The following is a 56,293-nucleotide window of genomic DNA, read 5'->3' as shown; positions in this document are numbered from 1 at the left end:
CGCTGTCCATGAACCCGGCCGTGATGCCGCCCCAGGTCTCCGTCATGCCGAACGACGGGTAGATGGGGCACAGCTCCGCATTGGCCCGGCGCACGATGGCGACGCAGTTGTCCGGCCCCGACGGAAAGCTGCCCATGCGCAGGCTGCCAAGATCGCGCGCCCGGCGCCGCTGGCTGTCGAGCAGGTCGCGATAGTGCGGATCGAAGCCGTGCACGATGGTCGCCTTCTCGCGCTCGGCCAGATCGAGCGCCAGCTCGGGCTCGAAGGTCTCCATCAGGATCTGCGAGGCGCCCAGCGCGATCGACGGCACGGTGACGAAGCCGATCGCATACAGATGGAACAGCGGCAAATAGTGCATCTGCACGTCGCGGAACGAGGTCCCCCAGATGACGCTGCGCAGGATGCAGAGGCGCACGCCGGCGTGGCTGAGCATCGCGCCCTTGGCGTTGCCGGTGGTGCCCGAGGTGTAGACGATCATCGCCAGGTCATCGACCGCCACCGCCGCGGCGCGGGCGGCGACCGCCGCCGCATCCACCGGACCTGAAGCGGCGATCAGGCCGGCGAGCGTGTCGGCTTCGTCGATCTTGCTGTCGCCGATGGCGATCAGCCGCCGCAGATGCGGAAAGGCGGCGCAGGCGACGCCACCGCCCGGCGCCGCTTTCCGGCCGGGCAGGACCTCGGCCAGGATCGCGCCGTAGTCGATGGGCCCCGACTGCTCGGCGTAGATCAGCGCATTGCATTCGGACTGGGCCAGGCAATAGGCCATGTCGCGGGAGCGGTAGCGCGTGTTGAGCGGCACGGCGATGGCGCCGATGCGGCTGACGGCAAACAGCAGGAAGATGTACTCGGGCCGGTTGGTGAACCACAGCCCGATCCGGTCGCCAGGACCGAAGCCGGCACGCATCAGCGCCCAGGCGCTGCGGTCGACCGCCGCGTGCAGCTCGGCGAAGGTCCAACGCGCATCGCCGAATACCAGGGCCGTGCGCTGCGGCCAGTTGCGGGCGGCCTGAAGCGGCAGGTCGCCCAGGCGCGGATTGCCGAACAGGTCGATCAAGAACGGCCCCCGGTCACTTGGCGAGCGTGGGACATTTCGAGTCCGCCAGCGGCGCATAGCCGACATCGCCGGGGATGCGCCGCACCAGCTTCAGGATGTCCCATTTCGATTTCGACTCGGACGGCGCCTTGACCTCCATGAGGAAGGTGTCGTGCTGCATCAGCCCGTCGGGGCGCAGCTTGCCGTTCTTGGCGAAGAAATCGTTCACCGGGGTGGCGCGCATCTGCGGCAGGACCTTGTCCGGCTCGAAGCTGCCGGTCGCCTTGGCCGCCGCCAGGTAATGGGTGATCGACGAATAGATGCTGGCCTGGATCATGTTCGGCATCGCGCCGCGGCGCTTGAAAAAGCGCTCGGAGAAGGCGCGCGTGGCATCGTCGAGATCCCAGTAGAACGCCGTGGTCAGGTACAGGCCGCGGGCCTTGTCGAGGCCAAGCGAGATGATGTCGCTGTCGTAGACGATCATGCTGGCGAGCCGCTGCCCGCTGGCGATCAGGCCGAAATCGGCGGCGCCGATCACGATGTTGCGGAAATCCTGGCCGACATTGGCGACGCCGATGATCTTCGCCTTGCTGGCCTGCGCCTGCAGCAGGAACGACGACATGTCCGGCGTATTGAGCGGGTTCCTGACGCTGCCGAGGAACTTGCCGCCGTTGGCGGCGATCATGTCGCGGCTGATCTTCTCCATCGAATGACCGAACGCATAGTCGGCGGTCATGAAGAACCAGGTATCGCCGCCGCCGTCGAGGATCGATCTGACGGTGCCGCGCGCCAGCACGTTGGTGTCCAGCATCCATTGCACGCTGTAGGGCGCGCAATCCTCGTTGCTGAGCCGGTCGGTGAGGCCGCTGGAGAACAGCACCACCTTCTTCTTCTCGCGCGCCACCGCCTGCACGGCCAGCGCCACCGAGGACACCGGCACGTCGACGATGACCTCCACGTTCTCGGTATCGAACCAGCGGCGCGCGATGTTGGCGCCGATATCAGCCTTGTTCTGGTGGTCGGCGGCGACGACCTCGACACGGCGGCCGGCCACGGTGCCGCCCGCATCCTCGACCGCCATGCGCGCCGCCTCGACGGAGTTCTCACCGACGATGCTGGCGAACGGTCCCGTGATGTCGGTCAGCACGCCGATCTTGAGCGGCGTCTCCTGCGCCGCGACATGCCCGGGCGAAAGGCCGAGCAGGCAGAGACCAAGACTGAGCGCAAGCCGTCGTTTCACAATCGCGTCCTCCCGAGAGCCGCCGCTGTTGGGCACGTCCGGCGGTATCGCGCGACGTTAGGAAGGACGTTCGCATATGTCAAACAGATTCCATATTAACGAACTCACTCCGGTGGCGTGAAGCCCAGGCGCCGGGAGATGCGCAGTGCGCACTGCTTGGCCGCCCGTGCCGTCGCGCCCTGGGGATCGGCGTCGGCCGGCAGGCCGGGGCGCATGAGGCTGATGGCCAGCACCATCTCGCCGCGGTCGTTGAACACGGGGGCGCTGATCGAGTTCACGCCCGGCACGACCGTGCCGATGCTGCGGGCGATGCCCAGCTTGCGCACCTCGGCGGTGATCTCGTCGAGGGCGGCCATCGATATGGCCTCCGTGCGGCCCGCGAAGCGATGGCGCTCCTGCTTGAGGGCGCTGGCGATGACGTTGCGCGGCATGAACGCGGCAAAGGCCTGCCCGGCGGCGGTGTTGGCCAGCGACAGCACCGTGCCGCACCGGATGTAGACCTGCAACGGATAGTCCGCTTCGGTGAACTGCACGATGGTCGGCCCCTGGCTGCCCCAGACCGACACCGCCGTCGAATAATGTGCACCGACCTCGATCGTCTTGAGCTCCTCCTGGGCCGCGCGCAGCGGTGACAGCCTCTGGAAGGCGGCCAGGCCGATCTGCAGCGCCGCCTCGCCCAGGTCGTACTGTCCCGTGGCAGGGTCCTGGGCGATCAGCTTGAGCTTGGCGAAGCTCACGAGATAGGGATGCGCCTTCGACGGCGTCATGTCCGCCGCCTTGGCGAGGTCCCTGAGCGGCATCGCGACACGGCTTCGCGCCAGCGCCAGGAGCAGCGCGCAGCCGATCTCCACCGACTGGATGCCGCGTTGCTGACTTTTCATCGCTGCTGTCTCCCCTGCTGCCATCGCGGCTTGCTACCGCGTGCCGTGCCGCGGAGCGAGTGCCTCGTTCATTATTCGCTATTATCAAATATGTTTGTTATTGACAAATTAATCATCCCGGGCAGAAGGTGCGGCCAAAGACGGGAGGATCTCGTGGATCACGACGCGCGCGCCGGCTCGGCGGGCCTTGGACTGGACGGCAAACGCGTGCTGCTCACCGGCGCCGCCAGCGGCATCGGGCGCGCGACGGCCACCCTGCTGGCCGGATTGGGCGCCGAGCTGGTGCTGGTGGATGTCGCACCTCTGGCCGAGGTGGAGGCCGAGGTCCGACGCGCCGGCGCCAAGGCCACGACGCGGGTCGGGAACCTGGCGGACGAACCGTTCCTGCAGGCGCTTGCGGCGGAAGAAGGGATCTTCGCCTTCGCCAACTGCGCCGCCGTGTTCAGCCGCGAAGGCTGGCGCGAGGATCTTTCCGCCGAGGCGCGGTTCGACCTGCTCATGCGCATCAATGTCCGCGCGCCCCTGGTGCTGGGCAATGCCTTCGTCGACCGGATGGGCGAACGCGGCGGCGGTTTCATCGTCCTTGTCGGGTCGGCCGCCGGCCGCAACGGCGGCGGGATCGCCGGCGGCACGCCGCTGGACTACGCAGCATCGAAAGGCGCCGTTCACACCCTGGTCCGCAGCCTGTCGCGGCACGGCGTCGGCCGCAACGTGCTGGTGAACGGCGTCGCGCCCGGGCCGGTCGATACGCCGCTCGCCCGGGGATTGCCGTTCGCGCCGTCGGCCCTGCCGCTGGGGCGCATGGGGCGCGTCGACGAGATCGCCTGGCCGATCGCATTCCTGTGCTCGCCGGCGGCGTCATACATTTCGGGCGCGGTGCTCGACGTGAATGGCGGCGCGTTCGTGGGCTAGCGACGCGCCAGCAACGGGTCTTGGCTACGAAAGGAGGGCCGGATGGACGTCGGCATGCAGATGGTGTTCACCAGCCATGGTTGGAACGGTATTTCCGACGGGCAGGTCTATGACGAGGAGATCCGGCTCGCCCTGCTGGCGGACGAGCTCGGCTTCGATGTCATCTGGTCGGTCGAGCACCATTTCTTCGACTATTCGTTCTGCCCGGACAACACCCAGATCCTGTCCTACCTCGTCCCCCGGCTGACGCAGGCCGAGGTCGGCACGGCGGCCGTGATCCTGCCGTGGAACGAGCCTCTGAGGGTGGCCGAGAAGGTCGCACTGCTGGATCACCTGGCGCGCGGGCGCCTGCGCCTGGGCATCGGCCGCGGCCTGTCGCGGCGCGAGTTCGCGGCGTTCCGCGGCATCGGCATGGACGAATCGCGGGAGCGCTTCGACGAGGCCGCCGATCTCATCCTGGGGGCGCTGCGCGACGGCTACATGGAGGGCAGCGGCAAGTTCTACCCGCAGCCGCGCGCCGCTATCCGCCCCAAGCCCGAACGCAGCTTCGGTGATCGCCTCTATGCCGTCGCCTCGAGCGACGATTCGATCGAATCGGCAGCCCGCCTGCGCGGCCGCATGGTGATGTTCGCCGACCGCTCGTGGGAGCACCGCCTGCCGTCGGTGCAGAAGCACCGCGCCCGCTACCTGGACCTGCATGGATCGGAGGCGCCGCCGCCGATGACATGCGACTTCTGCTACTGCACCGCAGACGCGGCATCGGCGCAGGCGCGCGCGTCAAGCCATCTCAGCACCTATCTCGACAGCATCCTCGAGCACTACGAGATCATGGGTGACCATTTCACGGCCACCAAGGGCTATGCCGCCTACGCCGAGGCGTCCCGCAGCCTGAAGAAGATGGGCAAGGACGGATTCCTGAAAGGATTCATGAACGCCACCACCTGGGGGACACCGGACCGCATCCTGCGGAAGCTGGAGGAGCGCCGTGCGCTGCTCGGCAGCTTCGAGCTGGCGACATCGTTCCGTTTCGGCGGCATCCCCTATGAGGAGGCCGAATCCTCGCTGCGGCTGTTCGCGAAGGAGGTCCTGCCCGTCCTGAAGCAATGGCGCTGAACGTCATCGGCAGCAGCTCCCCGGCTGCCTAGTGCTGGGAATCGCAGGTCGCTGATACATCCGTCATCCCGAGTGCCCCTTCGACAGGCTCAGGAGAGGGATCTCCCGTGTGGGACGCACGGTGCGTCATTCGCAGGAGATCCTCGCTGCGCTCGGGATGACAGTCGCGACTCACCTTCCACCGATAGCCGGTAGTAGGTCACCGCCATCTGTCATCGCACACGCGCGACTCTCGAGGTGCTCCCAATGGAGATTCACCTCGAGAGCTCGCCGCGTTCTTTGCTTGTTGCATAGCAAGCATGTTGAAATGCTGCCTTTGTGATCATGCTGTTTGCGTCTACGGTCGCGCGGACACGAGATGAGCGCAGCTCGCGCACGACGCGACGCCGGCAGGCGCCTGGCGCCACAATCAACAAGACAATTCGAGGGAAGTGGAGATCCATCATGTTGGGCAAGAGCGATATCCTGATCCGCGGCGGCGCCGTCGCCGACGGCACCGGCGCGCCGGTCCGCGAAGCCGATGTCGCCCTGAAGGACGGCCGCGTCGTGGCGATCGGCAAGGACCTCGGCAACGCCAGCGAGGAGATCGACGCACGCGGCAAGCTGGTGACGCCCGGGTTCGTCGACATCCACACCCATTATGACGGTCAGGCGGTCTGGGACAGCCGGATGCAGCCGTCGAGCTGGCATGGCGTCACAACCGCGGTGATGGGCAATTGCGGCGTCGGCTTCGCGCCGGTGCGTGAAGGCGACCGCCAGCGCCTGATCGAGCTGATGGAGGGTGTCGAGGACATCCCGGGCGCCGCCCTGCACGAAGGCCTGAGCTGGAGCTGGGAGTCGTTCGGCGACTACCTCGATGCGCTCGAGGCGCGGCCGCGCGACATCGATATCTGCGCCCAGCTTCCGCATGGCGCGCTGCGCGTCTTCGTGATGGGCGAACGCGGCGCGCGCCTCGAGGCGGCCAACCCCGACGACATCGCCGCGATGCGCCGCCTGGCGCGCGAAGCCGCCGAGGCCGGTGCGATCGGCTTCTCGACCTCGCGCACGCTCAATCACCGCACGATCACCGGTGACCCGACGCCGTCGCTGCGCGCCACCGAGGACGAGCTGCTGGCGATCGCCATGGGCCTGAAGGACGCCGGGCGCGGCGTGCTCGAGTTCATCTCCGACTGGAACACACCCGATGCGGAGACCGAGTTCGCGATGGTGCGCCGGCTGGTGGCGCAGTCCGGGCGGCCGTTGTCGTTCTCGCTCGGCCAGCGCCACAGCGAGCCGCATGCCTGGCGCAAGCTGCTGGAGCTCACCGACGCGGCGGCGCGCGAGGGCCTCTCGATCCGGGCCCAGGTCGCGCCGCGGCCGATCGGCGTCCTGCTCGGCCTGCAGGGCAGCCGCAATCCGTTCTTCTCGCTGCGCGCCTACCGCGAGATCGCCGACAGGCCGCTCGAGGAGCGGGTCGCGATCATGCGTCAACCCGAGTTCCGCAAGCGCCTGCTCGAGGAGGCCAAGGAGCTGCCGACGGGCGACGCCGCCCATCGCCGCCTGGCCGCCTTCGACCGCATGTTCGCGCTCGGCGATCCGCCGGACTACGAGCCGCCGCTCTCCGATTCGATTGCCGCCCGCGCGGCGCGCGAGGGCCGCGCGGCCGCCGATCTGGCCTACGACATCCTGCTCGAGCAGGACGGGCGCAGTTTCATCCTGGCGCCGTTCGCCAACTACGCCGACGGCAACCTCGAGGTCTGCCGGCAGATGCTCGACCATCCGCACACCCTGGTCGGGCTCGGCGACGGCGGCGCGCATGTCAGCATCATCTCCGACGCCAGCTTCAGCACCTACCTGCTGGCGCACTGGGGCCGCGATCGCGCCAGCGGCCGCTTCCCGATCGAGCGGCTGGTGCGCAAGCACACCCAGGACAACGCGCGGGCCGTGGGCCTGCTCGACCGCGGCGTGCTGGCGCCGGGCATGAAGGGCGACGTGAACGTGATCGACCTCGACCGCCTGCGCGTCGAGCGTCCCTACATGAGCGCCGACCTGCCGGCCGGCGGCAAGCGCCTGCTGCAGCCGGCGCGCGGCTATGTCGCCACGATCGTCTCGGGCCAGGTGACCTATCGCGACGGCGAGCCGACGGCCGCCCTGCCGGGCCGCCTGGTGCGCGGCCCGCAGGCCGCCCCCGCCGCAGCCTGACATCCAGCACCGCAGCCACCCTCTGCGCTGCCGCAGAGGGTGGCTGCTTTCTCTCGACGATAGGCGGCGTTGCGCGCCCCGGGCCGACCGGGGAAGCGGCCGCGCTGCCTCCTGCGTCCGTGGCCATGCCGACACGTATTTCGAACCTCGCCCAGCGGATCGGCCATCTCGTGGCGGTGCTGCTGCTGGTCTCCGTCGCCACCTTCGGCATGCTCGAGCTGCTGCCCGGCAACCTCGCCTACTCGATCCTCGGCGAGGGTGCCCAGCCCGAGGCCATCGCCCGGGTCGAGAAGGAGCTGGGGCTCGACCGGCCGCTGCCGGAACGCTTCCTGGGCTGGCTCGGCAATGCGCTCGCCGGTGACCTCGGCAAGTCCTATGCCACCGGCGAGACGGTCAGCCACGCCATCGCCCAGCGCCTGCCGGTCTCGCTGCAGCTGATGATCGCGGCGCAGATCCTGGCGCTGCTGCTGGCGCTGCCGCTGGGCCTGTGGGCCGGCTACCGCGAAGGTGGCACCATCGACCGCCTCATCTCCGGCAGCGCGTTCGGGGTCCTCGCGGTGCCGCATTTCGTGCTCGGCATCGTGCTGATCCTGCTGCTGGCGGTCTGGCTGCGCTGGCTGCCGGCCAGCGGCTTCGTCGCCTTCGAGACCGATCCGATCGGCAATATCCGCTCCATGATCCTGCCGTCGCTGACGCTGGCCCTGGTCGAGGCGCCGGTCTACCTGCGGCTGCTGCGCAGCGACGTCGCCAGCACCCTGCGCGAGGAGTTCGTCGTCGTGGCGCGCGCCAAGGGCCTCTCCGACTGGCGCATCCTGCTGACCCACACGCTGCGCCCCTCCTCCTTCAGCCTGGTGACGGTGATGGGCATCAATATCGGCCACCTGATCGGCGGCACCGTCATCATCGAGACCCTGTTCGCGCTGCCCGGCATCGGCCGCCTGCTGATCGAGGCCATCAACACGCGCGACCTGATGATGGTCCAGGGCGTGGTGCTGTTCATCGCCGCCGCCTTCGTGCTCGTGAACCTCCTGGTCGACACGATCTACGCCGTCCTCGACCCGAGGCTGCGCCATGGCCGTTAGCGAAGCCGGCATCCAGCCGGCCACCGTCGCGGCCGCGGCAGCGCCGCGGCGCAAGCCCCGGACCGGCCTGCGCGTCATCCTGCCGGCGATCTGGGTCGCCCTGGTCGCCGTGCTCGTGGTCGCTGCCGACTTCCTGCCGGTGCCGTCGCCCACGCACATGGATTTCGACGCCGCCGAGGCGCGGCCCAGCCTGGCGCATCCTCTGGGCGCCGACCTCGACGGCCGGGACATCCTGTCCCGCCTCGCCCACGGCGCGCGCGTGTCGGTGATCGTCAGCGTGGCGGCGCCGCTGATCGGCCTCGTGTTCGGCACGTTCTTCGGCCTGATCGCGAGCTTCTACGGCGGCGTTCCGCGCATGGCGATCCTGGGCGTGCTCGACGCGATGCTGGCGTTCCCCAGCCTGATCTTCGCCCTGGGGCTCACGACCGTGCTGGGGCCGACCCTGCTCAACGTCACCCTGGCGCTGGGAATCATGTCGGTTCCGGCGTTCGCCCGTATCGCGCGCGCCAACGCGATCGTGCTGCTCAATCGCGAGTTCGTGCTGGCCTCGCGCACCGCCGGCGCCGGCGACCTCTACGTGATGTTCCGCGAGATCCTGCCCAACATGGCGATGTCGCTGGTCACCTACGCCCTCACGGTGATGTCGATCATGATCGTGGCCGAAGGCTCGCTGAGCTTCCTCGGCGTCGGCATCCCGCCGCCGACGCCGAGCTGGGGCAGCATGATCGCCGAAGGCCGCGAGGCGCTGGAGCGGGCGCCGCATGTCTGCCTGATCCCCGCCTTCGCGATGTTCCTGACCGTGCTCAGCCTCAACCTGCTGGGCGATGCGCTGCGGCAGAAGACCGAGGCCAAGGAGGGCGGGCTGTCATGACCGGCGAGGCCCTGCTTTCCATCAGCCGCCTGGGCGTGCGCTTCCCGACGCCGCGCGGCGAGCTCTCGGCGCTGGAGGACGTCGCGCTCGAGATCAGCGCCGGCCGGACCACGGCGATCGTGGGCGAATCGGGCTCCGGCAAGTCGGTGCTGTCGCGCTCGATCCTGCGGCTGCTGCCGCGCAAGGCGATCCTGTCGCCGGACGCCGCGATCCGCTTCGACGGGCTGGACCTGCTGCGGCTCGATGCCAGGGCCATGCAGCGCGTGCGCGGCCGGCGCATCGCCATGGTGTTCCAGGACCCGATGACCTCGCTCAATCCGGTGCGCAGCGTGGGCGCCCAGCTGGCCGAGGGCATGGTGCTGCATCTGCGCCTCGACCGCGCCGAGGCCGGAAGGCGCGCGGTCGAATTGCTGAAGCGTGTCGGCATCTCCTCGCCCGAAAGGCGCCTCGAGCAGTTCCCGCACCAGCTCTCCGGCGGCATGCGCCAGCGCGTGGTGATCGCCATGGCGATCGCCTGCGATCCCGAGCTGCTGATCGCCGACGAGCCCACGACCGCGCTCGACGTCACCGTGCAGGCGGAGATCCTCGACCTGCTGCGCCGGCTGCAGCAGGAGCAGCGGATGGCGATGATCCTGGTGACCCACGACCTCGGCGTCGCAGCCGGCCACTCCGACGATATCGTGGTGATGTATGCCGGCCAGGTCGTCGAGCGGGCACCGACACGCACGCTGTTCCGGGAGCCCCGCATGCCCTACACGCGGGCGCTGCTGGGCGCCATCCCGGGGCTGCGCGATGCGCCGCACGCGCGCCTGAGCACGATCCCGGGCCGGCCGCCGACGGTATACGGCACGGCCCAGGGCTGCCGCTTCGCGCCCCGCTGCGGCCAACGCCAGCCGCGCTGCGAGCTCGATGGACCGGCGCTGGTCGCCGACCCGACCGGCAACCTGCTGCGCTGCTGGTATCCGGCTGGAGCCGGCGCATGAGCGCCACCACCCCGATCCTGTCGGTCCGCGACCTTGCCGTGATCTATCCGCTGGGCGGCGGCAGGACGCTGCGGGCCGCCGAGGACATAAGCTTCGACGTCCATCCCGGCGAGGCGCTCGCGCTGGTCGGCGAGTCGGGCTGCGGCAAGTCGAGCGTCGCGCGCGCGATCATGCAGCTGCAGGCGCATACGGAAGGGCAGATCCTGGTCGACGGGCAGGATCTGCGCCGCCTCTCGCGCCGCGCCCTGAAGGCGCTGCGGCCGCGCTTCCAGATGATCTTCCAGGATCCGATCTCCTCGCTCAATCCGCGCCGCCGCGTGCGCGAGATCCTGGAGGCGCCGCTGCGCATCACCGGCATGCGCGACGCCGCCGCGCGCGCCCGGCGCGTCGCGACGGTGCTGGACCTGGTCGGCCTCGATCCCCAGGCGGTGCTCGGCCGCTACCCGCATGAATTCTCCGGCGGGCAGTGCCAGCGCCTGTCGATCGCGCGTGCGCTCGTGCTGGAGCCGGCGCTGCTGGTCTGCGACGAGCCGGTGTCGGCCCTTGATGTCTCGGTGCGGGCGCAGGTGCTGAACCTGCTGAACGAATTGCGCGAGCGGCTCGGCCTGGCGATGCTGTTCATCTCGCACGACCTTGCGGTGGTCAGGAACATCGCCGATCGGGTCGCCGTCATGTATCTCGGCCGCATTGCCGAGATCGGCGCGGCCGACAGCATCTTCAACGGCCCGGCCCACCCCTACACGGCAGCCCTGCTGAGCGCCGTGCCCGAGCCCGATCCGGACGCCGCCCTGCAGCGCCTGCCCATGAAGTCCGGCGAGATCCCCTCGCCGCTCGCGCCGCCGCCCGGCTGCCGGTTCCAGACCCGCTGCCCCGCGGCGGACGATCATTGTCGCCGGGTGCCGCCCGAGCTCGCGGGACTGCAGGACGCCAGATCGGCTGCCTGCCACAAGCCGTTCGTGCTCGGCCCGGCGGTGCGCGAGCGCGCACCGGCAGGCCGCGCCTGAGGCACGGCCGGCGATCCTTCGCAACGAACCGAAAGCACACCGAGGAGGGTGAATGATGTTTCCGAAGAACTGCTGGCTGCGGTCGACCGCCGTCGGGATGTGCATCGCCGCGGCCGCGCTCGCTGCCACGCCGGGCTGGGCGCAGAAGCGCGGCGGCACACTGATCGTCGGGTCGGAAGCGGAGTTCAATGGCTTCAATCCCATAAAAGTGAAGGGTATGAACTCCAATACCCTCGCTCCCTCGCTGACCGTGATGGAGGGACTGTTCGCGTACGGCAATGACCAGACTATCGAGCCTCGTCTGGGGCTGGAGCTGAAGGATGCGCCTGATCACAAGAGCGCAACGGTCACACTGCGGCAGGGCGTGACGTTCCACGACGGCACACCGTTCAACGCCGATGCCGTGATCTTCCACTACAGACGTGTTCTGGATCCGCAGAACAGCATCTCGGCCGCTTCGATGCTTTCTCCGATCGAAAGCGTCGAGGCCGTCGACGCGTACACGGTCAGGTTCAACCTCAAGCATCCCTGGGCCGCGCTGAAGTCGGCGCTGGCGCTCGACTCGGTGATAAACCTGATCGGATCGCCCAAGGCGCTGACCGATGATCCGGACGGCTTCCAGCGCAAGCCGATCGGCACGGGACCATACGTCTTCGACGAATGGCGTACCGGCGATCGCGTGATCGTGTCACGCAACGAGAACTACTGGGACAAGGATCGTCCCTATCTCGACCGCATCATCTTCAGGATCGTGCCGGACCAGGTCACCCTGCACCAGAGCGTGAAGTCGGGCGAAATCCATATGGCGCTGGGAAACACGGCGCAGCCGGTGGTTGATGCACGCGAGGCGCCGAACCTCCAGATTATCGACTATGTCGGCGGAAGCACGACGGGATGGGGGCTAAATCAGTCCAAGCCGCCGTTCAACGACCTGCGTGCGCGCCGCGCCATCATCGCAGCTTTCGACAGCCAGGCATTTGCCGATGGCTACTTCATGGGCACGGTCAAGGTTGCCGATGGCATCTTCGCACCGAACTCGCCATGGTACTGTGGTGGCAGCAACGGATGGCGGGGTTATGATCTCCCAGCCGCCAAGGCGTTGCTGAAGGAGATCGGCAAGCCGGTCCAGCTCACCATGAACAGCACCAACACGCCGGGCGGCCGCCGCCTCGCGTCGATCTCACAGCAGTTCGCGCAAGCCGCTGGATTCCAGGCCAAGATCAAGCTTGTCGATCAGGCCCAGCACGTGCGCAACTTCTATGCCAACGACTTCCAGATGGCGTCGTGGCGTCCGCAGATACCGGACGGCGATCCGGATCACATGGTATCCTTGATGTACAGCACGGAGGGTGCGCGAACCGTCAGCAAGTATAGCAGCGCAAAGATGGATGCGCTGATTCAACAAGGCCGGACGGAGACCGACACCACCAAGCGCAAGAAGATCTACTGCGAGATCGAGCGGCTGGTCTCCGATGACGCCATCCTCATCATGCCGATCCGCCTGGTCAGCCACATGATCGCCGGCAAGAAGGTGAAGAACGTGCCGGCGCCGCGCGGCAACATCGTCCTCGTGCGCGACATCTGGCTCGACGATTCGTCGGGCAACTGATCGCCGCGAAGCCGGCGCGGCACGCGTTGCCAGGTGCCATTGCGAAAGCCGCCCCAGCGAGATCCGCTGGGGCGTGCCCATCACGCCTGCGATGCGATATCCGCCGTCAGCCCGGCAAGCGGAAATCCGCCGCGTCCGTTCCTGGGGCGGCGCGTCGAGATGAGCCGCCGCGCCTCGTCAGCCTGGCCGTTCCGAAGCAAGGCGCTCGTCACGGCGTACTCCAGCAGATCCCGCTGTGCCCGGCTGCCGCCCACGCGCTCATGGACGGCAAGGACGGGCTGAAGCTCCTGGATGGCCTCATCCCACTTCCGACCAGCGAAGGCGCCCAGCCCACGGGCGATCGGCGCGAGGATGTCCGCGGCAGGACCCTTGGGATTGTCGATGAGCGAACGCAGGGCGCCGCCGTCACCTGCCATGGCAAACGCCAGCGCGCTGTGCATGTCGGCGAAGATCATTCCCGAGTTGGGAAACCACTGTCCGGCATAGCGGCTGATGGCGCGCCAGAGGTCCGGATCGACTTCTTCCCCTGCCATCTGCGCCCGAGCGAGAAATGAGGCGCAGTCGGTGAGAACATTGAGCGGCGGTCCCCACGATCCGCCGGGACGCAGGTCGCTGGCGTAGATGCGCCACGCATCCTCGCGCCGGCCCGTCTCCAACGACCAGATCGCCTGATGCCAGCTGACGTGACAATGCAGCATGCCGTCCCTGGGATACGCCTTCGCCCAGTCCTTGAGGAACGTCAGCCCCTCCTCACGCTCGCCCAGCTCGTAATGGAGATGGCCGCGGATGTGCGCGGCGTGGGCGTTGCGCGGATTGCCGCGCAACGCGATCTCGATATTCCGAAGACCGTTCTTGAAGTCATGCAGCTCGACCTCGGCGAACGCCAGGACCGTGCGGAACCACCAATCGTCACCGTACGCCGAGGCGAACGGCTGAAGGACTGCAAGCTGTTCCGCCTCCCGGCCAGCTTTTCCTGAAAATCCAATGAGTCCGAAGACGCCGGTGATGGGTGCCAGCACCATCGCGTCTCGCGGCCATGTCCTGGCGTGTTCCAGGATCAGCGCAATCGCCGCCGCACCCTGACCCGCAAGGATCCTGGCGAAGACGGCGATGTGGCTTTGCTCGCGCCCGGTTGTGCCCGCGGCAAGCACGAGCGCCCGTTCAAGGGGGGCCTTCGCCTCCGCGCCCCGGCCCAGCACCTGCAGCGTTCGCGCCAGGGCGATGTGAGCCAGGGCAAAGCCATCGTCGGCCGCGATGGCTTCGCGGAACGCATCCTCGATCCTGGCGTCGGCGCTGAGCAACCTGTCGACACCGGCAACATACGCATCGCGCGCCGCCGAGGAGCTCGTCGTCAACGCGTTGCCATATCTGTCCTGGGGCACCGGCTCATCCCTCCCTTGTCGCTCTCGTGGCCGCAGCCTTGGTTCTTTGGCGGCGACGCTCCTCGCCGAGCGCGAGCAGACGGTCCCGCTCGGCGGGATCGACGCGTCCATAACGGGCGCGCCACCGGGGATCGCCTTCCTTCCACCCGAAGGGAGCCTTGACGGTCGTTCGCGGCCCCGAGGCTGTCACCAGGAGGCCGAGCGCCTGCCGCACGATGGCCTCCTGCATCTCCCGATCCCACGGATGACCGCACGGATTGCCCAAGGGGAAGTCGGTGAAGAGGAAGCGAGGAACGCCGCAATGCTCGACGACGTCCAGTGCCGATCCGACGATCACGGTCGGCATGCCATTGGCTTCGAGATGTCGGGCGACCAAACTCACGGTTTGGTGACAGACGGGTCAAAGTGGACAGAGAACCGCACCATCGGCGCCGTCGTCCCGCAAGCGTTGCAGAACCTTGGGGGCGACATCCTCCGTGGTGCTGCGCTGGCTGTAGTCGGTCGGCACGCCGTGAAATCGCGGCGCCAGCGCGGCGAACACGCCCTCCCCCGCCAGCTTCTCGGCAACCTCGATAGGCAGGAACGTCCCCCGATCGTCGGTATGCGTCGATTCCTTGTCCCAGGCGAGATCCGCGGTATGCAGCCTGGGCGGCGCCGGATGTATCGCCCCCGACCACAATTGCCGGGTGCCGCTGTAGTCAACCGGATTTGCCGTCGTGATCAAGGCCAGGCGGGATTCGGACAGCGGCTTGGGCAGCTTCGAAAAGGGCACATCGTCATGCCGGGCCCAGACATAGTCCTTCGCGTAGCCAAGCGCGCGATAGCACTGCCGGGTGCGCTCCATGTAGGGCACGGGCTCGCCAGTATCGACCATTCGCTTCACTCTCCTTCGACACAGCTCCAAACGGAGGTTACGGCTCCTATCATCGCAGGGCGACTCACTTTCGGCGCATGGATGGAAAAGAAAATCTTCGCCGCCCGACCGCTTCGCGCGATGGGCCCCTCCCTCTCCCCCGCTCCCGCGGGGCGAGGGTATCCGGGACTCTGCCCATGCCGCGACGTCCGCTATATTTGAAAAACTATAACGTAGGGACATGGCAGGTCCAAGGTCGCGGTCCGTACAAGCGCGCCGCAACAGGCATAGAGTCGGGTCCGATCCGGAACGCGATCCAGAGGAGGGGCATGTGAAGACCTATCAGCACTTTATCGGCGGCCACTATGTCGACCCGCTCGGCGGCAAGTGGATCGACAGCATGAATCCCTACCGCGGCGAGGCGTGGGCGCGCATTCCGCAGGGCTGCGCACGCGATGTCGACCGAGCGGTCGCCGCCGCGTCGCAGGCCCTGCAGGGCCCGTGGTCGAAGATGGTGCCCTCGGCGCGCGGCAAGCTGATGCTGAAGCTGGCCGATCTCGTCGCCGCCAATGTCGACCGCCTGGCCGAGATCGAGGTCCGCGACAACGGCAAGCTCCTGGCCGAGATGCGCGGCCAGCTCGCCTATCACCCCGAATGGTGGCGCTATTTCGGCGGGCTGGCCGACAAGATCGAGGGCGCCGTCGTGCCGATCGACAAGCCCGACACGTTCGCCTTCACGCGGCACGAGCCGATGGGCGTCGTGGCGGCGCTGACGGCCTGGAACTCGCCGCTGCTGTTCATCGCGTGGAAATGCGCGCCGGCGATCGCGGCCGGCTGCACCGTCGTGGTCAAGCCGTCGGAGTTCGCCTCGGCCTCGACCCTGGAATTCGCCGCGCTCACCAAGGAGGCGGGCTTTCCCGACGGCGTCTTCAATGTCGTGACGGGCCTGGGCCAGGAAGCGGGCGCGGCGCTGGTCGACCATCCGGGGGTCGCAAAGATCACCTTCACCGGCTCGGACGCAACCGGCGCCAAGATCTACGCCCAGGCAGCCAAGACACTGAAACGCGTCTCGCTCGAGCTGGGCGGCAAGTCGCCGAACATCGTGTTCGAGGATTGCGATCTGGGCGCCGCGGCGGCGGGCGCCATCTCCGGCATCTTCGCCGCCACGGGACAGACATGCATCGCGGGCTCACGGCTTCTGGTGCAGAACTCGATCCGCGAGGAATTCAGCAAGAAGGTCGCCGAGCTCGGCCGCACCGCGCGCAAGGGCGATCCGATGCAGCCCGACACCAATATCGGGCCGGTTACGACCGGGCCGCAGTACCGCAAGATCCTCGACTACATGGAGATCGCCAAGGCCGAGGGCGCGCGCTGCATCCTGGGCGGCGGCGCGGCAAGCGACCTGCCGGGCGGGCAGTTCGTCGAGCCGACCATCTTCACGGACGTCAAGCCCCAGATGCGCATCGCCCGCGAGGAGGTCTTCGGGCCGGTGCTGTCGATCATCGGCTTCGATGACGAGGCTGAGGCCATCAGGCTCGCCAACGATACGATCTATGGCCTGGCCGCGGGCGTGTGGACCAAGGACATGAACCGGGCGCTGCGCATGTCGGCCGCGCTCAAGGCCGGCACCGTGTGGATCAACACCTACCGCGCGATCAGCTACATGATGCCGTTCGGCGGCATGAAGCATTCCGGCATCGGGCGCGAGAGCGGCATCGAGGCGATCCGCGAGTATCTCGAGACCAAGAGTGTCTGGATCTCCATGGCCGAAGGCTCGCCCGCGAACCCGTTCGTCATGCGCTGAGGATCGAGCGCGGTGCGCATGAGCCTGCCGGGCTGTCCGACACGGACCCCGGCGGGCTCTTCGACGCCGTGGCGGTCGCGACCGCAGGAGAAGGCGCATGGCCGCGGAACCTAAGCGATGAACGGGACGCTGGCCATAACGGCGGCGAGCTGGACGACGTTGCCGGCCATCGCGCCCCAATGCAGCCGGCGGAATTGTCGGATTGCGTTGCGGTCGCCCGCTTCCCTGGCACCGCGGTCGGCGTCCATGCGCTGCAGGAACCAGCGGCGTGCAACGATGGAGAGGGACGCGATCAGGCACATGAAGACGGCGAACAACGGACGCGCGGTCGCCGCAAAGGCTGCCGCCGCGATGACGCCGGCAATCATGACCATCTGAAAGTAGACATTGAGCAGGCCGCGCAGCAGCTGCGCCACCTCGGGTATGTCCAGGCTCACAAAGAGGAACGCAACCGACGCAAACATGAAGTACGCCATGGGAAACATCAGGATGATGACGGCGTAGAACGCGGCGATATCGGGCACCATGGCATCACCGCCGGCGGGGCAAAGCCTCAATCGAGGTCGCGGCGGCCGGTGAGCGTCAGCCCGGCACGCAGCTGTGTCAATGCGCGCAGGAAGGCGCAGCGCCCGCGCCACGGCAATGGGAAGGAATTGGACGGATGAGCGTCATCGAACCCAAGCCCATGTCCCGCGTGGCCGCGATCTGCTACGCGGTCGGTCTGCCGCTGGCGCTGGTCGAGCTCGTCTTCCTGCCGGTCGGCCACTTCGACTGGCCACCCGGCTGGCTCTTCATCGGGTTCCTTGTCGTCGCATACGGCGCGTCAGCCTTGATCCTGGCGTGGGTGAACCCGGTCATCTACCGGGCGCGCAGCCGCTTCCAGCCAGGCACCAAGCGCTGGGACCTGATCCTGCTCTGGCTGATGCTGCCGGCGATGATCGCCGAAATCCCGTTCGCCGCCCTCGACGCCGGCAGGATGTCGTGGTCGATGGTCCCGGCCTTCATCGTGGTCCTGGGCTATGTCCTGCTCGGCGCCGGCATCGCGCTCGGCACGTGGGCCCAGGCGGTCAACCGCTTCTTCGAGCCGGGCGTGCGCCTCCAGCGCGAGCGCGGCCAGCATGTCATCAGCACCGGCCCCTACGCGATCGTCCGCCACCCCGGCTACGTCAGCGCGCTCATGGTGTTTGCCGGCCTGGCGCTCGCGCTGGCGTCGTGGTGGGCGCTCATCCCGGCGGCCTGGGCGAGCGCGATCCTGATCCTGCGGACGCAGCGGGAGGACGCGCTGCTTCGCGCCGAGCTCGACGGCTACGCCGACTACGCGCAGCGCACCCGGTTTCGGCTTGTGCCCGGCCTCTGGTGAACGCCGCTCGCCCGCCGCCACCGACCGACGCGCTGCTGTCCGACGATCGCTAGAAGCTCGTCTTGCCGCGGATCGAGATCGCGATGTGCGAGAATGCCGAATTGGGCGTGGCACCATGCCAGTGCTTCTCGCCGGCCGGAATGACGACGAAATCCCCGGGCCCGATCCGGATCTCTTCCGTCTCGGTGGCGATGATCCCCTCTCCTGCCGTGACATAGAGGACTTGGTCGAAATCGTGCACGTGGAAGACATTGACCGAACCTTGATCGAAGTTGATCAGGTTGGTCCGCAGCGCGCTGTCGTCCGAATCGAGGACCGGCTGGACGGTGACCCGTCCTTTGAAGAGGCCGCCGCTGCGCTCCTTGGCCTCGATGTCGCTGGTCTTCAGGATTTTCATGGCTGGCTCCTTCAGGCCGTCAGGTGAGAGACGTTTTTCACGACATGCAGCGCTGCAGCCCTTCTGCCGCCCTCAGAGCGGATTGGACCCGAGCACCTCCCAGCCGGATTCCTCCAGCCGCTTCTTGAGATCGCCTTCGGGCGGCCGCTCGAGCATCTCCTCGACGAAGCGGCCGGCGCCGGCCGGGGTATAGAGGAACACGACTCGGCCCGGCTGGTCGCCGCTGTTCTTCCAGGCGTGCGGCACGTTGCGCGGCAGGAAGGCGCAGGTGCCCGGTCCGCCGGTCGTCACCTTCTCGCCGATCTCGAACGTGAACTCTCCTTCGAGCACCCAGGCGATCTCGTCGCTGTCATGATGCAGATGCAGCCAGCTGCCTGCTCTTGGAGCCGGCGGGCACGGTCTGCTCGAACAAGGTCACGCTCTGGCCGGTCTCGCGACCGAACAGCTTCATGGACATGACCTGGCCTGACGCTTCCTCGAGACGCCTGCCGCCGCCTGGTGGCACAACGACACCCTTGCTCATGGTCATGGGGACCTCCGCGTTGCGGACGGCAGGAGGGTAGGTCCGCTACCGTGGCCACCACAACCACGAACTCGATCTTCGTCTTCGGGTCGTTGAGCTTGAACCACCGTGCGGGCGTGGCCGAATGGAGTGGCCGTCCAGAGCGACAAGATCTCCCGCGAGGCCAAGGCTTCCTAATTTCAGCGCCTCGGGCTAATAGCCACTTCCATACTGAACGGTGAGTTCTGCTTTGCCTACGTAACCGCCGGTCTCGTCAGTTCCACCAGATAGGTGCGGCAACGCCAACGCGTCGCCGTGCTTTTTAGCGCGAAGTCTCTTCATGGTGGCGGCTCGAGACCGGTTTGGCATGGCTGAACCGCGCCGGCTTTGCCCGGCCGCCATCACGTCCCTATTCGCCTTACGATCCCTGCCATACCGCGCTTGATCGGGCCGTTGCCTGGTGGGCTTCCCAACGGGAAGTGCGAACCGGCATGTCCGAGATCTTACGGGTCAAGTGGACCATTGCTCCCCAGACACCACCTCAGCCTCTGCTGCACTGCAACCGGTGCCGCGGCACAAGAAGCTTCAGAACCAGCGACAAGATCAGGATCAACGCCAATGGCAAACGGATCGATGCATGGCTGATTTATAAGTGTACGTCGTGTGACAACACCTGGAACCGGCCTATCCCGGAGCGCCGGCATGTCCAGTCAATTGATCCGCTCTTCCTGAGCGCGCTGCGCGTGAACGATCTCACGCTGGCACGTCGCTTGGCTTTCGATGCCGAGGACCTCAGGCGCTGTGCATGGCAGCTGGAGGAGTTCAACGACGTTGTGGTTCTGAAGGAGGTGCTGTCGGAAAGAAGCGCGCCGACGTGCCAGCTGGAAATTCTTTGCGCTGTTCCGCATCCGATCACCCTGCGCGGGGATCGGCTTCTTGCGGTTGAATTGCGGTTGCCTCGAAGCCGCATCCAGAGCCTGGAAAGAAGCGGAGAGCTGACCATCTTCCCGCGCGGATCGCATGCGCTGCGCAGATCGGTGCGTGATGGAATGCGCCTGACGCTCAACGTTCCCGCCCACGACGCAAGCCTCATTGTCGAGGCGGCCAAAAGCAACGCTCGCGCGCGGTGATCGCGAGCGGTGGGTCATCAGCAACTAGGTCATCCTCACCGCCGCGTCGCATGCGCAGCCGCCGATTTCTTCAGCGGCCTGCGGCCGAAGCAGATGGAGAAGGCGGCAGGAGCGTTCCTGACACATCGCCATCGGTGGCCGGGCTCGCAGCTGGCAGGGATCGTTGCCCTCCGCCGGCAACAGCCCGAACCTGGCAGAGTCCTACCGTTCTACCGCCGCTGGGCGACCGACCTGTGCGCGCCGCGTGAGAAGGTGTGCCCTTTAGCAGGGGAGTTAGCGGGTACAAACGCGAACAGCCCCAGCGTTTGTGTGCTGGGGCTGTGGTTGTGATGTGGTTGCGGGGGCACGCAACCACCTTAACCTGCTCTTCCGTGCGCGAGGATCGCAGCTGCCGGCTGGTAAGGAGGAGCTGCCCGGCTGGGATTGATTGGGGGTTTTTGACATAGATTAGTCCTTATGGCAGTTTCGCCCTTGGAGGGCTGTTTTTGCATATTAATTAATCCAATATCTTGACAATAACTGGATTCTAGATTAATTTGTATATCAGATGTGCCCTCAAGGGGCTATTTTGATATGGAAACCAATCTACGAACACTAGGACCTAACGAAACCAAGGTTGTCCTGTCCTTCCGGGAACAGGGCCGCGAGGTCGTGCGCGCCGCCGAAATCATTGACCTGCTCGGCTCCGAGCAGACTGGGCGCAAGGTCATCCGCAACCTCATCCGCAAAGGCTGGCTCTCCCGGCTCGTCGGCGGCCGCTACATGCTGCTGCCGCCGGAGCATGGTCCCGAGAATATCGGCGAGAACAATATGCTTGCGCTCGCCTCCGCTGTGATCGAGCCCTCCTATGTCGGATGGTGGTCCGCCGCCGCCTTTCATGGGTTCACAACGCAGAAGCCGATGGCCGTAACTGTCGCCGTCCTGCGGCAGGCCAGGGCGCGGCTCATCGAAGGTAGCGAAGTCCGCTTCGTGACGATTGCGGAGCAAAAATTCTTTGGGTTCAAGAGCTATAACGTCTACGGGCGCAACGTGATGATCTCAACGCCCGAAAAGACGGTGATCGATTGCATCGACCGGCCTGAACTCGCAGGCGGCCCCGCTGAACTTGCGCGGATCATCTACAGCGCCATGAGCGAGATTGACGCGGTCGCCCTTGCCGATGCCGGGCTGACCATGAAGTCAACTTCGCTGCTCCAGCGGCTCGGCTTTCTGACGGACATCGTCGGCAAGCCCCTTCCAGAGGAGACCCGCCAGCGCATCCGGCAGGCCATCCCGAAATCCACCCGCTCGACCCTTGGCCGCCCAAAGCGCAAGGAAGGCGATCTCGGCTATGTCGCCGCATGGGGCCTGTTCGTAAATGCACGGAGCGAAGACTTGCTGGCCGAAGTGCCGCGCCTGCGCTCCGGGAAGGAAGCCTGATGCTGACGACAGGCCAGCTACGTCAGGTCGCGGGGCGCTCCGGAGCAAGAGACATCGGCAACGTCGAAATCGATGTGATCCTGACCCATCTGCTCCAACTCTTTTCGGAAAGAGGAGTCACTGAACATCTGGCTTTCAAGGGCGGAACGATGTTGCGCAAGATGATTTTCGGTCCACGCGGCCGGCTATCAACCGACCTTGATTTCACCTGCCGCACGCAAATCAGCACCGACGATCTGATGCTGATGATGCTGGATGCGCTCCAGGCCCCCTACCACGGCCTTTCGTTCCGGTTCGACAAGGATAAGGACTGGTATCTGATCGAGGAAGGCTGCGCCGCGAACCCGGTTTGCGCTCATGCCGAGAATGAGAGGGGCGTGAAGATCAAGCTCCAGGTCAGCACCCGCGAGTTCCCGGTCCTCCCGGTTCTCGCCCTGCCGCAGATCGAGCAGGACTATTTCAAACTCTTGGGCTTTGCACCGGCGGCGGTTCCCTGCCTTGCCTTCGAGGAGGTTGTTGCAGAGAAAATCCGGGCCGCCAGTCAGCGCTCGAAAATCCGCGACCTTCATGACCTGTCGGAACTCGCGGCGCGTCCGCTCAATCGCGATCTCATCCGCTCTCTTGCTGTCCTGAAGCTCTGGAACAGCGGCGGGCCGGGCCTTGACTACGAACGTTTCCGCACCCGGATCATGGAGGATGGCGACTACGACGTTGCTGACCTGACCAATCTGCTGCGCAAGGACCAGCGGCCGGACCTGGACGCAACAATCCGCCGTGTTGTCGATGGATTTCGCTTCCTGTCTGATCTCACGCCGCCCGAACAAGCACTCGTCTCAGACAACGCGCAACGGCGGCGCAAAGAAGCGGACGCTCTCATCACCTCCCTTGTGCAAACTGCACAGTAGCCGTTCTGAGCTCTCCGCGCGGGCTCGGTACGGGTCGGGAAGTAGACCCTAATCCGAATCCCTTCGATACCCATAACCCTTGCCGCGTCGCCGCCTCATCTTCGGATCATCATCATCACCATCATCGTCGGGATCGTCGTGGGGGTCAGGCGTGTGGCTGTCGCCATCACCCGAATTTGGCGGGGTCGCATCGATCCCAGCCGCATCATTGAATGTCTGGCGCAGTTCCCCTTCCTCGAACACTCTCTGCTGCCACAGGCCCTGATCGCGCGCAGCGTCGTAGAAATCCTGCATCGCCTTGTGCTCAGCCTGCGCAAGAGTCTCTTTGCTGATATGAGCGGACTGCTCGGCCGTGAGGCGTATCTTTCCTTCAAGCCGCTGCTCAAGCCGCAGCGCTTTCGCGCGTGACTGCTGTTCGCGCTTTTCGACGAGCGCGAGCTTGCCTTTGCGGCGCTCGATGGACTGCCGCTCCCGCGCATGACGACGCGAAAGCGCCTCATCCTCCAGGCGGTGCCTTTCCTTGGGATCGAGGTGGGTGAGGTTCTGGAGAGGGCCGAGGACGGACCGCAGGCCTGGCACCCGTCCGATCAGGTCGGCAACCGTGCTGCGAATGCGGAACAGGAATCCCTTGCTTTCGGCTAGCTGCGCCACGTGCAGCAATAGCCGTTCCTCCTGCTGCCGGGTCAGCAATTCCTGTTCGGCGATCTGCACTTTCAGACGGCGGGCGGCTTGTCTGATCGCAGATTCCTGCTCTTTGCGCTGCCGCTTATCCTTAAGCGCCCGCAGCTCGGCCTGGGCCTTCGCCATGGCCTCGGAGGTTTCTTCATGTTTGCGCTGCGCATCCAGCCGCGCCTGCGCGATCTGTAGGGCCAGTTCCTTCGCCTGCTCCACGCTTGGCAGGTGTACGGCTGAAAGCCCCGCCAGTTTCGCCTTCTTGTCCTTCGGCTTGTGGCCTTTGATGTGCCGGGACAGGCTATGAACATTTCCGAATTCATCGACGACCACGAAGTCGCGGCGGTCGCTCTTCGCGACGATGTAGCCCTGCTGCTCCAAAGCCGCCCGAAAGGCCTCTGCCGTGTCCGACTGATTGTAGGCTTCCGTAATCTGCGCGGCCCTCATTTCGGGCGTGATGCCGGTCTCTTCAGCCTGCGCATTTTCGGCGCGGGTTGCCTCAAGATAGTCCTTCTCGAATCTCTGCTTCGCCTCCCATTTCTTGAGGCCGTCCGGCAGCTCAAAGCCGTATTTGCGGGCAAGCTTGCAGGCCATGTCCATGAGGCGGCTGTGATCGTGGGACATATGGATTGCGCGCATCGTCTCGACGTTGATGCGAGACCACACGACATGGCAATGTTCGCGCCCGTCCTTGACATGAAAGACCACGGCGCGCGGCTGTCCGGTCAGTCCCAGGCCCTTCTCGATTTCACGGATCGTGTCGGCATATTGCTCGCGGCTCATTTTCGAGGGTGGACTGATGGACAGGCTATAGAGATATTCCCTCGCTTTCGTGCCGAGCGACACCGCCTCGAACTCGGCAAACGCGCCGTGAAGATCCTCTGCGACCGCGCCATGGACTTCGCCGATTTCGATGAACTCATTGTCGTAGGTGTTCATCAGGTGGGTGGCTAGGTCCGTGCCTTCCCCGCGCTGGCTGCCCTTCAGGATCACGGCTCTCTCCCGAGCGCGGTGAAGGCGCGATAGCACATATCGGCGATGTCACGGCAGGCGGCATCATGCGCGCGGTCGCAAGCCTCGGGCGAACCCTTCGCCGCCACCTCTTTGAGTGCGGCCTTGAGCTGGCCCATTTCACCGATCAGGCGCGCGACTTCCTGCACATTCACCTGCGGCTGGCGGCTGGCGCGAGGCGGTGCAATTCCGAACATGGCATAGCGCATCAGCGAGGGAACCGAGACGCCGGCGGCTTTCGCCCACGTTCGGAACAGGGCGGCTTCCTCTTTGGTGCAGCGCGTCTTCAGGACTTCACCGCGCTGCCTCGTCTCACTGCCGCTGCCGGGCATGGCGTTTCACTTTTCGCGCGCCTCCTTCATGCGCGTTCCCGGCCGCGCGTGCCGGGTCGATGGGGTGCCAAGGGGAGAGCGGAAGTCTCCCTTTGGTCGTGGTCCGGGCGCGCGAAAGCCCCGGTCGTGGTGGAGCGGCGAAACGCTCCGCGATGGTCCAGGAGAGCGCAGTCTCCTGGTCTGGTTTCCAAAGGGCACGAAGGCTCTTTGGTCGTGATGCACCGGCGACACGGTGCTATCGGCTGACGAGGGTTCGATGCCCGAGACGGCCGACAGACGGGGATGGAACGGGGGCGGCGATTGAGCCCCCTTCCCAAGATGGCGCGGGGACCCCGCGCACATCTTGTATCGTCTCTTCACGATGTATTTCTCTATTGTCCGGCTTCAACCATTAACGTGCGGTTAATGCTTCGCCTTACCGGCATGGCGGAAGGAATATCAATCAGTATCAGGCTCTAATGTCGTTGGTCAAACATTGGTCATCTCATGCGCTCGTGCTCGGGACTTGGCTCTTCGCGTTCGTTCTTCTTCCCAGGACGATCTCAAAGGACGGATTCCAGGCGCTCTCTTTGTTTTTTCTCAGGTCCAGCATGTCTTGCGCCTCAAAGACAAGCCCGCGCAGCACGGCCGGGTCTTCCGAGATCATGTGCAGGAGATAAAGGCGCGTCTCTCCGAATCCGCGCGTCATCATGAAGAACTCGCGCCTTGCGCACGGGAGTATGAAGCCGTTGCTTCCGAACATGGCCTTCGCCGGACTCGTTGCTCCCGCCTCTTCGTCCATGCGCTCATCGATCGTTTCGCTCACGCGAAGAAAGCCGGGCTCGCCTGATCGCTCAAGGTTGAAGTTAAGGCAGGCAGGGTCAAATCCGCTTCCATGCGACGGCCTTGGCATGAACCGCGCAAATCTTTGCAATCGGCCTGTCTGCTTGCTTTCGTCCGCGCCATCAGCGCCGTCCTGATAAGGCCTCCTGAAGGCCTGGTATTTGCCCGCAAGGCGGCCTACCGCCCCTTTCGGCCCAAAGCTCACGGACAGGGGCAGGAATGTCCGGAAGGCCTTGGCAAGATCATCCTCGGGAGGCGGCGGTGCCGCTTTGCGCAGGAACAGCCGGTAACGATGCACGGTGATGTCATCGGTGCGGTGCGTGCCCGCGATAAAGCGCTGAAGGGCCTTGAGGCGAACGGGCAGGCGTAACACCTCTTCCATGTGCTGCTGGAGCCTTGTGTCGCCGATGCCGCCCTTGAGCTGCTTGTAGCGCTGCAAGGCGCTTCTGATGCGCGCGCGCTCCTCGATGCTGAATGTGTCGAGTGCTTCCGCCATGACCAGCCCGTGACCTGCCCCCGCTCTCGAAAACTTCCGCGCACGCGACGATCTCAACGCTACTCAAGGCGCGCGCCGCGCCGGATTGTAGCAAAGGAAAGCCCCCGTGGTTGGAAGCATCCTCGCGTACGCGGCAGCCGGCGTTGCCGGACTTGCGCTTCTGGCATGGCGCTTCCGGTCTACGCCCAGGACCTACGGCTCCGCCGGGTGGCTCTCCGTCTTTGATGCCTTCCGCTACGGCCTCTTCAGGAAAAGAGGGCTCATGGTCGGCGACTGGACGGGCCTGTTGCCCGTCCACTACGACGGCACCCACGCGATCACCTACGGGGCTGCGGGCTCGGGCAAGGGCACGACCGTCATCATTCCCAATCTGCTGCACTACCGCTTCATCTTCCTCAATGATCCCGGCGGTGAGAACGCCGCCGTCGCGATCAGGCAATGGCGCAAGCGCGGCTTTGCCGTCTACGCCATCAATCCGTTCGGGATGCACAGGGGCAAGCCCTGGGAACTGCCCTCGCACGCCTTCAATCCCTTCGACTTCCTCGATCCCGCGAGCGAGACGTTTGCGGCGGACGCCAAACTCTGCGCGGAAATCCTCACCCCGCGATCGGGCCGCGAAAACGGCTCCGCGAAGTATTTCATCGACCGCGCGCAGACCTGGAAGCACGCGAGCATCGTCCATATCAAGACGACAGAACCGCGTGACCGGCAGAACCCCGGCACGATGTACGACCATGTGCATCTCGATGTCGCCGGCTGGAAGAAGCTGCTGGCGGCGATGAAGGCGAACCCTGCGTGCGGCGGGTTCGTGCGCAGCGTTGCCATCGACATGGAGCGGATGGAAAAGCAGGCTTCGGAGGAATTCAGCGCGGTTCTGAGCACCGTCCAGCAGAACCTCGAATGGATCGCGGAACCCAAGGCGCGCGCGGCGGTCAGCCGGAGCGATGTGGATTTTTCAGCGCTCAAGGGCCTTCGCAAGCAAAAGGGCGCGGTGATCGCCGTCATCCTGCCGCTCCAATACAAGGAAACGCACAAGGCGATCCCGCGCCTTGCGATGCAGTCCGCCGTCTGGGAAATGGAGCGCGGCACCCTGGCGCGCGAGAAGGTCCTCTTTGAAATCGACGAAGCCGCCTCGCTGGGGCGCATCGAGTCGCTGCCGCAGTGGCTCGCCGAACTGCGCAAGTACCGCGTCCAGTGGAGCCTTCAGTTCCAGAACGTCGCGCAGCCCAAATACCTCTACGAAAAGGAATGGCAGACGTTTCAGGGCAACGCGGGCCTCAAGCGCTTTATCGGCGTGCGTGACCCCGAGACGGCGAAGGAAGTCGAGGTCTATTGCGGGCGCTGCACCATCACGGTCAGAAGCCGGAGCTCCGGCGGCGGATTCACGCTCTCGGAGACCGGGCGCGAGCTCGTCATGCTCGATGAGGTCCTGCGCTGGGCCGACACCGAGATGATCGCCTTTATCGACAATCTCTATCCGCTTCGCCTGAACAAGACGCCCTACTGGAACCGCCCTGAATTCGCGGGCCGCTACCACCGCAATCCCTACTACGGCAAGGAACGGGGGGCCGAGTTCGGCACCGGCGCAAGGGTGCTGTGGGGCCGGCTTGTCTACCTCGCGGCCTGGTGGCTCACCCCGCACCCCATGGCGGCGCTGCTGATCCTCTGGTTCGTCATCCTCTTTGCGGTGGCGCATGTGCGAGGCAGCTAGCATGGAGCCGGTCTACGCCTTCGTCGGCTTCATCATCCTGCTGGCCCTCTCGGACCTGCTCGCGATGGTCTTCTATGGCTTTCTTTGCCTTGTCGGCTACCTGCTGCGCTTTTTTGCGATCTGCCTGTGGCAGGTCGTCCTCATGGCCGGGCAGGGCCTCCTTGCCCTTGGCCGGGGCGCAGCGCTTTGCGTTTCCTTTCTGATTGTCCTGATCGATGAATGGCGGCGCGGCGCTCCGCAAGAAGAGCCGCCTCCCAATCAGCAACAGTGGGACGACTCCTTCTTCTCGCAGTTCAAGCTGAACGATCCGCCGCCCGAAGAGCCCGCGCCAGAGGAAGAGCCGCCGCGACAGGAGCAAGAAAAAGAACCGCTGCCACCGCCTGATCCTTACCTTGAAGCGCTTAGCCTTCTCGGCCTCCCGGGGGACTTCACACGGGCCGATTTCAACCGCGCTTACAAGGGCGCGATCCGTAAGGCTCATCCCGATACGGGCGGATCAAAGGAAAAAGCGCAAGCCGTCAACACCGCGCGGGATTGCGTGGCGCGCCGTCGCGGCTGGCGTTGACCAGCCCGTGACCAGGATCAAGCCCTCCTCATCCCGGCGCGTCTCACCAGATTGTCGATACAACGGAAACCATTGCGAAGGATCAACCGATGCTTCCCGCCAAGATCAATCCGAAGCCGCCGACAAAGAGCGCGTTCTCCCGCGCTCTTGAGCGTTTTCGCAAGGCGCGCGCCCCGAAGGACATCGGCCCCGAGCTCGAAAGGCTCACGGGGTTCAAGTTCGGGCAGCAGGCAGAACCGGAGGCGTTCCATCTCTTTGTCCGCTGCGCCGTGCACGGACACTACTCCCGAACGCACCTGCATCGCGATCAATCCGGAACGTATGTCCCGAGCTCCGATCCGGTGAAGGCGGAAATTGGCGCTGCGAACGGAAAGGACGGGCCGGCAATGCCGACTACGGCGCACATTCCGTCCGCGAAGGTTGCTCAACTCCTCCTGAGCCCCTGCCCCTGGTGCAGGGGCTATCGCAAATATCTTCATGTGCGCTGCGGCACATGCCGCGAACTGGTGTGCACGGGCCGCTCCTACGTGGACAAAGACGGCGCTTTCATCTTCGTCTGCCATGAGGGGTGCGGTGCCCGCGCTCGCGTCAGCGGAACGCTGTCTTCTTATGAGGTCGAGCGCATGGAATCCACGCTCGCTCCGCCGCAGGCAACGCAGCAGGAAAAGCGCTCCACCCCGCCGCAAAATCAGCCGGCGCTCCCCCGTGGGAAAAGTCCCGCTATCACGCATGAGAAACGGCCGCTGCTCGGCGGCCCGAAACAAGGGAAGCGGTCATGACAAAGCATCGCTATCTGCGCCGGAATGGACATGTCCTCGTCGCTCTGCTCGTTGACGAAGACGACTTTGAGTTCGCAACGCGGTTTGCCGAACGCGAAGGGTACTTCGGTCCGGTAGATTTCATCCAGAGCGTGCTCACCCCGGCGCTGTGGGAATGGCGGGCACACGATGAGCGCTTGCTCGCGGAAGGGGCGTCTTCGCCGTTGGAAACGCGCCACGACGATGATGACGACCTGCGGATTGTCGAAGACGAAGGCGGACATGTGCGCCTTGCCGGTGGCGACAACCCCGATCCCGATGACGATATCCCCTTCTGACGGAGCCGGTCATGTCCGATGCGAAAGAATTCCCGCTGCTGGACTCGCTGACCCATCTTCCCGATGAGCGGCTCCGCGCCGTGATCGAGCGGGCGAGGAAGCTTCTTGCGGATCGCGAAAGCGGGCGGCAGGAGCGCGCGCTCGCGGAAGTCCGGCGGATCATCAAGGAAAACGGTCTGATGCTCACGGCCAGGCGAAAGCCCGGCAAGCCCGGCCGTCCGCCAAAATCCCAAGCCGCATGAAGCAAAGAAAGAAGGGCGCTTACGCGCCCTTCTCCTCGATGGCCTGCACCTCTTCGGTGGGTTCCCGCAGAACGAGGCGTCCGCCGTTCACCGGCACCAGGTCGAGATGAACACTCAGGCCCTTGCCGTCCTCGTGCTTCCAGGCTGCCCCGATGCGCGTCCAGAAGGACTTCTCGCCGCGCTGGCTCACATGGTAGGCGATGAGCGCCGGGGGCTGGGTTTCGCGTTTGGATTCCTTGCGGCTGTCGTTACGTGTCGTCATGGTCTTCTCCTTTTCGGTTAAGGTTTACTCGAACGCCCCACCGATAGATCGTGCGGACAAGACGGCGATGCACCGCAAGGGGAATGGGCAACACGGGACCCCGGACACTTGATCCGGGGGAATGGAGCGGGCAGCCCATTGCATCGGCGGCGCGCACGGTCAGGTGATGGCGTGAAAGTCGAGTAAAACCGGCCGAAAAGCGGGAGAAGCTACGACACGGCCTGTCGTACAACGCCGCAAAAACCAAACAACCGCTCGGCCCCGCAAGCCGCCGCTCCATGACATGCACAGGCGCGGCTTTGACATTTCTGGATTGCCATCGGGCAGCTTTGGTCAGGACGACAAGGGTGATGTCCATGGACCCCGCCCGGTGTGAACGGACGCCCTCGGCAATTCTGCGCAACCCGCCTCTGCTTGCAGGCCGAAGAAGGGCGCGGTTAAGCGCCCTCCTCCCGTTTGCGAAGCGGCTTGATCGCGAGCAGCCTGCCCTTGAGTTCGCCCGCGACATGGGCGGCGATCACCTTGCTCACGAATTCATCCGGAAGAAGTCCCGGCACCGGATCGGCGTGGATGCCGAGAAAGCTGCGATAGCCGGTTTCGCTCAAGTAAGGGCGATCCATGTCAACCGCGTGGGCGGCGAACCCCGGCCAAAACGAAACGCGGCTGCCGATACAGAACATGCCCTTGAGTTCGATACGGACACGCATGGCACCGACGGTAACGATGAACTCGCCCTCCTGGCCCCAGAGGGGAACCGTGCCGATCTCGGCGGAAGTTTCGCGGGCAAGGACGCAGCCCGGCGCGTCATCGTCCGCGAGGATGCCGGTCTCACCGCCGTTCAGACGGCGCGCGAGCAGAGCGGCCTCCACGCGAAGCCGCATGGCCTCGTCCACGTCGGCCGCCAGCATCGCCGCGTGGTGCTGACGGATCAGCAGGCGATAGTAGGGGATGCCCTCCAGCATCGAAGACGGCAGGTGCGCGGTTGCGCGCTCCTGCTCGCGGGCGTGGTTACTGGCCTCGGCTGACGCAAGCAGCGCCTCAAAGCCAAGCTGGACGGATGGGTGCGTCATGACGCACCTCCCCGCGCGGCGGCTTGCGTCAATGCAGCGTCGTCTTCGGTGATCGCAGCCGCGTTCCAGGCGGCTCGCGCGTAAACCGAGATCGCATGGCTCGCCGAGAAGGAAAGATCGCGCTCGACCGGCAAGCCGAGTCTGCCGCGCACCGACTCAAGTTCGGATATGCGGACTGCGCCCAGTTCCGGACAGCCCATGCCGAGATCACAAAGGCCGAAGGCAATGTCGGGATCTTCAGGATCGAGTTCGGTCAGAAGCCAGGTACACTGCGCATCAGGTGTGAACAGCTTCACCACGGGGATGAAGTCGTCCTCCGCGCGCCCCGATTCCTGCCGCGCCTGACGGAGGCGGCCGTTGCGCAAAAGCTGCGCGTGGATGGATTTGGTCAAGAGTTTCATCTTCGTCTCCTTTCGCTTGAAGGTTTCTCAAGACGCGGAAACGAAGGGCCGGGGGCATCAGCCGGACGGTCACTGCCCCTTCTGTTGGGGCAGGAAACGGGCAACACGGTCTCTTGGCGCGGGCAGCCCGTTGACCGGACGGCGCGCCCGGCTAGGTCTGCGTCAACCTTGAGAACCGGCAAGCGAGGACGAAGAAGAACGCGGCCGCGGCCATTGCGCGCGTCGCGTGCGACGCTACCACCGCTCAGTCAAGAAGCGGCGGGACGCGCTCTTTCAGCAGGGCGACAAGTTCATCCTGCATGAAGGCAAACTCATCCGGGATGCCGAGAACGATCACGGGCCTTGAGCCAAGCGCCTTGCGAAAGCGCTTGCGGATCGCCTCACGGTGGCGCTGCTCCATGACGAAGAGTCGGTCGGCCCAGGCGACCAGATCGGCGGTGAGCGGGCGGCCTGCCGCTGCATCAAGGCCAGCCGAGCGCGCTTCAAGACCGGGATGCGCCGCGAATACCGCCTCGGCGGCCTCGCTGCCGCAGCTTGTTCGCGGTGCAGACGAACAGGACTTTCATCGGCGCGCCTCCCCGCGTGGCACGGATTGAACGCGATACGGGATCGCAAGGTCCTCCATAAAGCAAGCAGAACGCCTTCAGCCATACGGACTTTCAGGCCACGAGACTGGCAGGAAGTTCGCTATCCGGGCGCAAGCGTGAAGCTCCTCCTCTTCGTTGCGGTCCCTGCGGGATGCGCCCCGCACCCTCCCTGCTTCCCTTCGTGGCGGCAAGAAAGGTCCGGATTGGCCGGGCCTTCAAAGCAATGGAGGAAACCATGCAATCACTTCGTATCACATTCACCCTTGCCGCCAGCGGCGAGACCGACGCCGCTCCCGGCGTCAGCGTCTTCTGGCTGCTGCTCATCGCCATCGCGATCATCGACGATGACGACCGCCGCGAGGCGGAGCGGCGCAGGAAGCGCAAGCATCCGCCCGCCGGGCCTCGTCCCTTCTGACGCGGCGCGCTCCGGTTCCCCAAGGGAGCCGGAGCGCCTCTTTTCCGCATGACCAGGATGTGACCTGCCTTCGCCATTCCGGATGTTCCGTCGCCTTCACATATTTCGCCTGAGAACGGAGACGGACATGAGGCGAACGGCAAACGCACGGCCCATAACGCAGGAAGCCTTTCTGCGCGAGCGAGAGCGCTTCATGCGCATGTTTGACGATCCGGCCGCGCCACTGACGGTCTACATGGGAATCATCATTGACGCGGCGACGGGCAGTGAAAGCATGGTCACGAGGATGAAGACCATGCCGAGCCGGATCGCGCGCGCCGCGAAGGGCCTTGGTCCCATCACTATGCGCGCGGTCTATTTCACCGGCCTTCAGGCGATTACCATTTTTCCCAGCGGCGATCCTGGCCAGATCGAATTCAATCTGGCGAGGATGGAAGGCGGGGGCGCTAGCACTCTACCTTCGTTGACTGGATTTACCGAGGCGCTTGCGGGCTTTGAAATCGATATTCCCTGCTTCCGCCCCGCCGCCATCATCCTCGTCGGCGGGAGGTTCTTGCAGGACCCCCTCGCCGCCGAAGCTATTGCGTTGAGGCTCAAGGACCTTGGCACAAGGCTCTACTGCTTTCAGGAAGGCAACGATGAAATGACGGAAGCAGTGTTCCGTCATCTCGCCGGGATCACCGGCGGTCACTACGCGAGAATCGATGAGAAGGTTCCGCTTGAATCCCTGTGCGAAGACGCGGCCATACTCACGATGGGCGGCGTCGCCCGGTTCATGAATGATTAGAAGGACCAGAGAGTTCCGCGCCCGCCCCAGGCGGGCGCGAAATTTTCTTGCCCTCTTCATCCCCCGCGCTCGCGCAGCAACGCGAGCAAGGTCGGTTCGCGATAGCGCCCGGCGGCGCTGCGCTCCGGTTGCGGGCGGCAATCTACCTTGAGGGCGAACAGCGCGGGCTGCCGGGACTGCGCTGCCTCCCATGCTTCAAGCTGCACGCGGCGCGCCTCCAGGAGGGCGCGCCACGAATAGGCGCGCCCCTCGATGATGATCGTGTCGGGCCGCTTCATGCGGCCTCCTTCGCCTGCGCGGGCGCTTGCCGCGCTTCGAGAAAGTCGGCGGCGCGCTGCGCGTGGGAAGCGGCAGTGAAGATCGCGCGCCTGTCGTCTTTCAGCACCTTGAGCCATGAGGCGATGTAGGCGGCGTGATCCTCGCGGGGCTCCGGCGTCAGGTCGAGGTGAGAGCAGACAAAGGCCGCGCCGAGTTCGGCAACAAGTTCCTCCATGGCGTAGCCTTCATCGCCAAAGCGCTTGCGCCCGAAATCGCGCTCAAGGCGTGAGCCGTGCCGAGTCCAGTGAGTGCATTCATGCGCAAGCGTTGCGTAGTAGCTTTCAGCATCGTGGAAGGACTCGAACGGCGGCATCTGCACATAGTCGTGCGCCATGGTGTAGTAGGCCTGATTGCCACCGTGGCGGATGTCGGCGCGCAGCGCGGCAAAGAACGCATCGGCCTTCTCAATGCGCTGGATGGGATCAAGGCGCGGCTCGGGCTTGCCGTAGTAGCGCTCGGGCAGTCCGTCGATCTGCTCCACGTTGAACACGGTGTAACCCTTGAGGAACGGAATCTCGCGTTCCACGTCCTGCCCGGTCTGCTCGTTGGTTTCTGTGCGGCGGATGCGGTCGGCATAGACGACAAGCGATCCATGCTCGCCCTTGCGGACACATGCGCCGAGTTCAAGCGCTTGCTTGAAGGTCATCCAGATGGGTGCGCTGTAACCCTTCGCGACGCACTCGCCCCACAGCATCAGGACGTTGATTCCCTGATACGGGATGCCATTGCAGCGCAGCGGCCTTGTGATGCGGCCTGCCGCGTGCTGCGCGTTCCACGGCCTCAGCCAGGGACGGACTCCCTGCTCCAGACTTGCAACGATTCTGCTGGTGATACGCTGGTAAAGATCGGGTTTCATGGACTTTCTCCTAGTTTGCGGTTGCGCTGCTGCTGCAACCGAACTAGGCCCGCGCCGATGAGCGGGGGCTGGCCGTCACAGGCCGGAGGCGGGGTGAGGGGGATCACCCGTCTTGGCAGTCCGAAGAATCCAAAAAAGAAGAATCCGAAAGACGGGGATACGCCCCGCCGCAGCCCGAAGGGGTTGCCTTGACGGCTAGGGGGCGGCACGCCCCCACTTCTTGAAAGACCGGGCGGCACGCCCCCACTTCAAAACAGAAAGGAAGTCAGCCGGAGGCTGTCCGCGAATCCTTCGCGCGAGGGATCGTCACCGGACGGCGAAGACGCCCTCCCCTCAACTTACCGGAGGGCGGCTTCGGGAGGCCGCTGAACATCCCTATGCGGCCGACTAGAGCCCGGTCCGATGTTCATCGGACGCGCCGAATTGCGTACTGTAGGAACAGCAAAGGGGTCCGAAGGACAAAGTCGCAAACGTCAGGAGAAGCTATGAGCGATGCAGCTTTCGCAGGATCGTCACCGTGGCATGACGAGATTCTTGTCGAGGAGCACCCGACAATCATTGAGTGCCTGGAGAAACGGGCGAAACTGTTCGTGATCGACAGGACGGAGAAAGGCTACCGCATCGTCGAACTCTGTGACGGGTACTACGGCACGACGCTATCGCAGGACCAGTTCGAGCGATTTATCGCAGAGCTCCAGCTATTGGCAAAGGCAGGCTAAGCCGCTGCATCTGGTCCTTCTGTAAGCCGCGAAACATCTCGTCCTGCTCCTTTTCGGTTAGTTGCCGTTCTGGCAAGTCCTCTACCTCCAGCTCCGACGCGCTTTGATGCCGCTTCCGGACCATGACCGGCGCTTGCGTGCGGCGTATCGCTTGCGTCCTGGAGGCCTTGGCTTCCGGCGATGCGATTGCCACGGAATCACCAGATGCGGGAGCCGGACCACAGGTGCAACGTTCTTCCCCCAGCTGATGCCCTTGAGGGGCTCGCCTTTGGTCATGGCTTCCAGAAACCGCTTTCGATAAACCGGCGTCAATACGGCCCTGCCCTTCGGGCTTCCCGGATGTGAAACCCACAGGACCGGAGACCCGAAGCGCAACGCATCGCTTACATCGATGACCTCTCCGAAATCGAAAAGAACGAGCGTGCGGCTATTCTCCCATTTTTGTAGCAGCAGGCAGTTTTCCGTCGGAACGACCAACGTCAGGGGAGTCGCGCGCGCAACTCTCCCGAGGCGCAGTGCCTCAAAGAACGCTCGCCTGTCCCCTTTCAGTCGCAGGCCATTCACCACCCAGAACATCGGGCGGTAGATCGCTTCACGAGATGAGCGCTCTTCTTCAGAGATCGGCGAATTCTGAAACTCGATGACGTGCCCGTGCCCGGTCTTCACGTCCGCGAAGTGCCTTTCGCCGTTGTCCGCCTGATGGACGATTTCCTGGCACCCTTCCGGAAAGCAGGCTTTCCATTGCCGGTGCCATTCGGTTTCGGGCTCCCAGTGGTGATCGACGGTGCCGGGAGGATGCGACCAGTGCGGCACTCTGAATCTGCCGCATCTCGGCGTCACCGGGACTTCGCAAACCTCGCATGTGCCCTTTAGCCCGCGCAAAGCCTCCCGGCGCTGCCCATCAACGATCGCGTATTTCATGGTCAACTCCCATCGTTGCCGCGAGCGCGCCATCACTGGCTGCCTGCGGACAGTTGTTGCTTTTGTGATTCCGATGGGAGGCGGCGTGAACGCCGCTTATTCATTCTTCCGGGGACCCGCTCAGTCGGGCGTTCTTATTGCTTCTGGCCATCGGAGGCCAAAATCATTGCACATCGATTCGCCCGAAGATGTCAATACGGGCTATAGAGGACCGTTGTAGCGCAACAGCTTCCGCCGCGAGGGATCGTCACCGGATGGCGAAGACGCTCTCCCCTCAACTTACCGGAGGGCGGCTTCGGGAGGACGCTGAACATCCCTATGCGGCCGACTAGAGCCCGGTCCGGCGCAGCCGGACGCGCCGGACACTCAGTATGCTATGCTTATGCTGATGAATCACGAATCAAAGAGCATTGAATTTTTGGCGCATGAAGGAACGTGCTTGGACGTGTCTTCAGGATCGGAGCACAACGCATGAAACCGCCTGTCACCGCGTCGATGCTGTACGATCTTGTAGCGTGTTCGCACCGTGTCACGATGGATTTGTTTGGCGATGCGACAGAGCGCGATGCTCCCAATCCGTTTGTAGAGCTTCTCTGGGAAAAGGGCTCGCTTTACGAGCAACAGGTGATCGCCACCCTCAAGGTGCCTTTCCTTGATCTTTCGACGTATGCCGGGAATGAGAAAGAGCACCTCACGCTGGCGGCGATGGAGCGCGGCGAACCGCTTATTTACAGCGGCCGCATTCAGGCCGATGGGCTGCTCGGCGAACCTGATCTCCTTCGCAAGGAAAGCACAGGCTACATCGCGGGCGACATAAAATCTGGTTCAGGCGAAGAAGGCCCTGAAGACAATTCCAAACCGAAAATCCACTACGCGGTCCAGCTTGGCCTCTATACCGACATCCTCGAACGCAAAGGCCTCTCTTCAGGCCGCCGCGCCTTTGTGTGGGACATTCACGGCGCGGAAGTTCCCTACGACTTCCATGAACCGTACGGCAAGCGCAATCCAAGGACGCTCTGGCAGGACTATCAGGACGCCCTTCACGAGGCGCAGGCGATCATAGACCGCCAACAAGAGACGCTCCCTGCGTACAGCGGGGTCTGCAAACTCTGCCACTGGTATACCGCCTGCACCAAACGCCTGAAGGAGAGCGATGATCTGACGATGATCCCCGAGCTGGGGCGATCAAAGCGCGACGTGATGATCGGCACGCTGCCCACCGCGACCGAACTCGCCGGCGCAAATCCGGCGGCCTTCATCACCGGAAAGAAGACCGCCTTCGCGGGAATCGGCCCCGACACGCTCCAGAAGTTTCATGAACGCGCGAAACTGCTGACAACCAAGGACGCGAAGCCCTATCTGCGCGCTCCCGTCACCCTGCCCGGCCATGACCGTGAACTCTTCTTCGATATCGAGGTCGATCCGATGCGGGATGTCTGTTACCTGCACGGCTTCGTTGAGCGCCAGGGCCGCGATGCTACAACCGAAAAGTTCTTCTACACCTTCGCCGAAGAGCCGACGCCGGAAGCCGAAAAGAAGGCGTTCGCGGATGCCTGGACGTACGTGAAATCGAAGCGTCCATGCGCGATCTACTACTATTCAAAGTACGAACGAACGCTTTACCGCAAGCTTCAAGGCAAATACCCGGATGTCTGCACCGCCGAAGAGATAGAAGAAATGTTCGACCCTGCGCACGCAGTCGATCTCTACAACGACGTTGTTACGAAAGCGACCGAATGGCCTACATGGGACCATTCGATCAAAACGCTCGCCAAGTTCCTTGGCTTCAACTGGCGCGACACCCACCCTTCCGGTGCCGCCTCGATCGAATGGTTCGACCGCTGGGTTAAGACAGGCGACCCGCAGGTGCGTCAGCGAATCCTCGACTATAACGAGGATGACTGCATTGCAACGCGCGTTCTGCTGGATGGTATCCGTCAGATGGCGTCGTGAGTTACCTTATCGCAGGTGTCATCCAACTCGCGAGTACGGGTAAGCATTCTTAATGTATGTATTTAGAAAGCGGCCCTTCGACCCTTCCCGCATCAAATTGTCATACATGTTCTGAGGGACATTGTAGTACTGATAGATCGAACCATTCACAAACTCCACTTCCAGAGTTTGAGTGGGTTCATCATAACCTATTGATGCAATGTTTGACGATGCGACAGAGTATCGTTGCATGACTTTACCTCAATCCTCCGCCGATTCATCGGTGACTTTGTCTCTTTTGACTTTAGCATCGCGGACAACCGCTCTAGGCCGTTGTGCACGCCACGAAGCCACAACGCGATCATACCCTTCGGCCCGACGTTGCAGAGACCATTGTTGAGTCACCTCAGGATCGCTGCTGCGCGGTCTGTGCTCTTGCGATGGCAAAGTGATGCGGCAACGCATGGGAAGCCTGGCCGCTTCGCCCATAATAATCGCCTCACCTGTTCGCAGGACTGGTAAAACATCGAGGAGACTTACCAATCCGTCGGGCAGTGTCCCTTGGACACGCTGACGGTCTGAGGGATTGGAAAGGCGGAGCGCAAAAAACGTACCGCATTGCGAGAGGATGGTCTCATCCACCTCTGATGGCCGCTGACTGATAATCATTGCACCCACACCGTATTTCCGTCCCTCCTTCGCGATCTTTCTCACAGTTTCGGAGGCGAGGCTTTCGGTATTAGTCGAAAGATAGCGATGTGCCTCTTCCATCACGACAAGAAGTGGACGTTCGATCCCGCCTTCCGTCTTTTCGCGGCTCCAGAACAGGGACTCGTAGACGATCTTCAGGATCGACCCTATCAAGCGCTCCAGCACCGCACTCGGCACTCCTGACAGGTCCAGGATCGTAATTGGTTTGGAGCCACCCAACCATCCGGCGAGCAGAGCATCGAGGTCCTGTTTCGTCTTGCCACCGAGGTTTGGTTCCCACGAACCCGGATGCAGCAGGAAGTCATAGCGACGATCAAGGAGGCGGGATCGGAGAAGGTTGAGCTGCCGCCGTATTCCGAAGGCTTGCTGATTGAGAAATGGTCCTGCTGCCCCCATCGCATGAGGCTTGTATTTCGGCGCTATCAGTTTGTCGGCATCGCCAGCATCCTGACGGGTTGATTGATCGCGTTGCGGTCCATCAAACGTAGCGATTTCAAAGTCGATGAGATCATGCCAAAGCTGTTTGAGGCTGTATGGGATCGGCGTGTCCACCGTAATCGAGCTTTCGTCGACTCCGGGAAAAGGGGTGGCCTTATGAGAAGCGATCTTCAGTTCAAAGAGTTTGTCCGTAAACGCCGTTTCTCTGGGTCCATCGACGCCACCCGTCAGGAAAGCAAGGAGGTCACCCGCTTCCAAAGCCCAATACGGAATGAGAAGCTTTTCCTCACCAGCTTGGGGATCAACACTAAAGACCTTGGCTACATCGGCGAGTGCAGTCGAGTATTCTCCGTGAATATCCAGCATCAGAACTCGCGCGCTTGGGTAGGCCTCCGTGTCGACAGGGGGAGAGGTAATCGAGCGAAGTAGGCTCGCAATTGTTGTAGACTTACCAGAGCCAGTCGAACCCAGAACGGCTGAATGTCGCGTGAGCAGTTCGTCCAATGCGATTTTTGCGGGGATGCTTTCTGCGCTTGAGAGCGTCCCGACAACGATATGCCCCTGCTCAGCCGTCCCATAGATTCTTCTGAGATTGGATTCGATTGCGAGATGAACGCCGTCTCCGATATTGGGATACTGACTGATCCCTCTCTCAAAAGTGCCACCAATGGCTTCACCCACTAGTTGCACCTCCATCCAGCGGCCGGTGTCGTCATCAACACTCTGTTGCGGTAGTGGTGCCGCTTTAGCGCCAACTTGCGAAACGACGCCGAAAAGGTCCTGGTAGCCTTGGGGAATTCTCACAAAGCTGCCAACTTGGCCAATCCGGTAGGTTCGTCCGTTAATGATCGAGAGCCCCGATGCGACCGACTGCGCGAGGTGGATACTCACCGCGGAGCCGGAAACGGACGCTACCGTCCCAAGGTATGTGGGGTCACGACTTAGCATGAGCGCCTCCGGCTGGCGGGCTCGGAGCTGTGCCTGACGCACTCGGGTCGGCCGGCGTCGGTGCGGGCGTTGGTGCAGGAATCATCTTTGAAGCCTGCGTGAGCGAGAAGAATCGGGCCAGCTTGGCGAAATCTCCGAGCAGAAACTGGGCAGGGTCCTTGCTCGTACCGGCCTGCCAGAAGGTCTGTCGTATGCTCTCCCAATCATCGGTTGGTGGTTGCCCCGGCTGCCATTGTCCCGGAACGCCGAAAATGACGGCGCCGTCCCGCGCGTAGACACTGAGATTTGGCCGGTTCATGGCGAATTTTGTGGCCAGCGTTTCTTTGTCCAGATTCTGGTATTGAAAGGCAAAAATTGCGGTGTGCGTGTTCGCAGCAAGCGCTTCATCCAGCACTGCACAGATATGAGCATCAAAGAACGAGAATCCCGAACAAATCAGCAGTGTATCCGGCGTAATGAGAAACTGTCGAAGATGCTCAAACAGGGAAGAGTATGGCTGGCGCGTAACTTCATCGTACTTGAGATGATCTGGGTAAATCAGCTTCGTCGCGGTGCGGAGTCCTGTGCGAATGATTGAGTCACCATGGACATCCCAACCTAGGGAACCATGGATCTTCCACAACCGGGACCAGCGTGGCGGAAGCTTGTCACCTGACACGCTGACCGGATCGAAGAACGGCATATGTGCGCCAGTAAACCCGTCAAAATACGGCAGCCGGGCGCGTTCAAAAGCCTCCTCGATGAGGAGGTCGTAGTTTGGAGTGAAAATTTCAACTGGATGGTCGCGGTGCGTGCCGCCGATCCAGGAAATCAGTTCGGTAAACGGCGTCTGCCCATCTGGCAGACGCTCTCCGACTTTCGACCCAATCTCTTGACAGATACGCTCGGCCAGCGAGGTGTACCCTGTCGCGTCGAGGCCATGTACCTTTTCACTTGCGATCGCCTGGGCAAGCCGGCGGACGCGAGTCAGGATAGCCTCAATGTTTGGATTCTCATCAGGTTTGGTTTTGAGCTTGGCTATGACGCCTTGGTCGGCTGCGGGAAGAGCGTTGACGACCGCATCCGTGAGGCGGGCGACATCCGGTATGAGGGGTTTGCCGTCATCCTTTAACTGACCTTTGTCATCGACCTTTACGGCAGTTGGGGCTCCAGCTCCGATCAACAACCCAACACGCTTTCGCCCTTGCGACAGAATCTGGCGCAAGTCCACCATGTACCGGTCCGGATTATGTAGTGTTGTGGTCGCCATAGGTCAGCTCTCCCGGACCTCGCGCAGCGCTCTGCCGAAAAAGTGGCGTGTCGCCTTGTCCCGTGCCGCTGCATCGGTCAGAACAATGTTCCGCATTTCATTGTCGCGCTGGAACATGCGGATCGCACCCTGGAAGAACGCATCCCGGAAGGCGGCGTACACGACATCGGGCGGGTTGTTGCGCAGCATCTCGGTCATATCGTCAGTGAGCACCTCCCGGTTGACCTGCTCGAAGCGGATCATGTCAGCTTCCGTAAAGTCTGTACCGTGCCGGTCGTTGAAGGCCTTCACGATTTCCGAAAGCTCCTTCTTTTCGTCTTCCGTGTAGGGTTTCGCCCCGAATTCCTTGATGGCCTGGAGCGGATCGCTATCGCCGGGCGACAATGAAGCGCTGCCCTCCTCCTTCTGTTCCACGCGGAAGGCCTGAAGGCGGAGCATGTCTTCGGTGATTTCGATGTCCGGCGGCAACACCCGGTTAGGCAGAAGGCGCGAAAGCCATGATGAATAGGAGTAGAGCTTCTCAAGGCCCGTATCCTCAAGCCGGATCACCTGCGCGACGAAACTGTAGAAGCGCATGTAGCTCCGAACAAGCTGCCTGAATTCCTCCTGATTGCCTTCGTCATCCTCCGCTTCAAAACGGGAGACGGCCTGCCGGACGAGCCCTTCAAGCCGGGCACGATCCCCGCCATCGAGCGGCCCTTTGTAGAAAGTCTGCGCGAAGCGGTCGATCTCTGCGCGATCCAGGAAGCCGAACTTAAACAGACGTCCTTCCAGCTCGTACACTTGGTTCGGATCGGACATTGCCTCCAGGCTCGTTGCCTCGTAGTAAGGCCGGAAGGCCGCCTGGATGTCCTCCATCGCGTTCTGAAAATCGAGGATGTAGGTTCGCTCCTTGCCTGCACGAGTGCGGTTCAGGCGAGAGAGCGTCTGCACGGCCTGCAATCCGGCGAGCTTGCGATCAACATACATGGCGCAGAGCTTGGGCTGATCGAAGCCGGTCTGGTACTTCTCGGCGACGATCAAAATTTGGTACTTCTCCGGATAGGGCGTGCCATCTGGCTTCAAGCCGTCGAAGCGTCCGGGAAGCTCGGTCTCGGAGAACCCATTGAGGTCAACCTCGGTGTAGGTCTCCCCGTCCAGGGTCAGATCACCCGAAAACGCGACCAATGCCTTCAGGTCCGTGTAGCCCTGCGTCTTGATGTAGTCGCGGACACCGAAATAATACTTCAGCGCGTGTTCCCGGCTCTGGGTGACGATCATCGCCTTTGCCTGCCCATCGATCTCTTTCATGACGTGGCGGCGGAAATGTTCGACGATCACCTCTACCTTCTGTCCGATGGCGGTGGGATGCAGAGAGGCAAAGCGCGCCACTTTGCGCTGCCCCCTCCGGCCGCTTAGCTCGGGGTCATCCTCGATTGCCTTTTCCAGCTGATAGTAGGCCTTGTAGGTCATGTAGTTCTGGAGCACGTCCAGAATGAAGCCCTCTTCAATCGCCTGCCGCATCGAATAGAGATGGAACGGGTGGGGGAGACCGTCCGGCCCCATCACGCCAAACCGTTCAAGCGTTACATTCCGGGGCGTCGCCGTGAAGGCGAAGAAGCTGATGTTTGCCTGCGGCCCCCGCTGCTTCTGGTACTCGGCGATCAAATCCTCAATATCATCGCTCGATGAGGCCTCGCGGGTAAGCGCATCGGTCATTGCCTGAGCGGATTTCCCCGATTGACTGCCGTGCGCTTCATCGACGATCACCGCGAACTTGCGCTTCCCCTGTCCTGAAATCTCTTTTAGGTGCTCGGTCGAGAACTTTTGAATCGTAGTGACAATGATCCTCGCGCCCTTGGCAATCGCTTCCTTGAGCTGCCTGGAGGTGCCATCGATCTTCTTGACGACACCCTGCGTCTGCTCAAACTGCGAAACGGTGCTCTGAAGCTGCCGGTCGAGGACGATCCGGTCGGTTACGATGACCGCTGTATTGAAGATCGGTTGATCGGTATCGTCATGCAGATTGATCGCCTGGTGCGCCGTCCATCCAATCGTGTTCGACTTACCGGACCCGGCCGAGTGCTGGATGAGATAGTTACGGCCCGCGCCATGCGTACGGGCGTGCGCCATCATCTTCCGCACCGCGTGAAGCTGCTGGAAGCGCGGGAAGATCATCACATCTTCCTTCATCTCGTTGACTTCGAGGTGCATGAACTTCCCGATCACGTCGAGGAGCACCTCACGCGAAAAGATCGCCTTCCCCCATTCGCCGTCGCTATAGAGATAGGCGACACGGAATTCGCCCTCTATGTCGGGGTTTCCGGCTCCGCCCTCCCGGCCCCGGTTAAAGGGCAAGAAACGCGTCTTTCCGTTGGCAAGGCGCGTGGTCATCGACACGTTGTCTTCGTCTGCTGCGAAATGAACCAAAGCGCCCCGCTTGAAGGTGAGGAGCGGCTCCCCTCCGGGCGATCTGTCCGTACGGTATTGTCTTTCAGCGTGTTTGAAGGTCGAACCGGTCAGGAGGTTCTTCAGCTCCATCGTTGCAACCGGGATGCCGTTCACGCAAAGGACTACGTCGACGCGGCCATCATGCCGCTGGCTGTACTCGACCTCCTGTATCACCGAGAGGATGTTCGCTTCGTATTCCTTAATTCTCTTTGGCTCCAGGGCGCTCGCCGGCTTGAAGTAGCAAAGCGCAAACTTTATGCCGGGAATCATCTTGATCCCGTTTCGCAGCACGTCGAGCGTCGAACGGCTCTTTAGAGCCTTCTCCAGGTTCTTGAAAAACTCCGCCTCGGCTGATGCGCTGTAGTGCGCTTCGAGCTTGGCCCACTCGTCCCCCTGCGTCGCCTTAACGAACCGCAGCATCAGCGCCTGGTCGAGGGCGCTCTTCCGGTCGTAGTCGTCTGGTGCGCGCTCGTCATACCCCTGGCCAGCAACAAGCTTCGCAATGAGATGCTGCTGGAGCACTCGTTCCAGATGAACGTTTGTTGCATGGTGCCGGTCTGTCATTTCTCAAGCACCTGCTTAAACCAGATAATGGCCGCTTCACCTTCCTTCCGGGTGACTTCATCCACCGTGCGGCTGTGGCGGATGCCATTGCGAAGTTCGGCGAGCTGATCGAACTTTCCAAAAAGCGTTTCCTTGTTCGCGAACCGTGCTTGAAAGTTCGGCCATGACGTTTTGCCGGTGATGATCTCCTGCAATTCGCGCAGATCGCAATATTCCAGCTTTCCCTGAAGCGTCTGGTACCGCTCGATGTCCAGCGCGGCATTCTTCTTCGCCGCACGCTGAATTCGCTCTTCGATCTTCTGAAGAATGTGCGGCGGCAACGCTTCCGTAGTGCCGTTGAGGGCGACGGCGACGTTGTCGCGCAGCTTGAGCTCGATCGCTTCCACGTTTGCGTCCAGCTCGCGCAGGTTGGGTGGAAGGTCTAGGCGCTCCTTTACCAGAAGGTTTTCGATCGCATCCTGGATGGTGCGCTGTCGCTCCGTAATAAAGGCTTCAAAGTCATCCGGCGTGAACGGGTCTCTCAGCAGGATGGCAAGCGCAGCGGGCGATATGAAATGCGATTCCATGATCGCGTGAACCGCCTTCTCGCCGTTCTGTTTGATGAGTTCGGGCAAATAGGCGTTCGGAAGTTTGTCGGCGATCACCTTGCGATTGGTATCGCCGGTAAGTGGCGTGCGATTAAGGATCGTATGGACGATATTGCCCTTGAGGTGCTTCGATCCCCAGGAACTCGGGACGATGTGATGATCATCCAGATCGTCGTGCTGGGGGATGTTGCCCGTGATCCAGTCTCTCGCTCCCTGGATAATAAGAAGGTTGTAGACGCCGTTATAGACCGACGTTCCGCGCTTGATTTCGCGGCGCAGCTCCATTGTGCGGAAGCGGGTCTTGAACTCCTGGATCAGGGCTGGCTCTCCAGCGTCGTCCTCCAGCCACGCCTTCACATCGAGATAGTCGCGAGCACTGGTGGACTCGACCGACCCCGAATACCGGTTTGTAAACACAGAAGCCCAATACCAGTGCCGAATTTTTCGCTGCGCATCGAGTTGCAATCCGGCGGGGCGCGTTTTCACGTAAGCCTGAATTGCCGCGAAGACGGGAAGTATCGAAACATAGGGAAGATATGTGGATGAAACTGCACCGAATTCCTGGGGGTGGCGCAGCATCTTGATTGCGCGCTCCAGGGCGATCACCGCTTCGTTCCAAGCGGTCGTGAACTCTTTGATGTCGGAAACGAGGATTTCCTTGCGGCGCGTTCCATCGGGATCGCGAACCTGCTTTTCCTGACCCGGCATCAGAAAATAGAGGTATTTGGGCGAGCAGTAAGCTTGCCGCAGGATCGACATCACCTGCAGGATGTAGACGTTCATCTTTTCAGTATCGACGAACTCAAGGCGGGCCTGCGCATCCCGCCACATATGCTTGAGCTGGACGCCCTTCGGTGTCAGCAACGCATTGATCAGATCGAATACGTCCAGCCGCACGCCCCGGCTGTTGATCTGGGTAAAGATGTCACAGACCTTGTCGAGCTCCAGCTCCTGGTCTAGCTCGATGTAGGACACCTGGTATTGATCGGTGATCCCTCTCAGGTGCTCGCCAAACTCCTTTGCATTGTCGGCGTGACGTTGAGCCTCCTGAATGGCCTCTTCGCCGCTGGCGCTCTCAGCTGCCTTCCGCCAGTACTGCTCATACTGCTGCACCCAGTTCGGCAATTCCCATCCGCCAGCGCCCACAATGGACAGCGGGAATATGTGTTCGGCAAACTGTGTCTCGCGATCCTTGAGGATTTTTGCTACGCGTTTCGACAGCCAATCGTAATCGAACGCCTCGTCGTACTCCTCTTTCATGAACTTATCGACGCGAACAAAATAGATAGCCCGCGTGGAGCGGCTCGGCAGGGGTACATCGGGAGCGAGGAACGCATAGTACAGAGCGGTTAGTCGTTGCTGACCGTCCAGCACGATATACTCATTGCGGCCGTTGCCGTCGAAGCCGTAGATCGCCTCGCACGAAAGAGCCTTGAAATTCTCGGTCTTGCCCTTCCACAGCAGCAGGCTACCGATGTAGTAGTCCAGGAAGATCGAGCGCATCAGCTCGCGAATGTCCCACGGCTTCCACTCAAACTCGCGCTGGAAGTCCGGGATCACGAAGCGGCCTTCGCGCAGCCGTCCGATCAGGGTGTTGAGACTCACATGGTCTGGCTTCTGGGCGTCTTTCATGCCGTTGCCTCCCTCCGGCATAGCTTCCCTTCGATCCGCTTCATGCTGCGCTCCGCGTCACCCCAGTGCTCAGACGCAACTTCTATCTCGCCGGTGACGGCTTTCGTGATGAGAGAGGAACGATGCTCCTTGAGAAGGAAGATCGATCTCTGAAGCCGGTTCCGAAGTGCGCGAGATCGTTCGATAACTAGGGCAATTCGATCCTGCTCATCCTTCGTGGGCACCGGCAGCATGACAGGGGCTAGTTTTGAAAAACGAAATCTTGGGGCGCGCTCACGTACCGAAGGACAGAGCACGTAAATATAGTTTTGCGCAGCCATATACCGCAAAATTTGTGCAAAGAAGTGATTGTTTATGCCGGCCGCAATGGGTTCGCAAACCGCGTACTCGCCTGTAGCCTTTCCATCAGAGTCAGAAACTCCGATAGCTCCTGCAAAGGCGTCCATTGTATGAATTACAAGATCGCCTTGATTGATGTGTTGATAACCAACTTCCTTGACTGCCAGCGTGTACCCAGTCAGACGCCGGTTTTCTCGAAGCGTCACCTGCCCATCCCTAAATGCAGTTACTATCTTGTCATCATCGAGCGGAGGACGAGAGAGGCATCGGAATAGGTATTTTGCACGCCTGAGCTTCCAATCATCTGGGATTTCCGGTATCCACGGTAGGTCGGTTTTCCTGAATGAACGTCGTCCACCGTCGCTCATGTGACCAGCAACACAGGCATTTTCTTCGTCTTTTATCAAAGCTATTTGTCTCAGCTTTTTGTCAATCAAGCTGTCAATTAGCGAACTGAACCTATCCAAGAAATTTGCGATCCGCTGTTGCGTTTCCCAATCTGGAACTGCAACGCAAATGTTCTTTAACTCCGTGTAGCGGGTGGTCCACAAGTCTGCCACGATGCCGTGGCCATACCTGTAATATTCTTCTTGAAACGCTATGCTTCTCATTAGGTAATGAAAAAATCGAGGGCAGCCCAGTCGCGGTTTCAGGACGATATTGATCAGAGAAACTGAACCATCGTAGTCAGACAACCCACTTGCGCCTCGGCGGTCTGACCGGCTGTTGATCACCAGATCACCTTGACAGACTTTTTTTCTGTTATCCCTGTCTTCGGATTTGGCGACATGTTCCATTTGAGGGACGACACCATCATAAGTTACCGACAGTGGCGGATATTCTTCATCGTTCACCTTGTCATTGCGCTGCTCAAAATATTGCCCAAGTTTGGCGATGTCCCATCCGTCTGGCTTATGGGCGAGCATTGTCCCCGTCATGCTTGCACCTTGATAAGCAGTTCCGAAATCTCGGCCTCCAGGGCCTTTAGCTCCCTCTCGATTTCCAGAAGAGGGCGCGGCGGAACGTAACGGTAAAAATATCTATTAAAGTTGATCTCGTAGCCAATCCGTCCGACTTGGCCATCGCGGGCGTCGCGATAGCTCTCATCGATCCAGCAATCAGGCACAAAGGGTGTAACCTCGCGCTCCATATACGCTTGCCAATTTTCCTTGAGCGGTACCAATTCATGGTCACGCAACTCGGGATCGGGTTCTGCCTTGCCTTGGCTATCGGCGCAGATATCAGCGTTTGCATCACGCTCAGAGAGGGCGGAAAAGATCGCCTTTCTAACAGGCACTGAAACTTTAGTCGCTCGAGCCTTGAAGGCCTTTGAAAGGGCTTTGTCGAAATCGTCGCGGTTTGTGAATAGGACGTTCTTCATGCCGAGAAGAACAACCTTAATTTCCTCGCGTTCGGGTTCATCCAGCTTCAGAAAAACCTTTTCGTTGCGCAAACGAGCAACCCTGTCTTCGCTTGCCTGAAAATTCAGGCGCAGAGGCCGCTCGACCCGGATTTCGCGATGCCCGAAATCGGCGGTATCGAAGATCTTCGCGACCTCGGACTCTGCGCTCTCGCCGTTCAGGAAGCCTTCGTAGATGCGAACGAGCTCGGCTCTCGCCTCTTCGGGTATTTCGCGGCGCTTAGAACCAAGACTCCTGCGCATCGATTTCCAGAAGCGCTCGCCAGTTGCATCGATCAGCTGCACCTTACCGCGCCGTTGTTTGGACTTTCGGTTCGTCAAAAGCCACACGAAAGTCTGAATGCCGGTGTTGTAGAAGAGGTCGGTCGGCAGAGCGACGATTGCCTCGACCCAATCATTTTCCAGCATCCAACGGCGGATTTCACTTTCGCCTGACGCTGCCCCGCCGGTGAACAGGGGTGATCCATTCATAACGATGCCGATGCGCGAGCCTGTCTCGTCGTCGCGCATCTTTGATATCATGTGTTGAAGGAAGAGAAGCTGACCGTCGGATATGCGCGGCAGACCAGCTCCAAACCGGCCATCCTTGCCGAGCGTGTCGGCTTCGCTCTTGATAGGGTCCTGATACTTCTTCCAGTCCACACCATAGGGTGGATTGGAAAGCATGTAGTGGAACTTCTTGCCCTTGTGTGCGTCCTGGGTGAGCGTGTTGCCAAATGCGATCTGCTCCGGATCATGGCCGGTCACGAGCATATCGGACTTGCAGATGCCGAACGATTCGCCGTTTATCTCCTGGCCAAACAGTTCCACGCGGATCGATGGATTGAAATCTTTCAGGGCCTCTTCAGTAAGAGCAAGCATACCGCCTGTTCCGCAGGCGGGGTCGTACACCTGACGGATAATGCCCTTGCCGGTGAGCTTTGCATCGTCATTGGCGATCAACAGATCAACGATAAGCCGGATGACCTCGCGCGGGGTGAAGTGTTCGCCTGCGGTCTCATTTGAGATTTCCGAGAATTTTCGGATCAGCTCCTCGAAGAGGTAGCCCATCTCGATGTTGGAAACCTTGTCCGGGTGAAGGTCTATCTCGCAAAACCGCTCGAAGACCTGCCAGAGAATACCGCCGTCTTTGAGGCGCTTGAGTTGATCGGTAAAAAGGAACTTGTCGAGGAAGATGTCACGGACATTGCCGGAGAACTTGGTGATGTAATCGATCAGGTTGGCGTGGAGCTGGCCAGGGTCCTGTCCCTTCAGAGTTTCAAATGTGAACCGCGATAGGTTGTAGACCTTTACGTTGCCGCCAACCGCTCCGAACAGGATCATGTCGCGCGTGGCCTCATCGACCCCCTTGGGTAGCTTCTTCTCGGCTGTAAGGACGGCCTGTTTAGAGCCTTCGAGGATACAGTCGAGACGGCGCATGACGACGAATGGCAGAATTACCTTGCCGTATTCGGATTGCTTGAAATCGCCTCGGAGGATTTCCGCGATCGACCAGACAAAGGAACTCAGGCTCTGAACTTTTGCAGTGGTTTTCGACAAAGCCCCCTCCGACTTTTGCTATTGCTTAGGAATCGGGGCCTCTGGTCCCGGACCACTCTTGGTAGGGCTCTGACTCCCGGTATCAGGAGCGGCGAGCCCATGTTGCGCCACAAAGCCCCGCATGAACTCGCGGAGGACTTGGGCAGCGGGCCTATCTTGCGCCCTGCACACGTCCAAAAACTGCTCGCGAAGCTCGCGCTGAACCCTGATGCGGAGACCGGCATCCTTCATGGTGGAAAAGTGTACCCAATGGATACACAAATTGGTAGGGGATTTTCTCTGCTGCTTTGCGTGCAGACTCCGTCTTCCGTCGGAGTGGGCGGTCTTGCGGTTGTTCCTTTTTTGTTCTATCCTGTCCTATGGCTGATTCCACCGAAATAGAATGGACGGATTCGACCTGGAACCCCGTAACGGGCTGCACCAAGGTCACGGCGGGATGTGACCTTTGTTATGCCGAGCGGTTCTCCGAGCGCTTCCGGGGGGTCAAGGGCCATCCTTTTGAGCATGGTTTCGATCTGACGCTTCGACACGGGCGCTTGGAGCAGCCGCTTCGGTGGCGACAGCCTCGCCGCATATTCGTCAATTCCATGAGCGACCTCTTTCACAAAGAGGTGCCCGTGTCGTTCATCGACTCCGTGTTCGACACCATGGAGCAGGCGTCTTGGCATACCTATCAGGTGCTGACCAAACGCAGCTCGCTCATGGCACGGTATCTTTCACGCCGTTACAAAGGCGATCTTGCTCCGCGCCACATCTGGTTGGGCGTGTCCATCGAGGACGCAAAGAACACCGTGCGGCTCGCACACCTCAAAGCCGCTAAGGCCAGCACAAGGTTTGTTTCATTCGAGCCCCTGATAGGGCCGGTCGGACCAATCAGCCTCAAAGGAATTGACTGGGTCATCGTGGGTGGTGAAAGCGGCCCGCGCGCACGTCCGATGGATGAAGCGTGGGTCCTGGAAATCCGGGATCAGTGCAAGTCTGACAAAGTCGCCTTCTTCTTCAAGCAGTGGGGCGGAACTCGACCCAAGACAGGGGGCCGTCTGCTGCGGGGCCGCGAGTGGAATCAATACCCGGACAAGTCAGCCAAGCGCCGCGTGGAGAGTGTCCACGGGGCTTCCTATTGATGGGGCAAAAATTTGAGCGTCTACGTCGACAGGGAGCAGACTGAAGCCAAGCATTTCATATTGAGACGCTATCTTCAGGAGCTTGCATTTAAGGTCCTGCATAATTGGGACATTACGTACGTCGATGGTTTTTCCGGCCCATGGGAATCCAGAACGGCCGATTTTTCCGACACTTCCTTCATGATTGCGATTGGGGTTCTAAGGGACGCCCAGCTCCAGCTCGCCGCGAAGACTGGCCGCCGGCGCCGGATCAAATGCCTCTTTGTTGAAAAGGCCCCCGTCGCATATGCGCAGCTCGCGAAGGCAGTAAGTTGCCACCACAAGCCTGACGAGGGTTTCGAGATCGAAACATTTTGCGGTGCCTTCGAGGATGCAGTCCCTCAAATTCGGGTGGCGATCAGCGGCGCATTTCCGTTGATCTTCATCGATCCGACAGGGTGGACTGGCTATGCCTTTCCGAAGATTAGAGAGATTTTTAACTCCTCCAAGTGCGAGGTGCTGATTAATTTCATGTACGGGCACATCAGCCGTTTCGTCACAAGCCCGGACGAGAAAACGATCGCATCTCTTGATCCAATATTAGGAGGCCCCGGCTGGTATGCCCGCCTCGACAGGAACATGGAGCCCGGTCCTGCGGTCGAGAAGCTCTTCAGAGAAACGCTGAAGGCGGCAGGGGACTTTAGGTATGTGATCTCGACCAGGGTCGACAAGAGCACTGCTGACCGGCCGCATTTCTTCTTGGCTTATGGCACTAAGGATCGGGCAGGCCTAAAGGCGTTTCGGGAAACTGAATATTCGGCGCTGCGCAGCCACGCGAAGAACCGCGCCCATGCTAAGGAACGAAAGCGAGAGGAGCGCACCGGGACGCCAGACTTTTTCGCAGGCGTTGATGCGGAGATTCAAGAGGCGACAGTTGATGAATTGGTACTGGAACAGAAAGCGCTCGCCAAAGATCAGCTTCGGAACTCTATGCAGGCCGGAACCAAAGCCAGGTTTTCGGACATCGTGGACAGCGTCCTTCAAGCCTTCATGCTCCGCGAGACGAACGTGAAGGACATCTGTGTGGACTTGGCGAAGGAAGGGCTGATCCAAAATACCTGGGGACCCCGATACCGGAAGCCTCAGGCCGACTCGATTATCCGAGCGTAACTGCTGGCCTGCTGCGACTCCACGTTCGTTTAACGCAAAGCTCCTGCCACAAGCTCGCCACAAGCCGGGACGGACCGAAACGGACAATGGCGGATTTCTGCGGTTTAGCGAGGACTAGGGTCTTGTGGCAAAAACGGCCCCGAAGGGCCGATTTGTTTCCGTAAGTGTCAGCTAAGTGATTGATCGGATTATGGCGCGAGCGACGGGACTTGAACCCGCGACCTCAGCCGTGACAGGGCGCGCCGTTTTCTAATCTTTCAGATGGTTAGGGATGCTGCGCCACAGACTCGCCACATGATTTTGCGGCCAGCTTGGCAATGAGCCCGCTTTCGCCCTCTCGGCCCTGCTCGGCACGTTCGATTAGGTGCCCGTAGATGTTGAGCGTCGTCTTGATGTCTTCGTGGCCCATCAATTTCTGAATCCGCTTCAGATTCGTTCGCTGCTCGATGAGCATCGACGCATAGAAGTGGCGAAGATCGTAGGGCTTGTATTTCGGCTTCTCGACGGTCTCACCGTCCTCTTCGACCACCTTCACCAGGCCCGCTTCAAAGCAGGCTTCGTAGAACCCGCGCTTGCGCCAGTTGTCGATGCTCTGCCAGTGGCCGGTTGAAGTCGGAAACAGGAGATCATGCTTGTTCGCGACCATCTTGTGGTCGCGATAGTGCGTCACCAGGTCCCGCGTCTGCGGGCTGAGATCAATCGTGCGGCGACTGGCCGGTGTTTTCGGCACCGACAGCTTATAGCCGCCGCCCTCCAATGCGCGATCAATTTTGACGCCTTCGTCGGTGATGTTGAAGTGCTGAACGACGAGGTACTCCTGCGGACGCATCCCGGTATCGGCCGCCAGGTAGAGCATCGGCCGATAACGCTCCCATGTACGTGCGGTCTGCCGGTTCTTGGAATTGGCGAGCCGGTCGGCCGCAGCCAGCAGAGCGCTCACGTCTGCCGGGGTCGGAATCACCACGGGCTCATCGTAGCGGGAGTCGGCCCGGATGCTGATGCCTGCCGCAACGTTGCTCGCGATGTAGCCGCGCATCGCCGCTTCCTTCATGACGGAGTGAAACGAGGACAGAATCTTGTAAGCCTGATAGCGGCTGTAGTGCGTTAGCAGCCAGGATCGAAACTCGACAACGTCGGGAGGCCTGATGTCCCGCAGGCCCTTGGGCCAATCGTAGGCCTTCATTGCATCGGCGCGACGATCATAGGTCTTCTCGGTATGCTTGGTTATGGGGTCGCGGCCGTCCCTGCCTTCCTTGACGCAAAGCGCAAGCCATTTGTCCACGGCCTGACTGACCGTTGTGATCTCGCCATCGCGGATGCTGCTGTCGCTGCTTTGCGTCTTGCCGCTTTCAAGGAACGCCTGCGCCTCCTTCCGCGTCTCAAAGGTCGCGTAGGCATAGCCTGACTTCGTCGATTTGCTCGGATAACGGACTTGGTAAGTTGTACCTTTCGCGCCTACCCTTTTTCTTATATCGGACATGGGCAACTATAATTACGCATAGTATTTGTAAAATCAATCATCGAGTGCATCATGGCGGCGTCTTTGCGCTGTTTTCGGCTTGCACTTGCAATTCCCGATAGATGCGAACGAGCGAGCCTTTCTCGATCTTGAGCTTGCCCTCGATGGGATCGACGAAGAACGGAAGCTTGCGCTGACCGTTTGCGTCCTTGTCGGCCGCGCGCTTCATCTGGCGGGCATTCAGTTCGATACCCATCTCGGCGAGCACTTGCCGGGCTTGTTCCAGGTCGATGTAGCAAGGCTGTTGCATCCCTCCTCCATTCGCCGGCTAAAGGTCGTAGTCCTTGCAGGAAGGCCGGTAGTGGTGCGTGTCGATGAAGTGGGTATGGCCGCAACCGGGCTTTCTCACCCTTACAGGCTCGCCATACTCGTTGGTGAAGTAAAGTTTGAGGCGGGAGCCCTTCACGTAGTGAAGGCCATAGTCCTCCTTGAGGATTCTGATGTCCTCCAGCAGCGCCTGCCTGAACTCATCGATGTGGATTGTGCCGAGGTTCTTGTAGCTGATCGTGAAGCCGTTTGGCTCAAAGGGTCCGCTGCGTTTTGACGTGTCCATAGCTGCCTTCAATCGTACGTTGTCTTAATTTCCATAGTACAAGCAAGGGTATTAACAATTGATTAAGGCGACGCCGGTCAGGCTGCGGCGCAGCGGCTTGCTCGTGCCGCAAGGGGACCGGGCAAAAGCGCGTGTCCAGCCCATGACCAAGGGGCGTTCCTTCCAAAACCCGGAACCACGCCAAAATTAGGTTTGTCGCAGCGCTCTCCGCTGCGCGTCCCATCCAGGGGCATGTGGCGGGCCATGCGGGTCAGCAAGATCAAGGCACGAAGCGGCGAAGCGGAATCAAAACCGCAAGCGGCCGATCCGCGCCTTGTGGCGATCGCCCGGCTCCTTGCGCGTCATGCGGCCAAGGCCGACCACGAAAAGCAATTGAGCACGAGTCCAGGGGAGGCGTATCGTTCGGATTCCCTTCCGAAGGATGCGCCATGACCAAGGTCGCGATCTACGCCCGGTACTCTTCCGACCGGCAGAGCGAAGCGTCTATCGAGGATCAGGTCCGCCTCTGCGAAGAGCGCGCGGCGCGCGAGTGCTGGAAGATCGTAAAGCGCTATTCCGATGCCGCAGTCTCCGGTGCGAGCCTGATGCGCCCCGGCGTACAGGCCTTGATGCAGGACGCTCAGGCCAAGAAGTTCGATCTCGTGCTGACGGAGTCTCTCGACCGCCTCTCGCGTGACCAGGAAGACATTGCCGGCGTGTTCAAGCGCCTGCGCTTTGCCGGGGTGAAGCTGGTCACATTGTCCGAAGGCGAGATCGCCGAGCTGCATATCGGCTTCAAGGGCACGATGGGCGCTCTTTACCTCAAGGACCTTGCCGACAAGACGCGGCGCGGCCTGCGCGGGCGCGTTGAGGCGGGCAAGTCCGGCGGCGGGAATTCCTACGGCTATGACGTGGTGAGGGCTTTCAGGGATTCTGGCGAGCCGGAGTACGGCGGCCAGAAGGTCAACGAAGCGGAAGCCGCGACCGTCCAATTCATCTTCAACGAATACGCTGCCGGAAAGTCGCCCAAGGCGATAGCGCACGGCCTCAACAAGCGGAAGATCCCTGGTCCCTCCGGCAAAGGCTGGGGACCATCGACCATCAACGGCAACTGGCGGCGCGGCACCGGGCTTCTGAACAACGAACTCTATATCGGGCGGCGCATCTGGAACCGCCTTGCCTATGTGAAGGACCCCGACACCGGGAATCGCGTCTCCCGCCTGAACGATCAGGCGGCATGGATCGTCAAGGACGTGCCGGAACTGCGCATCATCGATCAGGCCCTTTGGGACCAGGTGAAGCAGCGCCAGCTAGGCTTGCGCCAGGAAAAGTCGTTCTTTGATAGGCAGCGCCCCCGGATGCTGCTCTCCTACCTGCTGAAGTGCGGCAGCTGCGGCGGCGGATTCAGCAAGATTTCAGCCAGCCACTACGGCTGCTCGACGGCGCGCAACAAGGGCACCTGCAATAACCGCCTGACCATCCGGCAGGATGAGCTGGAAGGCTTCATGCTCGGCGCGCTGCAATCGCGGCTGATGGACCCTGCCCTGCTCGAAGAATTCTGCGGCGAGTACACGCGCCATATGAACAGGCTGCGCGGCGAGAAGAACGCATCGCTCGCGTCGGCCAAGGCTGAACTCGCCCGCCTGGCAAGGCAACGCGGAAACATCATTGAGGCGATCAAGAACGGCGTATCGGGCGCGGAGGTCAAGGATGACCTCGCCCGGATTGTGGCGAGGCGCGAGGAGCTGGAAGCCCTGCTCGCTGGCACGAAGGAAGAGCCGGTGCTGCTCCATCCCGGCATGGCGGCGCACTACCGGAATCAGGTCGGCAATCTCGTGGCCGTCCTGAACACGGACGCGAACCGCACCGAAGCGGCGGAGATTGTGCGCTCGCTTGTGGAAAAGATCACCCTGACGCCAAACGCCGAAGGCAAACTCGATATCGACCTCTACGGCGATCTCGCCGGCATTCTGTCCCTTGCTGCAAACGGCTCGCCGGATGCACAGGTCAAGATGGTTGCGGGAGCGAGCAACCGCCTTGTCCTGCACGGCGCAAACAAAAACGGCCGCCCGAATGCCCGGACGGCCGATCTCGTTCAGCAGGTTAAGATGGTTGCGGGGGCAGGATTTGAACCTGCGGCCTTCAGGTTATGAGCCTGACGAGCTACCGGGCTGCTCCACCCCGCGGTGGTGAGGGTGGAGTGAAGAGGGTGCATGTGCTGCGCGCCTTGGAAGGC

At 62.1% G+C, this 56,293-nt stretch carries 55 protein-coding genes and 1 tRNA gene (1 of these 56 cut by a window edge); 25 read left to right on the top strand and 31 right to left on the bottom strand.

All coding sequences use genetic code 11. From position 1 onward, the window contains the following. The 3 genes from FHP25_RS14910 to FHP25_RS14900 form a co-directional block, all read right to left on the bottom strand. On the bottom strand, positions 1-1,054 hold the 5' portion of the coding sequence (locus tag FHP25_RS14910; RefSeq protein ID WP_178133545.1) for a class I adenylate-forming enzyme family protein. The gene continues 602 nt to the left of window position 1, outside the view; only the first 1,054 of its 1,656 coding nucleotides appear in the window; the start codon lies at positions 1,052-1,054; the stop codon falls past the left edge of the window. A 13-nt stretch (positions 1,055-1,067) separates the two neighbouring features. Further along, positions 1,068-2,273 carry an ABC transporter substrate-binding protein gene (locus FHP25_RS14905; RefSeq protein ID WP_231712327.1) on the bottom strand — a complete coding sequence of 402 codons (1,206 nt, stop codon included), beginning with the start codon at positions 2,271-2,273 and terminating at the stop codon, positions 1,068-1,070. Between the two features lie 104 nt (positions 2,274-2,377). Next, the gene (locus tag FHP25_RS14900; RefSeq protein ID WP_178133544.1) at positions 2,378-3,154 is read right to left on the bottom strand and encodes an IclR family transcriptional regulator; all 777 of its coding nucleotides are present in this window, start codon (positions 3,152-3,154) and stop codon (positions 2,378-2,380) included. A gap of 153 nt (positions 3,155-3,307) precedes the next feature. Between FHP25_RS14900 and FHP25_RS14895 the strand changes: the two genes are divergently transcribed. The 8 genes from FHP25_RS14895 to FHP25_RS14860 all read left to right on the top strand — a co-directional run bounded on the left by FHP25_RS14895 (position 3,308) and on the right by FHP25_RS14860 (position 12,909). Next, entirely contained in the window at positions 3,308-4,066 is a 759-nt protein-coding gene (locus tag FHP25_RS14895) for an SDR family NAD(P)-dependent oxidoreductase (RefSeq protein WP_178133543.1), read from the top strand. Positions 4,067-4,108: 42 nt separating this feature from the next. Then, positions 4,109-5,179, top strand: a complete 1,071-nt coding sequence (locus FHP25_RS14890; protein ID WP_147847730.1) for an LLM class flavin-dependent oxidoreductase — start codon at positions 4,109-4,111, stop codon at positions 5,177-5,179. Between the two features lie 444 nt (positions 5,180-5,623). Next, positions 5,624-7,360 carry an N-acyl-D-amino-acid deacylase family protein gene (locus FHP25_RS14885; RefSeq protein ID WP_147847729.1) on the top strand — a complete coding sequence of 579 codons (1,737 nt, stop codon included), beginning with the start codon at positions 5,624-5,626 and terminating at the stop codon, positions 7,358-7,360. A gap of 125 nt (positions 7,361-7,485) precedes the next feature. Then, positions 7,486-8,442, top strand: a complete 957-nt coding sequence (locus tag FHP25_RS14880; protein ID WP_147847728.1) for an ABC transporter permease — start codon at positions 7,486-7,488, stop codon at positions 8,440-8,442. Continuing rightward, entirely contained in the window at positions 8,432-9,313 is an 882-nt protein-coding gene (locus tag FHP25_RS14875; RefSeq protein ID WP_147847727.1) for an ABC transporter permease, read from the top strand. The genes FHP25_RS14880 and FHP25_RS14875 overlap by 11 nt, the downstream gene beginning before the upstream one ends. Beyond that, entirely contained in the window at positions 9,310-10,296 is a 987-nt protein-coding gene (locus tag FHP25_RS14870; RefSeq protein WP_147847726.1) for an ABC transporter ATP-binding protein, read from the top strand. Before FHP25_RS14875 ends, FHP25_RS14870 begins: the two co-directional genes overlap by 4 nt. After that, entirely contained in the window at positions 10,293-11,300 is a 1,008-nt protein-coding gene (locus FHP25_RS14865; RefSeq protein WP_147847725.1) for an ABC transporter ATP-binding protein, read from the top strand. The genes FHP25_RS14870 and FHP25_RS14865 overlap by 4 nt, the downstream gene beginning before the upstream one ends. Positions 11,301-11,352: 52 nt before the next feature. Then, positions 11,353-12,909 carry an ABC transporter substrate-binding protein gene (locus FHP25_RS14860; RefSeq protein WP_147847724.1) on the top strand — a complete coding sequence of 519 codons (1,557 nt, stop codon included), beginning with the start codon at positions 11,353-11,355 and terminating at the stop codon, positions 12,907-12,909. An 80-nt stretch (positions 12,910-12,989) separates the two neighbouring features. Here the strand turns inward: FHP25_RS14860 and FHP25_RS14855 are convergent, their stop codons facing one another. The 3 genes from FHP25_RS14855 to FHP25_RS14845 are packed head-to-tail and all read right to left on the bottom strand — an operon-like array spanning position 12,990 to position 15,165. Beyond that, positions 12,990-14,264 (bottom strand): tetratricopeptide repeat protein, encoded by a 1,275-nt coding sequence (locus FHP25_RS14855; RefSeq protein ID WP_218578388.1) that lies wholly within the window; start codon positions 14,262-14,264, stop codon positions 12,990-12,992. A 31-nt stretch (positions 14,265-14,295) separates the two neighbouring features. Beyond that, positions 14,296-14,637 carry a hypothetical protein gene (locus FHP25_RS14850; RefSeq protein WP_147847723.1) on the bottom strand — a complete coding sequence of 114 codons (342 nt, stop codon included), beginning with the start codon at positions 14,635-14,637 and terminating at the stop codon, positions 14,296-14,298. Positions 14,638-14,691: 54 nt separating this feature from the next. Then, positions 14,692-15,165 carry a hypothetical protein gene (locus FHP25_RS14845; RefSeq protein WP_178133542.1) on the bottom strand — a complete coding sequence of 158 codons (474 nt, stop codon included), beginning with the start codon at positions 15,163-15,165 and terminating at the stop codon, positions 14,692-14,694. A gap of 310 nt (positions 15,166-15,475) precedes the next feature. Here FHP25_RS14845 and FHP25_RS14840 point away from each other — a divergent pair, with 310 nt between their 5' ends. Beyond that, on the top strand, positions 15,476-16,948 hold the full coding sequence (locus FHP25_RS14840; protein WP_147847721.1) for an aldehyde dehydrogenase: 1,473 nt from the start codon (positions 15,476-15,478) through the stop codon (positions 16,946-16,948). Positions 16,949-17,058: 110 nt separating this feature from the next. Here the strand turns inward: FHP25_RS14840 and FHP25_RS14835 are convergent, their stop codons facing one another. Then, positions 17,059-17,475 carry a hypothetical protein gene (locus FHP25_RS14835; protein WP_147847720.1) on the bottom strand — a complete coding sequence of 139 codons (417 nt, stop codon included), beginning with the start codon at positions 17,473-17,475 and terminating at the stop codon, positions 17,059-17,061. Positions 17,476-17,609: 134 nt separating this feature from the next. Between FHP25_RS14835 and FHP25_RS14830 the strand changes: the two genes are divergently transcribed. Next, the gene (locus tag FHP25_RS14830; RefSeq protein WP_218578387.1) at positions 17,610-18,308 is read left to right on the top strand and encodes a methyltransferase family protein; all 699 of its coding nucleotides are present in this window, start codon (positions 17,610-17,612) and stop codon (positions 18,306-18,308) included. Positions 18,309-18,357: 49 nt separating this feature from the next. Here the strand turns inward: FHP25_RS14830 and FHP25_RS14825 are convergent, their stop codons facing one another. From FHP25_RS14825 to FHP25_RS14815, 3 genes are all read right to left on the bottom strand, one after another. After that, positions 18,358-18,705 (bottom strand): cupin domain-containing protein, encoded by a 348-nt coding sequence (locus FHP25_RS14825; RefSeq protein ID WP_147847719.1) that lies wholly within the window; start codon positions 18,703-18,705, stop codon positions 18,358-18,360. Positions 18,706-18,777: 72 nt separating this feature from the next. After that, a complete protein-coding gene (locus tag FHP25_RS14820; protein ID WP_231712326.1) occupies positions 18,778-19,035 on the bottom strand; it encodes a cupin domain-containing protein in 258 nt (85 codons plus the stop codon). A gap of 19 nt (positions 19,036-19,054) precedes the next feature. Next, on the bottom strand, positions 19,055-19,234 hold the full coding sequence (locus FHP25_RS14815) for a hypothetical protein (RefSeq protein WP_147847717.1): 180 nt from the start codon (positions 19,232-19,234) through the stop codon (positions 19,055-19,057). A 335-nt stretch (positions 19,235-19,569) separates the two neighbouring features. Here FHP25_RS14815 and FHP25_RS14810 point away from each other — a divergent pair, with 335 nt between their 5' ends. The 3 genes from FHP25_RS14810 (at position 19,570) to FHP25_RS14800 (ending at position 22,661) form a co-directional block, all read left to right on the top strand. After that, a complete protein-coding gene (locus FHP25_RS14810) occupies positions 19,570-20,337 on the top strand; it encodes a DUF1062 domain-containing protein (protein WP_218578386.1) in 768 nt (255 codons plus the stop codon). 573 nt (positions 20,338-20,910) lie between these two features. Beyond that, complete coding sequence (locus FHP25_RS14805) at positions 20,911-21,756, top strand: type IV toxin-antitoxin system AbiEi family antitoxin domain-containing protein (protein ID WP_147847716.1); 846 nt, start codon at positions 20,911-20,913, stop codon at positions 21,754-21,756. Beyond that, entirely contained in the window at positions 21,756-22,661 is a 906-nt protein-coding gene (locus FHP25_RS14800; RefSeq protein ID WP_147847715.1) for a nucleotidyl transferase AbiEii/AbiGii toxin family protein, read from the top strand. Before FHP25_RS14805 ends, FHP25_RS14800 begins: the two co-directional genes overlap by 1 nt. Before the next feature lie 48 nt (positions 22,662-22,709). Here the strand turns inward: FHP25_RS14800 and FHP25_RS14795 are convergent, their stop codons facing one another. From FHP25_RS14795 to FHP25_RS14785, 3 genes are all read right to left on the bottom strand, one after another. Then, positions 22,710-24,326, bottom strand: a complete 1,617-nt coding sequence (locus FHP25_RS14795; RefSeq protein WP_147847714.1) for a relaxase/mobilization nuclease domain-containing protein — start codon at positions 24,324-24,326, stop codon at positions 22,710-22,712. Further along, complete coding sequence (locus FHP25_RS14790) at positions 24,323-24,676, bottom strand: plasmid mobilization protein (RefSeq protein WP_147847713.1); 354 nt, start codon at positions 24,674-24,676, stop codon at positions 24,323-24,325. Before FHP25_RS14790 ends, FHP25_RS14795 begins: the two co-directional genes overlap by 4 nt. A gap of 484 nt (positions 24,677-25,160) precedes the next feature. Beyond that, complete coding sequence (locus FHP25_RS14785; protein WP_147847712.1) at positions 25,161-25,994, bottom strand: hypothetical protein; 834 nt, start codon at positions 25,992-25,994, stop codon at positions 25,161-25,163. Between the two features lie 106 nt (positions 25,995-26,100). On the opposite strand from FHP25_RS14785, the gene FHP25_RS14780 reads away from it, so the two are divergent. The 5 genes from FHP25_RS14780 (at position 26,101) to FHP25_RS14760 (ending at position 29,608) form a co-directional block, all read left to right on the top strand. Then, entirely contained in the window at positions 26,101-27,705 is a 1,605-nt protein-coding gene (locus FHP25_RS14780) for a type IV secretory system conjugative DNA transfer family protein (RefSeq protein ID WP_147847711.1), read from the top strand. A gap of 1 nt (position 27,706) precedes the next feature. Further along, on the top strand, positions 27,707-28,270 hold the full coding sequence (locus FHP25_RS14775) for a hypothetical protein (RefSeq protein WP_147847710.1): 564 nt from the start codon (positions 27,707-27,709) through the stop codon (positions 28,268-28,270). 89 nt (positions 28,271-28,359) lie between these two features. After that, positions 28,360-29,049, top strand: a complete 690-nt coding sequence (locus tag FHP25_RS14770) for a hypothetical protein (RefSeq protein WP_147847709.1) — start codon at positions 28,360-28,362, stop codon at positions 29,047-29,049. After that, a complete protein-coding gene (locus FHP25_RS14765; RefSeq protein ID WP_147847708.1) occupies positions 29,046-29,366 on the top strand; it encodes a hypothetical protein in 321 nt (106 codons plus the stop codon). The genes FHP25_RS14770 and FHP25_RS14765 overlap by 4 nt, the downstream gene beginning before the upstream one ends. A gap of 11 nt (positions 29,367-29,377) precedes the next feature. Beyond that, positions 29,378-29,608, top strand: coding sequence for a hypothetical protein (locus tag FHP25_RS14760; RefSeq protein WP_147847707.1), 231 nt, complete (start codon positions 29,378-29,380; stop codon positions 29,606-29,608). Positions 29,609-29,627: 19 nt separating this feature from the next. Here FHP25_RS14760 and FHP25_RS14755 read toward each other — a convergent pair whose 3' ends face one another. The 4 genes from FHP25_RS14755 to FHP25_RS41400 form a co-directional block, all read right to left on the bottom strand. Then, a complete protein-coding gene (locus tag FHP25_RS14755) occupies positions 29,628-29,870 on the bottom strand; it encodes a hypothetical protein (protein WP_147847706.1) in 243 nt (80 codons plus the stop codon). A 437-nt stretch (positions 29,871-30,307) separates the two neighbouring features. Then, positions 30,308-30,940, bottom strand: a complete 633-nt coding sequence (locus FHP25_RS14750) for a hypothetical protein (protein ID WP_147847705.1) — start codon at positions 30,938-30,940, stop codon at positions 30,308-30,310. Then, on the bottom strand, positions 30,937-31,341 hold the full coding sequence (locus tag FHP25_RS14745) for a DUF2958 domain-containing protein (protein ID WP_147847704.1): 405 nt from the start codon (positions 31,339-31,341) through the stop codon (positions 30,937-30,939). The genes FHP25_RS14750 and FHP25_RS14745 overlap by 4 nt, the downstream gene beginning before the upstream one ends. Positions 31,342-31,585: 244 nt before the next feature. Further along, positions 31,586-31,741 carry a hypothetical protein gene (locus FHP25_RS41400; RefSeq protein ID WP_218578385.1) on the bottom strand — a complete coding sequence of 52 codons (156 nt, stop codon included), beginning with the start codon at positions 31,739-31,741 and terminating at the stop codon, positions 31,586-31,588. A gap of 422 nt (positions 31,742-32,163) precedes the next feature. Here FHP25_RS41400 and FHP25_RS14735 point away from each other — a divergent pair, with 422 nt between their 5' ends. Both FHP25_RS14735 and FHP25_RS14730 read left to right on the top strand, forming a co-directional pair. Continuing rightward, positions 32,164-32,343, top strand: a complete 180-nt coding sequence (locus tag FHP25_RS14735) for a hypothetical protein (protein ID WP_178133541.1) — start codon at positions 32,164-32,166, stop codon at positions 32,341-32,343. A gap of 127 nt (positions 32,344-32,470) precedes the next feature. After that, positions 32,471-33,130, top strand: a complete 660-nt coding sequence (locus FHP25_RS14730; RefSeq protein WP_147847702.1) for a vWA domain-containing protein — start codon at positions 32,471-32,473, stop codon at positions 33,128-33,130. A 56-nt stretch (positions 33,131-33,186) separates the two neighbouring features. Here the strand turns inward: FHP25_RS14730 and FHP25_RS14725 are convergent, their stop codons facing one another. Together FHP25_RS14725 and FHP25_RS14720 are read right to left on the bottom strand one after the other, a co-directional pair. Next, positions 33,187-33,408: a hypothetical protein gene (locus FHP25_RS14725; protein ID WP_147847701.1), complete on the bottom strand. Its 222-nt coding sequence runs from the start codon at positions 33,406-33,408 to the stop codon at positions 33,187-33,189. Next, a complete protein-coding gene (locus FHP25_RS14720) occupies positions 33,405-34,304 on the bottom strand; it encodes an ArdC family protein (RefSeq protein ID WP_147847700.1) in 900 nt (299 codons plus the stop codon). Before FHP25_RS14720 ends, FHP25_RS14725 begins: the two co-directional genes overlap by 4 nt. A gap of 485 nt (positions 34,305-34,789) precedes the next feature. Between FHP25_RS14720 and FHP25_RS14715 the strand changes: the two genes are divergently transcribed. Beyond that, positions 34,790-35,023: a hypothetical protein gene (locus FHP25_RS14715; RefSeq protein WP_147847699.1), complete on the top strand. Its 234-nt coding sequence runs from the start codon at positions 34,790-34,792 to the stop codon at positions 35,021-35,023. Positions 35,024-35,104: 81 nt separating this feature from the next. Here the strand turns inward: FHP25_RS14715 and FHP25_RS14710 are convergent, their stop codons facing one another. Next, entirely contained in the window at positions 35,105-35,944 is an 840-nt protein-coding gene (locus FHP25_RS14710; protein ID WP_147847698.1) for a competence protein CoiA family protein, read from the bottom strand. 471 nt (positions 35,945-36,415) lie between these two features. On the opposite strand from FHP25_RS14710, the gene FHP25_RS14705 reads away from it, so the two are divergent. Continuing rightward, positions 36,416-37,897 (top strand): TM0106 family RecB-like putative nuclease, encoded by a 1,482-nt coding sequence (locus FHP25_RS14705; RefSeq protein ID WP_147847697.1) that lies wholly within the window; start codon positions 36,416-36,418, stop codon positions 37,895-37,897. Between the two features lie 18 nt (positions 37,898-37,915). Here the strand turns inward: FHP25_RS14705 and FHP25_RS14700 are convergent, their stop codons facing one another. From FHP25_RS14700 to FHP25_RS14670, 7 genes are read right to left on the bottom strand one after another with little or no spacing between them, the layout of a single operon-like run. Next, positions 37,916-38,128 carry a KTSC domain-containing protein gene (locus FHP25_RS14700; protein WP_147847696.1) on the bottom strand — a complete coding sequence of 71 codons (213 nt, stop codon included), beginning with the start codon at positions 38,126-38,128 and terminating at the stop codon, positions 37,916-37,918. Positions 38,129-38,137: 9 nt separating this feature from the next. Further along, complete coding sequence (locus tag FHP25_RS14695; protein WP_147847695.1) at positions 38,138-39,973, bottom strand: helicase HerA-like domain-containing protein; 1,836 nt, start codon at positions 39,971-39,973, stop codon at positions 38,138-38,140. Further along, a complete protein-coding gene (locus tag FHP25_RS14690; RefSeq protein WP_218578384.1) occupies positions 39,960-41,222 on the bottom strand; it encodes an SIR2 family protein in 1,263 nt (420 codons plus the stop codon). Before FHP25_RS14690 ends, FHP25_RS14695 begins: the two co-directional genes overlap by 14 nt. 3 nt (positions 41,223-41,225) lie before the next feature. Beyond that, positions 41,226-44,216: a type I restriction endonuclease subunit R gene (locus FHP25_RS14685; RefSeq protein WP_147847694.1), complete on the bottom strand. Its 2,991-nt coding sequence runs from the start codon at positions 44,214-44,216 to the stop codon at positions 41,226-41,228. Then, entirely contained in the window at positions 44,213-46,435 is a 2,223-nt protein-coding gene (locus FHP25_RS14680) for a GmrSD restriction endonuclease domain-containing protein (protein WP_147847693.1), read from the bottom strand. The genes FHP25_RS14685 and FHP25_RS14680 overlap by 4 nt, the downstream gene beginning before the upstream one ends. Next, complete coding sequence (locus FHP25_RS14675; protein WP_147847692.1) at positions 46,432-47,712, bottom strand: restriction endonuclease subunit S; 1,281 nt, start codon at positions 47,710-47,712, stop codon at positions 46,432-46,434. Before FHP25_RS14675 ends, FHP25_RS14680 begins: the two co-directional genes overlap by 4 nt. Beyond that, positions 47,709-49,733 (bottom strand): type I restriction-modification system subunit M, encoded by a 2,025-nt coding sequence (locus FHP25_RS14670; protein WP_147847691.1) that lies wholly within the window; start codon positions 49,731-49,733, stop codon positions 47,709-47,711. The genes FHP25_RS14675 and FHP25_RS14670 overlap by 4 nt, the downstream gene beginning before the upstream one ends. Before the next feature lie 359 nt (positions 49,734-50,092). On the opposite strand from FHP25_RS14670, the gene FHP25_RS14660 reads away from it, so the two are divergent. Both FHP25_RS14660 and tcmP read left to right on the top strand, forming a co-directional pair. Continuing rightward, positions 50,093-50,857, top strand: coding sequence for a DUF5131 family protein (locus FHP25_RS14660; protein ID WP_147847689.1), 765 nt, complete (start codon positions 50,093-50,095; stop codon positions 50,855-50,857). A gap of 12 nt (positions 50,858-50,869) precedes the next feature. Continuing rightward, positions 50,870-52,006: a three-Cys-motif partner protein TcmP gene (gene tcmP, locus FHP25_RS14655; RefSeq protein ID WP_147847688.1), complete on the top strand. Its 1,137-nt coding sequence runs from the start codon at positions 50,870-50,872 to the stop codon at positions 52,004-52,006. Positions 52,007-52,271: 265 nt separating this feature from the next. On the opposite strand, the gene FHP25_RS14650 is transcribed toward tcmP, so the two are convergent. The 3 genes from FHP25_RS14650 to FHP25_RS14640 are packed head-to-tail and all read right to left on the bottom strand — an operon-like array spanning position 52,272 to position 54,078. After that, on the bottom strand, positions 52,272-53,486 hold the full coding sequence (locus FHP25_RS14650; RefSeq protein ID WP_147847687.1) for a tyrosine-type recombinase/integrase: 1,215 nt from the start codon (positions 53,484-53,486) through the stop codon (positions 52,272-52,274). Between the two features lie 49 nt (positions 53,487-53,535). Beyond that, complete coding sequence (locus FHP25_RS14645) at positions 53,536-53,775, bottom strand: hypothetical protein (protein WP_147847686.1); 240 nt, start codon at positions 53,773-53,775, stop codon at positions 53,536-53,538. Between the two features lie 18 nt (positions 53,776-53,793). Then, a complete protein-coding gene (locus FHP25_RS14640; RefSeq protein ID WP_147847685.1) occupies positions 53,794-54,078 on the bottom strand; it encodes a hypothetical protein in 285 nt (94 codons plus the stop codon). A gap of 428 nt (positions 54,079-54,506) precedes the next feature. Between FHP25_RS14640 and FHP25_RS14635 the strand changes: the two genes are divergently transcribed. Further along, the gene (locus FHP25_RS14635; RefSeq protein ID WP_147847799.1) at positions 54,507-56,210 is read left to right on the top strand and encodes a recombinase family protein; all 1,704 of its coding nucleotides are present in this window, start codon (positions 54,507-54,509) and stop codon (positions 56,208-56,210) included. Here the strand turns inward: FHP25_RS14635 and FHP25_RS14630 are convergent. Further along, a tRNA-Met gene (locus FHP25_RS14630) sits at positions 56,167-56,243 on the bottom strand. The two genes, FHP25_RS14635 and FHP25_RS14630, sit on opposite strands and share 44 nt — an antisense overlap. Positions 56,244-56,293 lie beyond the last annotated feature (50 nt).

It is taken from the genome of Vineibacter terrae (assembly GCF_008039615.1).
Taxonomy (GTDB): domain Bacteria; phylum Pseudomonadota; class Alphaproteobacteria; order Reyranellales; family Reyranellaceae; genus Vineibacter; species Vineibacter terrae.
This window is presented reverse-complemented; position numbering and strand designations above follow the sequence as displayed.

Coding starts and splice junctions, on each gene's coding strand:
- FHP25_RS14900 (WP_178133544.1), bottom strand. CDS start 3,154: ATGAAAAGTCAGCAACGCGGCATCCAGTCGGTGGAGATCGGCTGCGCG.
- FHP25_RS14890 (WP_147847730.1), top strand. CDS start 4,109: ATGGACGTCGGCATGCAGATGGTGTTCACCAGCCATGGTTGGAACGGT.
- FHP25_RS14885 (WP_147847729.1), top strand. CDS start 5,624: ATGTTGGGCAAGAGCGATATCCTGATCCGCGGCGGCGCCGTCGCCGAC.
- FHP25_RS14880 (WP_147847728.1), top strand. CDS start 7,486: ATGCCGACACGTATTTCGAACCTCGCCCAGCGGATCGGCCATCTCGTG.
- FHP25_RS14875 (WP_147847727.1), top strand. CDS start 8,432: ATGGCCGTTAGCGAAGCCGGCATCCAGCCGGCCACCGTCGCGGCCGCG.
- FHP25_RS14870 (WP_147847726.1), top strand. CDS start 9,310: ATGACCGGCGAGGCCCTGCTTTCCATCAGCCGCCTGGGCGTGCGCTTC.
- FHP25_RS14865 (WP_147847725.1), top strand. CDS start 10,293: ATGAGCGCCACCACCCCGATCCTGTCGGTCCGCGACCTTGCCGTGATC.
- FHP25_RS14860 (WP_147847724.1), top strand. CDS start 11,353: ATGATGTTTCCGAAGAACTGCTGGCTGCGGTCGACCGCCGTCGGGATG.
- FHP25_RS14850 (WP_147847723.1), bottom strand. CDS start 14,637: ATGCCGACCGTGATCGTCGGATCGGCACTGGACGTCGTCGAGCATTGC.
- FHP25_RS14845 (WP_178133542.1), bottom strand. CDS start 15,165: ATGGTCGATACTGGCGAGCCCGTGCCCTACATGGAGCGCACCCGGCAG.
- FHP25_RS14835 (WP_147847720.1), bottom strand. CDS start 17,475: ATGGTGCCCGATATCGCCGCGTTCTACGCCGTCATCATCCTGATGTTT.
- FHP25_RS14830 (WP_218578387.1), top strand. CDS start 17,610: ATGAGCGTCATCGAACCCAAGCCCATGTCCCGCGTGGCCGCGATCTGC.
- FHP25_RS14825 (WP_147847719.1), bottom strand. CDS start 18,705: ATGAAAATCCTGAAGACCAGCGACATCGAGGCCAAGGAGCGCAGCGGC.
- FHP25_RS14815 (WP_147847717.1), bottom strand. CDS start 19,234: ATGACCATGAGCAAGGGTGTCGTTGTGCCACCAGGCGGCGGCAGGCGT.
- FHP25_RS14805 (WP_147847716.1), top strand. CDS start 20,911: ATGGAAACCAATCTACGAACACTAGGACCTAACGAAACCAAGGTTGTC.
- FHP25_RS14800 (WP_147847715.1), top strand. CDS start 21,756: ATGCTGACGACAGGCCAGCTACGTCAGGTCGCGGGGCGCTCCGGAGCA.
- FHP25_RS14790 (WP_147847713.1), bottom strand. CDS start 24,676: ATGCCCGGCAGCGGCAGTGAGACGAGGCAGCGCGGTGAAGTCCTGAAG.
- FHP25_RS14785 (WP_147847712.1), bottom strand. CDS start 25,994: ATGGCGGAAGCACTCGACACATTCAGCATCGAGGAGCGCGCGCGCATC.
- FHP25_RS14775 (WP_147847710.1), top strand. CDS start 27,707: ATGGAGCCGGTCTACGCCTTCGTCGGCTTCATCATCCTGCTGGCCCTC.
- FHP25_RS14770 (WP_147847709.1), top strand. CDS start 28,360: ATGCTTCCCGCCAAGATCAATCCGAAGCCGCCGACAAAGAGCGCGTTC.
- FHP25_RS14765 (WP_147847708.1), top strand. CDS start 29,046: ATGACAAAGCATCGCTATCTGCGCCGGAATGGACATGTCCTCGTCGCT.
- FHP25_RS14760 (WP_147847707.1), top strand. CDS start 29,378: ATGTCCGATGCGAAAGAATTCCCGCTGCTGGACTCGCTGACCCATCTT.
- FHP25_RS14755 (WP_147847706.1), bottom strand. CDS start 29,870: ATGACGACACGTAACGACAGCCGCAAGGAATCCAAACGCGAAACCCAG.
- FHP25_RS14750 (WP_147847705.1), bottom strand. CDS start 30,940: ATGACGCACCCATCCGTCCAGCTTGGCTTTGAGGCGCTGCTTGCGTCA.
- FHP25_RS14745 (WP_147847704.1), bottom strand. CDS start 31,341: ATGAAACTCTTGACCAAATCCATCCACGCGCAGCTTTTGCGCAACGGC.
- FHP25_RS41400 (WP_218578385.1), bottom strand. CDS start 31,741: ATGGAGCAGCGCCACCGTGAGGCGATCCGCAAGCGCTTTCGCAAGGCG.
- FHP25_RS14735 (WP_178133541.1), top strand. CDS start 32,164: ATGCAATCACTTCGTATCACATTCACCCTTGCCGCCAGCGGCGAGACC.
- FHP25_RS14730 (WP_147847702.1), top strand. CDS start 32,471: ATGAGGCGAACGGCAAACGCACGGCCCATAACGCAGGAAGCCTTTCTG.
- FHP25_RS14725 (WP_147847701.1), bottom strand. CDS start 33,408: ATGAAGCGGCCCGACACGATCATCATCGAGGGGCGCGCCTATTCGTGG.
- FHP25_RS14720 (WP_147847700.1), bottom strand. CDS start 34,304: ATGAAACCCGATCTTTACCAGCGTATCACCAGCAGAATCGTTGCAAGT.
- FHP25_RS14715 (WP_147847699.1), top strand. CDS start 34,790: ATGAGCGATGCAGCTTTCGCAGGATCGTCACCGTGGCATGACGAGATT.
- FHP25_RS14710 (WP_147847698.1), bottom strand. CDS start 35,944: ATGAAATACGCGATCGTTGATGGGCAGCGCCGGGAGGCTTTGCGCGGG.
- FHP25_RS14705 (WP_147847697.1), top strand. CDS start 36,416: ATGAAACCGCCTGTCACCGCGTCGATGCTGTACGATCTTGTAGCGTGT.
- FHP25_RS14700 (WP_147847696.1), bottom strand. CDS start 38,128: ATGCAACGATACTCTGTCGCATCGTCAAACATTGCATCAATAGGTTAT.
- FHP25_RS14695 (WP_147847695.1), bottom strand. CDS start 39,973: ATGCTAAGTCGTGACCCCACATACCTTGGGACGGTAGCGTCCGTTTCC.
- FHP25_RS14690 (WP_218578384.1), bottom strand. CDS start 41,222: ATGGCGACCACAACACTACATAATCCGGACCGGTACATGGTGGACTTG.
- FHP25_RS14685 (WP_147847694.1), bottom strand. CDS start 44,216: ATGACAGACCGGCACCATGCAACAAACGTTCATCTGGAACGAGTGCTC.
- FHP25_RS14680 (WP_147847693.1), bottom strand. CDS start 46,435: ATGAAAGACGCCCAGAAGCCAGACCATGTGAGTCTCAACACCCTGATC.
- FHP25_RS14675 (WP_147847692.1), bottom strand. CDS start 47,712: ATGACGGGGACAATGCTCGCCCATAAGCCAGACGGATGGGACATCGCC.
- FHP25_RS14660 (WP_147847689.1), top strand. CDS start 50,093: ATGGCTGATTCCACCGAAATAGAATGGACGGATTCGACCTGGAACCCC.
- FHP25_RS14650 (WP_147847687.1), bottom strand. CDS start 53,486: ATGTCCGATATAAGAAAAAGGGTAGGCGCGAAAGGTACAACTTACCAA.
- FHP25_RS14645 (WP_147847686.1), bottom strand. CDS start 53,775: ATGCAACAGCCTTGCTACATCGACCTGGAACAAGCCCGGCAAGTGCTC.
- FHP25_RS14640 (WP_147847685.1), bottom strand. CDS start 54,078: ATGGACACGTCAAAACGCAGCGGACCCTTTGAGCCAAACGGCTTCACG.
- FHP25_RS14635 (WP_147847799.1), top strand. CDS start 54,507: ATGACCAAGGTCGCGATCTACGCCCGGTACTCTTCCGACCGGCAGAGC.